The following is a 57,321-nucleotide window of genomic DNA, read 5'->3' as shown; positions in this document are numbered from 1 at the left end:
CCGGCGTCGGCTCGGGGCGCGGGCGCGCGCGGTGCCGCAGGAACGGCAGGTCGGTGCGCGTCGCGCCGGGCGTCGCCCAGGCGGGTGCGTGCGTGGGGGCGGGCGTCACAGCGGCAGCCCGTACTGCTGCGCGACCCCGACGAGGCCCGACGAGTAGCCCTGGCCGACGACCTTGAACTTCCAGTGCTCGCCGTGCCGGTAGATCTCGCCGAGCACGACCGCGGTCTCGGACTCGAACGCGGTCGCGAGATTCTCGGACGCGACGACCTGCGTGTTCGTGGACCCGTCGAGCACGCGCACCGTGCACTGGCGCAGCTGCCCGAGCGTGCGGCGCTTGGGGCTGCCCTCGTTGACGTAGAGCACGACGACGACGCGCGTGACCTGCGCGGGCACGGCGGCGAGCTCGATCTCGACCTGCTCGGCGTCGCTGCCGAGCGCGTCCTCGATCGCGGCGACGGAGAGGTCGGACGACACCGTCTGGTTGAAGAACACGAAGTCCTCGGCGCCTGTCGCCCGGCCCGAGGAGTCGCACAGGATCGCGGCGAGCGTGAGGTTGTCGGCGAGCCCCTGCTCGAGGCCCTGCTCCCACCCGACGCCGACCACGACCGTGCGCAGGTCCGGGATCTCGCGCGTGAGGGCGACGTTCGCGCCGCGTGCCATGCCAGCCATCAGAGGTCCAATCCGCCGAACTTCGTGCTGAGGAACATGCCCTGCGCCTCGAGGGCTCGCACGTCGTCGTCGCGCAGGGCGGCGACGGTCTCGCGCACCGAGTCGCGCAGCGCGACGAGCTGCTCCGTGAGCTGGCGCGCCGGTGCGTCACTCGTGTCGGCGCGGGTCGCGGCGACGAACGTGCGCAGGGTCGTGGGGAGGTAGTCGCGGATCACCGCGTTGAGCGAGACGCGCGCGTGGATGTTCATCGCGTGCACCTCGGACTGCCGCAGCACCTCGCCCGTGAGGTCGGTGATCTGCCTGGCGAGCACCACGCCCTCGGGGGGCAGACTGCCCGCGCTGCGGTTGATCTCGCCGACGAGCACCCGCAGGTGGCGCGACATCGCGGCAGGGCTGTCGGGCTCCTGCACGGTGTCGGCGACCGCCGCGGCAGGGCGCGACGACTCCGGGTCGAAGAGCCGGGAGAGCCAGCGGGGCACAGGGACGACCTCGTTCGTGGAGCGGACTGCGTGTTCGGGGGTGCGGGCGACGCGACGGCGGGCCGGTCGACCCGGCCCGCCGCGCGTCGTCAGCCGTCGAGCGAGCGCCGTGCGCGCTCGACGTACGGCTTGGCGCGCTCGACCTGCTGCTCGAGCTGGCCGATGGTGACCGCCATGGTGTCGGTCGCCTGGGCCTTGAACGAGTCGATCGCGTCCATGGTCGCGAACACGTTCTCGAACGCGGCCTGGAGCTTCTCGACCTCGATCGTGCTCGTCGCGGCCTGCTGCTGGATCTCGGCGCCCTGCTGGCGCAGCTGCTGCGAGGTCGACTCGATGAGGCTCGACGTGGTCGAGTTGAGCGCGTTGATCTGGTCGAGCACGAGCTTCTGCTGGCCCAGCGCCTGCGACACGATCACGGCCGTGCGCAGCGCCGCGACGGTCGTGGTCTGCGCGCGGTCGACGCCGCGGATCAGCTCGATGTTGTTCTTGCGGATCAGGTCCATCGCGAGGTAGCCCTGCACCGAGACCGCCATCTGCGTCATGAGGTCCTGGTGGCGCTGGCGCACCGCGAACAGCACGTCGGACTTCATGGCCTCGGCCTTCTCGAGGTCGCCCGTCGCCTCGAGGTACGCGATCTTCTCGGAGACCGCGGCGTCGAGCGCCTCGAGCTCGATCTTGAGGTCGCCGAGCCGGTTCATGGTCTCCCACATCCGGTTGCGCTCGATCTCGATCGCCGCGTTGTCCTTGCGCAGCTCGTCCTGGCCCGAGGCGAGCGAGCGGATGATCGCGTCGAGGTGCGACTGCGCCGACTGGTACTTGGCGAAGTAGCGGTCGATCTTGTTGCCGCCCGGGAGCCACTTGAGCACCTTCTTGATGCCCGTGAGGTCGGCGCGGTTCGGGTCGAGCTCGGTGACCGTCATGCGCAGGTCGACGAGCGTCGCCCCGACCTTGCTCTGCGGGCTACCCGACGACGACTGCATCGCGGGGCGCTCGAGCATGCGGTTCGAGACCTGCGCCGACGCGCGGACCTCCTTGTCGCCGAGCGCGCCGATCCCGTCGACCTTGCGCGAGAACTGCGGCGACTTGGCGTCGATCGCGGTGAGCTCCTCGACGAACGCCGCGGCCTTGCGCTCGGCCTCCGTCTGCGCGGCTGCGGCCGTGCCCTGGTTCTGGGCCGCGATCGTGGCGGCGGCCTGCTCGGGCGAGACCGCGGGAGGCGCGGCAGGCGCGTCGAGGACGAGGGGGGCGGCAGCGCCGGCAGGCATGGACATCAGGAGATCGACCTCTTCATCGCAGGGTGCGGGACCACGGGCAAATCTAACAGTGTCGGTTGCGTCGAGACAGGGTCAAGAACTCCTGTTCTCCCGCAGCACAACGCCCCGGTCAGGTGGCCGTCACTCGCACCCGACGCCGTCGCCGTCCCGGTCAAGCTTGGTCGAGTAGCCGGGGTCGCCCACCCGGATCGGGTCGGCGCCCGCCGCGCGCACGGCCGTGCAGTTCTCGTAGTAGACGTCCGCGGGCTCGGGTTCGGGCTTCGGTGCGGGCTTCGTCGTCGGCTTCGGCGCAGGCTTCGGCGTCGTCGCGGGCTTCGTGCCGGACGACGCGTCGTCCCCACCCCCGGACGACGAGCTCTCGCCCGACGACCCTCCGGACGACGCGCCCGCGACCACGACCGGCGTCGTCGCGGCCTCCTCGTCGGGCAGCGGCTCGCCAGGACACGTCGCCAGGACGTCCGCGATCGCGTCGTGCTCGGCCTGCGTGACCCACAACCCGTAGGCGTGCTTGACCGCGACCTGGCGTGCGACGTAGTCGCAGCGGAACGCCTTGTTCGGCGGGAGCCACGTCGCCGCGTCCCCGTCGCCCTTGCTCATGTTGAGCGGGCCGTCCGACGCGAGCAGGTTGAGCGGGTCGTTCGCGAACTCCTTGCGCGTCGCCGCGTCCCACCGCTGCGCGCCCTTCTGCCACGAGTCCGAGAGCGCCACGACGTGGTCGATCTGCACCGCGGTGGACGTGTCCTGCCCGCGCTGGAAGTGGATCGTCTCCCCGCCGTACGGGTCCACGAGCGTGCCCGTGAGCACCACGCAGTCGTGCGTCCCGGACTTGAAGGTCTCGTCGGTCAGGTCGCGCGCGAGGATGTCGTTGCGCGTGTCGCAGCCGTTGTGGTCCGTGTCGGCCCACGCGGGACCGTACGCGTCGCGGTCGTAGCCGGTCTTCGGGGCCCGGCCCTTGACGTCCAGCTCGGCGAGCGCGGCAGCCGCCGTGCCGGTCGCGGACCCACCCGTCGCGCCGCTGCTCGCGGTGGCCTCGGCCGACGGAGTCGGGGCGGCGCTCGGGGAGGCCGTGCCGGTGGCCGTCGGCCGTGCGGTGCCCGCCGACGACGCGGCCGGGGTCGACGACGCGGCCGCGGGGACGTCGTCGGTCACGCCGGCCCCCAGGGAACCGCCGACGACGAGCGCGACGAGCGCGAGCCCGCCCACGACCGTCGCGCCGCGGCGCGACGTGCGACCCCACCAGGGGCGCGTCGTGAGGATGCCCCACAGCGCGCACACCGCGACGAACAGGCCGCCGAACGCGAGCGCGCCGGCCGCCCCGTCCGCGCCGAGCCCGGCGATCACGAAGAGCACGAGGCCGCCGAGGCCGAGCCAGAAGGTCACGCGGCGGGTCAGGGGCTTGCTGGGGAGGGGCACCGAAGGATCATGACAGCGCGCGCTGACGGTCCAGCGCTGCGCCCAGCCAGCGAGACCCGGGCACCCCCAGGGCGGACGCCGCGGGCGACCTCGCCCGCGCGGTATACCTCACGTATACTCGGGCGGGTGACCGCGACGACCATCAAGATCGACAGCGCGCTGCGCGACCACCTCAACGCGGCGGCCCGCGAGCGCGGCGTGCCGGTCGGGTCGTTCGTCGAGGAGCTCTTCGAGGCATGGCTCCGCGAGCAGCGCTTCGCCCGCCTGCGCGACGAGATGGCCCGCACCCCGGACGCCGCGAGCGATCCCGAGAGCCGCGCGTGGGAGGCCGTCGCGGGCGACGGGCTGGACGACGCCGGGCTGGACGACGCCGGACTGGACCACGCCGGACTGGACACCGCCCGGTTGAACCCTGCCCCGTCGCCCCGCACGCGCTGACGGACGGCCCCGTGAGCGCTCACCCTGCGACACCGGACCCCGTGACACCGGACCCCGCGACAACGAACACTGCGACACCGAACCCTGTACCGACTCCCCCGCTGCACCGCGGGTCCGTCGTCTGGGTCGACCTCGACCCGACGGTCGGGCGCGAGCAGTCCGGCCGGCGGCCCGCCCTGGTCGTCGCGAGCGAGGAGTACCTGCGCACGGTCACGACGCTCGTGGTCGTGGTTCCCGTGACGGGCGTCGACCGCGGCTGGTCCAACCACGTCCCCCTGCGCGGACGCCACGGGCTCGCCCGCCCGAGCTGGGCGATGACCGAGCAGCCCCGCACCGTGTCCCGCACCCGCGTGCACGACGTCGCCGGGCTGGTCGACGCCCGCACGCTCACGGAGGTCGACGGCTGGCTCCGCGACATGCTCGGACTCTGACGCGCGGCGCCCGCGTTCGGCAACGACCCGTCGGGCGCACTACCGTGGACGCCGGGCCACCCGGCCCCGGAACAGCGTCGTCCCGCACACGTCGAGGGAAGGGGCCGTCGTGGGCTCGAACGTAGGTGGCTCGCAGGTGACGAGTGCAGCAGGTCCCGTCGCGGACGAGACGCTGCCGCACGTCGTCGTCGTCGGCGGGGGGTTCGGCGGGCTCGCGTGCGTCAAGGCGCTCGCCAAGGCGCCCGTGCGGATCACGCTGATCGACCGCCGCGTGTACAACACGTTCAACCCGCTGCTCTACCAGGTCGCGACGGGCGGCCTCAACGCCGGCAACGTCACGTACTTCCTGCGGAGCCTGCGCCAGCAGCAGCCCAACGTGCGCGTGCTGCACGAGCACCTCGTGGGCGTCGACACCGCGGCGCGCACCATCACGCTCCTCAACGACGAGCAGATCTCGTACGACCACCTCGTGCTCGCGAACGGCGTGACCACGAGCTGGTTCGGCACGCCGGGCGCCAAGGAGAACGCGTTCGCGATGTACTCGCGCTCGCAGGCGCTCAAGATCCGCGACACGTTGTTCGTCCGGCTCGAGAAGTCGGCGTCGACGCCGGGCACGGACGACGGGCTGCGTGTCGTCGTCGTGGGCGGCGGCTCGACCGGGGTCGAGGTCGCGGGCGCGCTCGCCGAGCTGCGCGACGCGGGCCTGCGCCCCGCGTACCCCGAGATCGACGGCGACGCGTTCTCCGTGACGATCGTGCAGCGCGGCACCGAGCTGCTCAAGAACTTCCGGCCCAAGCTCCGCACGTACGCGGCCGAGCAGCTCGCGCGCCGCGGCGTCGACCTGCACCTGGGCACGGGCGTCGCGGAGGTGCTGCCCGACGCGGTCGTGCTGACCGACGGCACCGTGATCCCGTCCGACCTGACCGTGTGGGCCACGGGCGTGCACCCGCACGAGGAGGTCGACGCGTGGGGCCTGCCCCGCGGGCCGGGCGGGCGCATCCAGGTCGACGCCGAGAACCGGGTCCTCGGGCACCCCGACGTGTTCGCGGTCGGGGACGTCGCGATCGGCCCCGACGAGCTGCCGCAGCTCGCGCAGCCCGCGATCCAGGGCGGCAAGCACGTGGGCGAGAACATCGCGGCAGCGCTCGCCGGGCTCCCGACGACGCCCCTGAAGTACTTCGACAAGGGCACCATGGCCGTGATCGGGCGCCGCGCGGCCGTCGCGCAGCTCTTCGACAAGGTGCAGGTCACGCGGGGGCTCGCGTGGCTCATGTGGCTGTTCGTGCACGTCATGAGCCTCATCGGGCCCCGCAACCGGCTCACGACCCTCGCGGGCCTCGTCTCGCGCTACGGCTTCCCGTTCCACCGCAACCCGGTCCCGATCGTCGGCGACGTGCCGACCGTGCGGCCGCCCAAGGGTCAGCGGCCCGGGACCCCGGCCGAGGCGTTCCCGACGAGCGACTGACGGGACGCGCACCGCGACCCTGTGGACCGAGCGAAAGACAGCCGGGAAAGTCCGCTATGTTGCCTGCGGCAGCCACGGGGGCTGCCGCAGCAAGGGAGCCGCCGATGTCGTCCAGCCGCCAGCCCACACCGTCCTGGAGGACGCTTCTCCCGCTCGGGAGACGAGGGACCGCGGCCGTCGCCGCAGTCGCCCTCGGCCTGGGCATCACGCTCACCGGGACCACGGCAGCGACCGCCGACCCGGCCGCCCGTGCGTCGGCCAGCACCGACGCCGGAGCTCTCCCCGCCGAGACGCCCGTGCTGCCGGGCGCGCTCGTCGGAGCACCCGAGGGCGCGACGCTCACCGGGACCATCGGCGTCACGGACACCTCGCTCGTCGCCGAGGCAGAGTTCGCGGACGGCGTCCGGCTCGTCTCGTACGACCGCACGAACCCGGCCGCCGGCTGGGTCCTCGGATGGGGCGACGTCCCCGCGACGCTGCCGGAGGGTGACCGGGTCGTCGCCGCCGAGGGGGAGGTGCTCGTCACGAGCACGTCCACGGGCGACGTCCGCGTCACCTGGGGCGGGGACGGGGCGACGCGAATGCTGCCGCCGCGCTCGCGCGTGAGCCAGGACGGGCTCGAAGCTCTCGTCCCCGGCGAGAGCGCGCGCGAGTGGGTCAAGCAGACCACCACCACGGGGGCGGTGCTGGGCAAGATCCCGGTGAGCGGCGACCTTGTCACCGACCTCGACGGCGGACTGCTGTGGACGACGATCTTCGGCAGCCTCGTCGCGTCCGACGGCACGACGAGGACCACGAGGCGAATGTGCACGTCCACACAGCTGGACGTGTTCGGTCGTTGGGCGGTCGGACGGTGCGCAGCGGGCTGGACGGTCGTGGATACGTCAGCGGTCTACGCCACCCAGTCCGCGATCCCCGAGCTCTCAGAGCTCGACGACGTGAGGGCTGGGGCCGGATTCGTGGCCGGGCTCCGCGATGCCGGAGGCTCCGGGGGCGTCGCCGTCGTCCGCGACTCGACCGGGTCGCACCCCACGACGACCTACGGTCCTGTCGGGGCCGCGCCAGCCCTTGACCTCGACGAGAGCGGGGCGAGCTTCGCCTTCGCCGGCCCCGACGGCGTCGCGCACCTGGTGGTCCACACCCCGCAGAGCGCCCCGGCCGCAGAGGTCGAGGACCACGTCGCACCGAGTGCCCCGACCGTCAATGGCGGGGGAGAAATTTCGTACACGAACGACATCACCTTCTACGGCTACTCGACCGACACTGCCGATCCTGGTTTCGTCCCGAGCACCGACCTCACCTACGAGGTGTTGGTGCGGGAGAGATCGTCCGGAGCCGCAAGCTTCGGCGACTGGCGGACCGTGCCCGCCGTCTCCACGAGGTCCTGGACGACGACAGCTCCCGCTGGTTCCACCACGTGCGTCAAGATGAGGGCGGACGACGGACGCGGGAACGTCGGCGGGTGGGGCGCAGAGCACTGCATCACCATCGACGCGACCGTTCCCACCTTCACCAGCATCAGGACCCACCCCGTCGTCAAGGGCGCTGCCGGTTCGACCAAGGTGTGGGTGTCCTGGGAGTCGATCGACGCCGGGGGCACGAGCGACGAGGTCTACGACGTCGCCTATCGCAAGGGCCGTACGGGCAAGGGCTACGGCGACTGGGTGCACCCCAGCGCGTGGGAAGGGATCAGCAAGAGCGGCGTGTACGTGTCCGCGCAGGACGGTGACCACATCTGCTTCGCCGTGCACGTGCGCGACCGCGTCGGCAACTCGGGCGCATGGAAGAAGCCCGCCTGCAGCTACGTCGACGGCACCGTGCCGAAGATGACGTCCGTGACCGTGGCCCAGCCGTTCCTGCCCGCGGGGACCTACGGGGCGACCCGGGTCCGCTTCACGGCCAGGGACGACACGCCCGTGACGTACGAGGTCTGGCACCGCGCCTACAGCCCTCACCGGTCGACCGACGACATGGGGAAGCCGATCCACGGGTGGGGCACGGCGTGGATCGAGACCGTCGGCACGTCCACCAGCACCCACGCGCAGCCCATGGGCGGCCAGACCGAGTGCGTTCGCGTCCGCGCGCGGGACGCCGTCGGGCATGTGAGCCCGTGGTCGTTGTCGCACTGCGCCTCGACCCCGAAGGTCGGCGCCGACTTCAACCGCGCAGGGCTCTCGCGCACCGCGAAGTGGCGCCCCGTGGCTCCGGGCACGAGCGTGCGGTCCACGGCCTCCCTGACCGGGCGCACCATCCGGTTCACCCTCAACGGGGGTACCCAGCAGGGTGGCTTCGACGTCTACGCCGGCTCGCGGAAGATCGGTCACGTCAGCGCCTATGCGTCGCGGTCGGGGTCGAAGGTCGTCACGCTCAAGGCCTCGAAGGATTTCAGCGGTCAGCTGACGCTCAAGCAGACCTCGAAGTACACGACCGAGATCAAGAACTGGGTCGTCCTGCCGTAGATCCGACCCACCGCACGTCCTGAGCAGGACGACGAACGCCGGGCCACCCTGTCGAGGGTGGCCCGGCGTTCGTTCGCCCGGTCGGACGGCGCGTGGTCACCACGCGCCGTCCGCCGCGGGTCACTCGCGGCGCAGACGCACCGCGCTCGTCGACGCCTCGACGGTGGCCCGGACTACGGCATCACAGCCCAGGAGCGGATCTCGACCGTCCCGCGCGACGACGTGGAGCGCAGCGTCAGATATCCGCGGAACGGCGCCGACGCCCGGACCGTCACGGTCTTGGTCCCCGCGGCGGACGAGTACGCGTTCACATGGCCGATCTTCGTCGACCCGCTGTAGACGTCGAACGACCCCGCGCTCGGGCCTGACGAGACGCGGAACCGCACCGAACGTCCCATGGCGCCGTGCGTCGAGCGCAGGCTCGTGCCGGGTGCGACCTCGGCCCAGTTGTTCTGCAGCGTGCGCAAGCTGAACCAGGCCGGGGCGTAGTACGCGAACCACTGCCCGTCCATGACGGTACTCGTGCAGTGCTGACCCGACCACGGGCCGACGTTGCCCGCCGCGTCCCGGGCGCGCACCTTGATGCACCCGGTCTGCCCCATGAGCTGCTCGACGCTCGTCCGCGCGCTCCTCACGGTGGTCACGATGGGGTCGTCCCACCCGAGCGCATACCTCGTCGGCGTCGCCCCGTACTGCGGAACGGCGGCGTACGTCCGCCGCCACACGTCGTAGGAGGTCACGGACCGGTCATCGCGCACGGTCCACGAGGCGGTCGTCGTCCCGATCGAGAATCCGTCGGGGGCGACCGCGTCGGGAAGGCTCAGCGAGGTGAGCACGGGCGCTGTGCCGTCGACGTAGGTGCACCGCGGTTTGACCCAGGCGCTGCGGTTCCCTGACGCGTCACGTGCACTGAGCGCGAAGCACACGTGGTCGCCCGTCCTCGCTGCGAGGTACTGCCCCTGCCCGCTCAGCCCCTTCCAGGCGTCGGGATGGACCCATTCCCCGAAGCCCTGGCCGGTGCGGCCCGTGCGGTAGGCGACGTCGACGACGACGTTCTCCGCTCCTGCGACCTCCCACGAGACCCAGACCTTGGTCGTCGCGCCCGAGGCCCGCACGTCCGAGTGCGTGGTGACGCGCGTCAGGACCGGAGCGGACGTGTCCGCAGCAGCCGCAGGGCCGAGCCCGGCGCCAAGAAGACCAAGGACGAGCGCGAGTGACGCGAGTGCACGCGCCCCGACAGTGCGATGTGCCAGCACGTGAAGCCTTTCGCCGAGGGCCGCTCCCCGGCCACCGCGGGAGAACATACCGCGTGCGCAGGCAAGCGGACCATGACGGCCCGACCTTCGAGCGGGGGCGGTACGGTCCCGGACCACGCCCCCCGGTCGGACGGCGCGTGGTCACCACGCGCCGTCCGCCGCGGATCACTCGCGGCGCAGACGCACCGAGACCATCGCCATGACGCCGGCCGCGACGATCAGCATCGCCGAGAGGGCGAGGAGCATCGCGTTCGAGCCGGTCGCGGCGAGCCCGTCGCCCGAGGCCTGCGCGGTCGTGGGCTCCTGCGGGACGCTCGTGCCGAGCACCTCGCGGGGCGCGTCGGTCGCGACCTGCGTGGGTGCGTCGGTCGTGCCGGCGTCGGTCGGCAGCTCGGGCGTCGGGGACGGCTCGGTCCCCGGCTCGGGCTCCGGCGCCGGGGCGAGGGCGCACTCGGGCGTCGCCTCGGGGTACTGCAGCGCGACCTCGAGGCTCGGGTTGACCTCGATCGTCGCGGTCACGTCGCCGCGCGTCCAGGCGTAGTTGCCGTCGGTCTCGGACCACGAGCCGTCCTCGGCCTGCTCCCACCCGGGCCAGCCGGTCGGCGTCACGCCGTCGTCGCCGACCGACGCGCCGGGCCACAGCGCGCGACCCGAGAGCGACCCGTCGACGAGGTCCCCGAGCACGACCGTCTCGGTGTGCGTGCCGTCCGTGATGACGACGGTCGCGGTGCTCCCGGTCGCCTGGTGGTCGGGGTCGGTGAGCGTGACGTCGTACGAGATCCACGGGGCGCCGGCCACGCACTCGCCGACGGCGACCGAGCCCGTGAGGCTCGGTGCCTGGCAGCCGAGGGAGTCGTCCCGCAGGTCGACCGTGAACCACGTGATGCCGGGGTTCTTCGCCGAGCCGTTGCTCAGGACGTAGCCGTCCTGCACGACGGCCTTGACGGTCCAGCGACCGTCGGGCGCGAGGTTCTTGGAGTACTCGACGCCCTCGACCTCGGGGAACGTAATGGTGTCGTCGGGGCCGCACACGTCGTCGACGACGGGCGGGAGCGCGGTGACCTCGACCGGCACCCAGCAGTCCTCGGCCGCGGCGATCGTCACGACCGTCGTGGCCTTGCTGTCCTGCGCGCCGGTGCTCGTGCGCCAGCCCTCGCCGAGCGCGCCCTGGAACGTGTAGCCGCTCGCGGGCGTCGCGATCACGAGGTACTGGCCCGGCGCGAGGTCGTGCAGGTCGGCGGGCTTGCCCTCCGTCACGGTCGCGCCGTTGAACACGTAGACGCTCGCGACGCCGAGCGCGTCGGTCACGTCGATCATGCCGCCCGTGACGGTCTGACCCTTGACGCCCTCGTCGGGCGTGCACTGCTGCTGCGTCACGTCGACCACGGGGGTCGCGGGCAGCGGCTCCCAGCAGTCGTCGACCGCGAGCGTGAACGTGTACGTCGCCTTGCCCGACGGGCTGAGCCGCCAGCCCTCCGCGAGCGCCCCGTCGAACGTGAAGCCGTCCTGCGGGGTCGCGATCACGAGGTAGGTGCCGGGCGCGAGGTCCGTGAGGTCGGCGGGCTTGCCGTGCGTGGTGTCGGTGCCGTTGAAGACGTAGACCGAGCGGACGCCGGGGTTGGTGGGGATGCGGACGGCGCCGCCGGCCACGGTCTGGCCCTTGAGCTCGCCCTCGACGGGCGTGCACACGGGCTGGCTGATCTCGACGGCGGGCGTCGCGGGAGTCGGCGCGGCGGGTGCCGCGGCGAAGGTGTAGGTCTCGCAACCGATCGTGAGGGCCGTGATCACGCCGTCGCCGGACTGGTCGGCGCCGAGCGTGCCGAGCGAGTAGCCGACGTACTGGACCTGGGCGTGCGGGTAGGCCGTGAGCCACTCGTCGAGCGTGCCGGCGGGGTGCCCGAAGATCGAGGTGGCGTGCGGTCCGGCGGTGCCGCGCGTGATCCACCACTCGTCGGCGTGGTCGGGGTAGGCGTGCTGCTCGTTGACGAGCACGCCGTCCCAGGCGCCGTCGGCGTCGAGGTCGACGCCCATCTGCAGGCCGGGGGCGGTGCCGGTGCCGGTCCAGGCGAGCGTCGGGGCGCCCGCGTCGGCGAGGTCGAACGCGTGGCCGTAGTAGGCGGCCGCCTTGCCGCCGCCCGGGGCGCTGACGTGCAGGCCGGTCGCGGTGACCTCGTTGGCGCCACCGCCCTTGGTGTCGGCGGTGCTCCAGGCGCTGAGGTCGGTGAACGCGACCGCCGACGTCTCGGTGCACTGCGGGACGGTCAGCGACGGGGGCGTGCTGGGCTCACCCGTGGGCTCATCCGTGGGCTCGTCGGTCGGCTCGTCCGTCGGCGTGTCGGTCGGCTCGCCGGTGGGCGTCGTGCCGCACTCGAGGCCGTCCTCCCAGTGGTAGTTCGTCCCGTTCACCTGGACCCACTCGACGGTGTAGGACGCGGGCAGCGTGGTCTTGTCGGCGTACCGGAAGTCCTGCGTGCTCCCCGTCGGGGCGCCGGTGTTCGGGTGGTAGTTGAGCGTCTGCGTGCCGTCCGCGGTGCGGATGCGCACGTTCGCGTCGATCGAGTCGATGCCGCTCGGGTAGGTCGCGGTCACCGCGTCGCACGAGACGGTGTACGTCACGTCGGTCGTGGCGCCGGGGATCGCGCAGCCGGCGGCGAGGACCTCGGCGCCCGTCGTCCCGTCGTAGTCCGTGTCGAGGTTCTGGCCGGGGAACCCGCCGAGCGCGGGCAGGATGTCGTCCTCGTGGTCGCCGTGGCCGTTGGGCCCGTCCTCGAACGGGTTGTCGACCGAGTTGAACGAGACCGTGTTCTGGGTGAACGGGTTCTTCGTCGAGCTCGTGGCGTGGCAGATGGTGACCTTGCCGGCGGTGGACGGGCTCGTGGCGGTGGCGTGGGGGTTGCCGCCGGTGCCGTTGCCCGCAAACGCGGGCACGCCCGTCGCCACCCCGGCGACGAGCAGCAGCGCTGCGAGGACGGCCGCCACGGGGGCGGTGAGGGACACGGAACGCATGCTGGGGGGCCTGCTCTCAGCGACGACGACGTCGCGGTGTGCGCCGCAGAGGCGCGGCGTGGTGGACGGACGGGCTGCCACCGAGGCGGCGACGCCTCATGCTAGGCGAACAGTTGAACGTGCAACGGTCACGTTTCGGTCACACGCCGTCGGTGCGAGGCGGGGCTTGCCGCACCCCGGGCGACGATCGGTGCAAACGCTCCCACGCGGCGTCCGACACTCGCCGTGGGCCGCACGAGATTCACCCGCCGCTCGCCCCCGGACCGCGCCCGCGGCCAGGCCGGGTCAGCGCTGCGACGTGCTCGTGACCCAGCCGTCCGTCGTCCGACGCGCGAGGCACGTCCACCGGTCGTCGCCGAGCGGCTCGCTGCCCTCGAACTCGAGCGTGCCGCCGTCGAGCTCGGACACGAAGCTCGTCACGACGGCCTGCGACTCCCCCGCGCTGCGCTGGATGTCCTGCGTGCACGCGACCTGCGCGTCGGCGCGGTCGGCGTCGCGCGTCCGCTCGGTCGACACCGCCCACCAGGCGAGGCCGAGCGCGATCACGACGACGAACGCCGCGTACCAGACGATCTTCGACGACCGGGTCATGCAGGTCATTGAAGCGTGAACCATCGCACCTGGCGCGGCGAGCGCCAGCGGTTGCGACCCGCCCGCGTCGCGCCCACGGTGGAGGACCCCCACGAAAGGCAGGCCCATGAAGATCGCACTCGTCGGAGCCCACGGCAAGGTCGGGCAGATCGCGATCGGTGACCTCACCGCCGCCGGCCACGAGGTCACCGGGATCATCCGCAGCCCCGAGCAGTCCGACCAGATCGCGGGGCTGGGCGCGCAGCCGCTCGTGCTCGACGTGGCCACGGCCTCCGCGGACGACGTCGCAGCTGGCCTTCGCGGCCACGACGCGGTCGTGTGGTCGGCCGGCGCGGGCGGGGGCGGCGACGCCGAGCGGACGTACTCCGTGGACCGCGACGCCGCGATCCGCACCATGGACGCCGCCGCGAGCGAGGGCGTTCGCCGCTACGTCATGGTCTCGTTCATCGGGGCCGTGCACGACCACGGGGTGCCCCGCGACGACCCGTTCTTCGCCTACGCCGACGCGAAGGTCGCCGCCGACGACCACCTGCGCGGCACCGACCTCGACTGGGCGATCCTCGGCCCCGGCACCCTGACCGACGACGCCACGCGCGGCGCGGTGCGCGTGCTCGCCGACGGCGACCCCGTGCCCGAGGACTCCTCGACCGCGCGCGCCACCGTCGCCGCGGTCATCACGGCCGTGCTCGGCAGCGGCACCGTCGCGGGCGTCGACGCGCGCTGCGCGTTCGTGCGGTTCACCGACGGGGACGTGCCGATCGCCTGAGCGCCCGGTACACGGGGCGTCGCGTGCCCCGGGGCGCCGTCACGAGAGCGGGACCGAGGGGACCGGGTCGCCCGTGAGCCCGTCGACGACGGCACGGTCGCCGAGCGGCTCGGCCAGCGGAACGTGCACGAGCAGCTCGTCGTGCATGGGCCGCCACGAGTCGGACTGATCGCACGCGAACGGCTCGCCCGTGACGATGCTGACGGGGTCCTGATCGTCGCCCGGCTCCGTCAGCACCACGAGCCGCACCTCGTCCGCGTCCTCGTCGACCTCGGCCGCGAAGGCCTCGCACATGCCCCGGTCGATCTTGAGCACGAGGTCGCCGTCGTGCGCGGCCGGAACCTCGACCTCGGGTGCGTGCGTCGTCGACCCGACGACCGCGAAACCGAGGATCTCGGCCGTGGCGAGAGGGTCGGACGGCGCCGTCCCCGTCCCCGGGCGGACGGACAGCGTGGGGACGTCGAGGAGCCTGTCGAGCTCCTCCGTGAAGCCGTACGTCAGGCCCCACGTCTCCTTGAGGGCGTCGCCGCGGTCCTTCTGACGGTCCTGGCCCGCCATCGCGAAGCCCACGAACACCCCGAACCCGATGAGGGCGACGCCCAGGGCCCGGACGACGAACGCGTACGCGTCGCTGACCTCGAGGTCGTCGCCGTCCTTCCAGTGCCAACGCTGCCGGCCGAGCGTCCTACGCGGCGCGAGCAGGCTCCACAGCCCGAGCCCCACGATCGCTGCGCCTACGACGAACCCCATGACCACCCACCGTAGCGGCGCGGGACGACTCTGCCTGACGTCGTCCACCGCCGGGGATCGGCGGGCGACGCTCACCAGCCGAGACCCGCCGTCCACCAGAGTGCGACGTCGCTAGGGTCCACGCGAGTGCTGCACGCGATGACAGGGGGCACGGGAATGCCGGACCAGACGGCCGAGCCGACGACGGGCGCGCCGATGACCAACGCGCCCGTGACGAACGCGCCGAAGGCGGTCGCCCCTCCCCTCGCCCCGGAGCGGCAGCGCGCGTTCCGCGCGACCGACGGATCCCACCGAGGACGCCGCGCGCGAGGTCCGCTCATACGGCGCGTGCCAGTGCAGCGGGCCGGAGCTCTTGCCGTCCTGGCCGGTCTGGCTCTCACCGCCTGCGCGACCGATCCTGAGCCCACCGCACCACGCCCCGTCGTGCGGTGTGCGCGTCTTACGACATCAGATGTCACCGGGGGCATCCACGACCGGACCCCCCGGCGCGTGAGTCTCGCTGGCAGTGACGCGGGCAGGGCCGCCGAGTAGCGTCGGCGCCGTGACTACGACGCCGATGCCTGAGCCCAAGCCACTTGCTGGACAAGATGGCGCGACCGTACAGGCGTTCATCGATGCGGTGGAGGACCTGCGGTCGCGGACGCGACTGACGGCTAGCGCCTACGACTGCATCCAAGCCTCCGGCCTCTTACGCCGATTGTTGATAGATGGGAACGCCTTGGGGCCAAGTGCGGCAAAGATACTCGGAGAGGCGCCGACATTCTCGTGGCAGCCGGTGTGGCGCAAGGGGCCAGATTGGTGGGTCCTTGATCCCCTTTTCGACCCCACCCTTACCAATCACATTACCAAGTACGTAAAGGGAATCATGGAGCCTGGAAAGTCTCTGGAGGGCCACCGGGACAAGAGTCACGAGGAACTTCTGGCTACAGATGCTTTCCTGTACGGCCAAGATGAAGCGCAGGAGAGGCGTTCGCTCCGCGAACTGGTAAAGCAGATCGCGGTCGATGAGGGCGGCGTTCACGTCGGGATGTACAGGGATCGTGACGCGAAGATTCAGGCCGCGCTTGGAGAGAATCGACTCCGTGTATTGCGATCCATGATTGGTATTGGCCGTGTCGTTGTACGTGGGTATGAGCCCATGATTCTGATGCATCTAACGACTGGGGAATGGGCACACCGCACGTCGCAAGAGTGACATGTGGCCATCGGTCCGCCCCAGGTCGCCCTTGGCTGGGCTCGGCTCCCATCCTTGAATCTTCGATTACTCGCACAGAGAAAAGGACTGGCACGGGGTCACCCGACCGGCCGCGCTCAAAAAACGTGGGGGCTGCGACGACGGCGGCGCGCGTCGTGACGAATCGCCGGGCTCCAACTCGCATCAGGACGCGCGAGACTTCGCCTTCTCCCGCCGACGCCGCGCCAGCCGCTCGCCCGCGAGCGTGAACGCAAGCCTGACGTAGAGCAGCACGACCCCGCCGAAGAGGACCGTGCCGATCAGCCCGAGGATCACCCGCAGCACGGCCGGGGAGTCGCGCGCGTCGTCCGACCCCGAGCCACCCTGGGCGATCCAGTCGACCATCCCTGTCCAGAGCAGCACGACGCTGCCGACGGCCCAGGAGATGACGATGTACGCCAGGCCGAGCCCCATCAGCACGAGGAACGCCACGCCGAGCCGCCCGAGAGCCTTGCTGTGCCGTTCGATCCACGACGGTCCCCGGGGCGCGCGCACGGTCGGCCGTGAACCGAAACGCTTCACGAACATCTGGCGCAGAGCGACCACCACTGCGGCCGCAACTGCAGCGAGCACCCCGAGGAGGTACAGCGTCTGGCTCCCTGCGGTTCTCGGACCCCGACGCCCATCGCCCGGCATGTCGTACCAGAAGCCGTGCGCCCGCCACGCGGGGATCGAGTCGCGCAGCACCATGACGCAGACGAAGACGAGGAACGCGATGAACCCGCCGACCCCCAGCACCCACAGGACGCCCGAGAGCACCTTCCAGAACGTGGACGGCGGACGCGGGCCACGGGGACGACCCGTCCGTGTGGGCGTCGCGTGGGGCTTGCGCGCGGCAGCCGACACGGAGCTGCGGCGAGGCTTCTTGCGCCGACGGCCGGTCGCGCGGTGGTGGGACACGCCCGCAGTGTGCCAGAGGCGCCGGGTGCGCCGCGGAGGTTCTCGCGGCGACCCGTGCTTTGCAGGGCGTCGGCGGGTGCTCCGGCTGCTCGGGCGTGCATGCACCGAGAGTCACGTTCGGGCCCCCTCCCGCGTATGGGAGGGGGCCCGAACGTGACTCTCGGCCGGGGGCGCGGGTGCGCCGTCCGACGTCCTTACTCAGCCGACCTTCTGGATGTCGGTCAGGCCCGAGAAGGAGACGACCGACCCTTCGGTGTCCTGGACGTCGAAGACGACCTTGCCCTCGTCCCCCGTCGTGATGTCGAGAACGTCGGTGCCGTTCGTCTGCGAGACGCTGCCGAGAACGATCGCCGCGTCCGGGTCGACCGTGCCCTGGTACTTGCCGGGCTCGATCTCGGCGCCGACGAGCCAATCGCCATTCGTGTAGGCGTCGGGCACGGTGCCCGGCTGGTCCGCCGTGGAGACGATGTTGTCGCACCCGTCGAACGACACCGTCGAGCCGTCGACGTCGGCGACGGTGAAGATCACGCTGCCCTCGTTCGCGGTGCGGATGTCGAGCACGTCGTCGCCGTTCTGCTGCGTGACCGAGCAGAGCGAGAAGAGGGATTCCGAGACGTCCGCCCGGTACTGGCCGGGGTCGATGTCGGTACCGACGATGTGGTCGCCGCCCGAGATCGTCGTCGCCTCGTCCGCCGCGTCGTCGGCGGCCGCGTCGTCAGCAGCGTCATCCGCCGAGGTGTCGTCGGCCGCGTCTGCGTCGTCCGTCGTGGCTTCGTCCGCGGTGGTTGCGGCGTCGTCCTGCGAGACGGAGGTTTCCGCAGTCGCGGTGGGCTCGTCGTCGCCGCCGCCCGAGGCGACCGAGATGATCCCGATGAGCACCACGAGCACACCGGCGCCAGTGAGGAACTTGTGCCGCGCGAACCAGTTGCGGTTCGCCTTCGCAACCGCCTTCGCCTCGCGCGCCTGGCGCTTCGCGTCAGCGGGCGAGGTCGGCTGCTGCGGGTCACGAGAGTTTTCGGGCGTGGGTCCAGGGTATTCGGGCGTGGTCATCTCACTGCTCCTCAGGAGGTCCGGCGCGTGCCGGTCGGGGCGGGTGAGTTTCACCCGCGCATCGTCATGAGCTCTCCGCTAGCCCTTGTGCGGGCCCGGCAAAGCGCTCTGCTCCTCAGTCTCTACCTGCGCCGACGACCTTCTGCGGGCGTTTGAGCGGCCTCCACATAGCCTCCCAGTAAATTGCCCCAAGCAATTACTCAGTCCACACTCAGCATGCACCGAGAGAGCACTCAGCCACCGCCGAGGGCAGACGACGGCGGCTCGGTTCACGCGTCGCGGTGGCGCTACCCGGCCGGTGACAGCGGGACGAGCGGCACCGGGTCGCCCGTGACACCGTCGCCGAGCCGCCCGGTCACCGAGCGGCTCGGCGAGCGGGACGTGGACCAGCACGCGCCGTCCGGGGCCGACGTCCGTCCACTCGGACTCCCCGTCACACGTGGCACGGACCTTCAAGCCCATCCACTCGTAGTCGTACTGCTGGCTCGTCCACTCTCGCGTCGCCTCGCCCACGACGGTGACGCGCACGGTCTCCTCGAGCTGCTCGAGCGTTCCCGCGACCGGCGTGCAGCCGTGCACGCGCACCTCGACCACGAGATCGCCGTCCGCGGAGTCCTCGACCTTCGTTTCGGGCCCGTGCTCCTGCGATCCCACGACCGCGTACGCCGCCGCCTCCAGGCGCCCACCCGTGCTGGTCCGCACGACTCCGGCCCCCTCCACGGTCGGGAGGCCGACGACGACCTCCCTGCTGACCCCCGGCCCCTCCGACGGCGACGGCCACCACGCGGCCTCGAACCGCTCGTAGGCATCCTGCTGGGCATTCGCCACGATCACGACCACGATGACGCCCACGAGGATCACGAGGTAGAACAGGCCGAGCCACCACGTCTGCCGGACGTGCGAGTCGCTGACCTCGAGACGATCGCCCCCTTCCACTGCCAGCGCCTCGTCCCGAGCATCTCCCGCGGCGCGAAGAAGCACCACAGAGCAGCGCACACCAGCATCAGGCAGACGTGGAGGACCGCGATCGACGTGCTCGTGCGGCTTGTCCGGCAGGCGGTTCCGGTGAGCGTTCACCCTTGCTTCGGAGCGTCCTACCTGGTGAGCTCTGCCCATGGAATCCGTGGTGGAGGCCGCCCTCCGGCGTCGCATTATCGACTGGGTAGTTGAGCAGGCAGAGAGGAACGGGGGTTACCTCCACCGAGAGGAACTGCTGAACTTCCGTATCGACGGCATGAAGCTTCCGGTCATCGACTTCTCGCGCGGCATCCGCAACCCTGCGACCTTCTCGTCGACGTTGTCGATCACCTCGACCCCACATGGGCCCTACGACGATGCGGAGTCTGAGGACGGCCTCCTGCACTACGCGTACAGGGACGGCGATCCGTGGTCCGGTGACAACCGCAAACTCCGCAACGCCATGTCGACGGGCATGCCGCTCATCTTATTCCGCAAGGAAGTACCCAACATCTACACGCCCGTCGCGCCCGTGTACGTCGTCGATGACTATCCCGAAGAACGCCAATTCCTCGTTGCACTCGACGAGTCCTTCACATTCGTCCCTAAGCCAGGCAAATTGACCGTCCCCCAGAAGGAGTACGCGCTGCGCCTGGCGAAGCAGCGGCTGCATCAGCCTGTCTTTCGAACGCGCGTCCTCTTGGCCTATAACACGCGATGCGCGGTCTGCGATCTCAAGCACGGATCCCTTCTCGACGCCGCGCACATTCTCCCGGACGCTGACGACCGTGGAATCCCAGCCGTGACCAACGGATTGGCACTTTGCAAGATCCACCACGCCGCCTACGACCAGAACATGCTCGGCATCACCCCGGAATACCGCGTCGAGATTTCGCTCAAGCTGCTCGAAGAGATTGACGGGCCGATGCTGAAGTATGGACTTCAAGAAATGCACGGGCGCACGATCAACTTGCCCCGGCAAGCGGCAGAACATCCCGACCGAGACGCTCTGGCAGAGCGTCTGCGTGTTTTCGGCACCCACAACCAACGCCCCCCGCGGACGCCCACCGTCCAGCCCTGACAACGCGCGCGCCTGCTCCGAGGCCGCTCCGGACCGCCCTGTACCGCCCACGCGGCCCTCACGGACCGCTTCCGTTGGCGCCGCTATCGCGCCGCTGTCCCGCCATGCCGTGATTCCCCTCCCCCACCCCGGCCGGTGACCGTCCGTCAGTCGTCGTGGTCGCGGCGCCCCGTCCGGGGCAGCTCGGTCGAGCAGGTCGGGTACAGCCCCGCCGGGCGGTCGGCCGCAGCCGCCGCTCGCGACGTACTGCCCGGGACCGTCTCCTGGTCGTAGTCGCCGCCCTCGCGGTGCACCTTGACGCGACTCGCACCAAAAACGCCGCCGGAGGCCCCGCACACCCATGACGACCTAATGCTTGCTGTATCGCGCCGGCAGCTCGGCGCTGTCGAGCCGCCTCGAAGGCGGCATCCATCGAGGGGTACCTCGATCGCAAGCGACCGGTGATCTCGGCTGTGCACTCCGTAACGGCCCGTATCGACGCGCGCTCGGCGCCGATCGCCTCGACGAGCACAACCTGGGCGAGGAGTGCGGACGACGTGGGACCGCGACCCCGAAGGGCCGCGGTCCCAAGCCGGCTACTTGCCGGACTGCGTGTAGGTCACGGTCGTCGAGATGTCGACTCCCGGGACGCACAGGGCGTAGATGTCGACACTCTCCGGGGACTTGTCCGAGATCGTCCCGGCGTTGCCGCCGAACTGGACGACCCAGCCGTCGAGGCGACCATCCTTGGGGGAGTTGGTGCTCCAGTCCATGCGGCCGGGGAAGGACGACGAGACCGGCGTGTTCAAGCTCGGGTCGACGACCCGCACGCCACCGGACACGGCGACGTCGGTCTCCGCCGAGCAGGCGACCGTGGCGATCGCGCCGGCGTTCGTGTTGCCGAGGTCGTACTTCGCGATCGCGTAATAGGCACCGTCGAAGCCGACACCAGCGGCGCCGGGGAGACCGTCGACACCGTCCTTGCCGTCGACGCCGTCCTTGCCGTCCACACCGTCGACGCCGTCCTTGCCGGCCGCACCCTTGAGCGCGGCGATCGTCGTGGGCGCGAGGTCGGCGGTCGTGAGCGAGCCGTTCTTGACGTCGGCCCCCGTGAGGCTCGAGTTCGCGATGTCGACGCCCGAGACGGACCCGGTCGCGATGTCCCACCCGGTCAGCGAGGAGTTCTTGATGTCGACACCGGTCAGCGAGGAGTTCGCGATGTCTGCACCGGTGAGGGACGAGTTCTTGACGTTCGCGCCGGTGATCGACGACGCGGCGCTCGCGGTCGAGGCGGCCCCGGCCACGACGAGCCCGGCGACGAGGACTGCGGCGGTGGCGCCGGGGAGGATGCGCTTGCTGTTCACGCTGGTGCTCCTTCTGGTGGTTTCGCACGCCGTGTGCGAAACAAATCCGATACGTCGCACAAAGTACCTCAGCGCTCGTGCAGGACATTCCTCTGACCAGGAGTTTCACCCGGTGCCGACGGAGAAGTCGCCGCACCTCGTGTTGACTGGGCCTGTGGACAACCCGACCCCGACCGACGCCCCGGGCCTCGCCCTCGCCGGCACGCTCGCCGCCTGGACTCCCGCCGACACCGGGCAGGCCGCGCTGCGCGACGAGTACGTCGCGTTCGTCGCCGCGCACGGCGAGGACGCCTGGCGCCGCGACGCCGGCCCGGAGCACCTCACGGGCTCGTGCTTCGTGCTCACGCCCGACCTCACCCGCGTGCTGCTGTGCTTCCACCGCAAGGGCCTGTTCTGGGTGCAGCTCGGCGGGCACGTCGAGCCGTCGGACGCGTCGGTCGCCGCGGGTGCGTTCCGTGAGGCGCGCGAGGAGGGCGGCGTCGTGGTCGATCCGTGGTCGTGGACGCCCGCCGACCTCGACCGGCACGCGCTCGCCTCGGCGTTCGGCCGGTGCCGCGTGCACTGGGACGTCGGGTTCGTGGCCTTCGCGGCCGCGGACGCCGTCCCCGTCGTCAGCGACGAGTCCGAGGACGTCGCGTGGTGGCCTGTGGACGACCTGCCGGAGAGCGTCCCGCCGGGCTTCCGCGAGCGCCTGGCCGGGGTGCTGCGCGAGGTGCGCAGCCGTGGCGTGAGCGGGACACCGACGGGCAGCCTGTAACCGGGCAGCCCGTGACGACGCTCAGCGCGTGAGGGCGCTCAGCGCGCGAGCACGATCGCGGCGACGACCGCGATCCCGCTGAGCAGGCCCAGACATCCGGCGACCAGGCCGACGATGCCGAGGGTCAAGGCCATCGACGTCTTCTCCGTCCAGCCGAGCCGCGCGAGCACCTCGCGGATCTGCGCGCGCTCGGTCTCGGAGCTGAACCGCGAGTCGACGATCACGCCCTGCCCCGGGACGGACACGTACGACCGGGAGAACGAGATCTGACGTCCCGAGAAGCTCGCCGCGGACCCTTCGAACGACACCACGGGCACCCACCCGGCCGTCCCGGCGCGCCACTCGATCGTCTGCGCGTGGTCCGTGATCGAGTAGCGCCGCGCGGCCGGGTCGAGCCGGACCTCGTACGCGAACGCCTTCTTCCACCGCTGCTCCGCGAGGTACGTCGTCCAGCGTGCGTCGACGTAGTCGAGGGCGATGTACGCGCCGTCGGGGCGGGCCTCGAGGCTCCAGGGGGTGGGTCCGACCTGCTCCGAGAGCGCGCCGACGGCGGTCGCGACGTCCGGGTGGATGAAGTTCATGCCGGACAGGGTACGGCCGGCGCCGACCTGCCGTGGATGCGTGACCACGCCGTACGCGTGTCCGCGTAGGGGTCTTGCCCACGAGGTCACGCCCGGGGACGCTCGGCCTGCGCCGTCCGGCGCGTCCCTACCCGTTCAGGAGGTCGATGATGCTCTCCCGTCCCACCCGAAGCTCTGCCCCACCGCTCCGCACGGCCGCCGTGGCGGCCGTCGTGTTCACCGCCGCGTCCGTCGTGCTGTGGTCGCAGCCCGCGACCGCGTACACCCCCGACTGCGGGAGCACGTGGAGCCCGACCGTCGCGTACCGGGGCGGTGACGTCGTCACGATCCCGAACACCCGGCTCGCGTGGCGCGCCCGCTCGTGGACCTACGGCGACACGCCCGGCCGCTACGCCGCCGAATGGTACGTCTGGGAGCCGCTCGGCACCTGCGGGCCGCAGTTCCCGCCCGACGGCCCGTCCTGGTACCCGAGCGACCCGGTCTGGTCGCCCCCGGCGACGCCGTCGGCCGCGCTTCCCGGCCACGCGCCGTCCGACAGCCCGATCCCGACGACGACCGGGGCCGACCGGTGACCGCCACGCGCGGGTGGGCGCCGGGGCGTCGGACGACGACGGCGGCCGTGGTCCTCGCGCTCGGCGGGGCGTCGGTGGCGTTGTGGTCGGCGATGCCGCCCGCGCAGGCGCTGAGCGTGCGCATCTGCCCGACGACGTGGGCCGCGGACGTCGCGTACCCGGGCGGGGCGGTCGTCGCGCAGGACCAGCGCGCGTACCGGGCCCGGTGGTGGACGCTCGGGGAGCCGCCCGCGCGGTACGCCGGCACGGGCTGGTCGGTGTGGGTCGACGACGGGCCGTGCTGGGGGCCGTCGGCGACGTCGCCGTGGACGATGCCGCCGGTCCCTGACCCGACGCCGACGCCGACACCCACCGCCATCCCGTAGCACCACGACCACCGCCGCCGGAAGCCCACCGCCGCAAAGTCCACCGCCGACCGCGTCATCTGTCACCGTTTTCGGCCGTTTCACGTGACAGAACGCGCGTTCGGCGGTGGGCTCGGTGGCGGTGAGGCGGTCAGCCGCGCAGCGCCCGCAGCACCTCGTCGAGCCGGCCGCGCACGTCGGCGCCGGCCCCCTCACGACCCGCAGCCCCGACACCCCCGCCCCCGACACCCGCGGCCTCGGTCGTGCGCACGTCGTCGAGGTCGGCGCGCAGCCGCGCGACCTCGTCGGCGAGCGCGGCCCGCACGGCCGGTCGGGTCGCGGCGCGCTCGAGCCGCTCGACGAGCCGGACCGCGCCGTCGAGCGCGACCGGCGCCTCCAGGGCGTAGGCGCGCACGGCGACCAGCACGTCCGCGACGAGCGACTCGGCCGTGGGCCACGGCACCACCACGCGGACGTCGCCCGCGCCGTCCGCCCGCCCGCGCGCGGCGGGAGCCCGCACGACGACGGGCACGAGGCCCGAGGCGAGCGCGTCGAACGCGCTCACGGGCGTGTATGGGTCGTTGGTGCCGGGCGACAGCGCGCGCACGGCCATCTCGGTGAGCTGCCGCACCGCGAACCGCACGTCCTGGTAGGGGGTGCGGGACGAGCCGAGCATGACGTCGCCGCGCAGGCCCGCGACGAGGTCGGGGTCGAGGCGGGTCACGAGCGCCGGCCCGTCGTCGCGGGCGCCGTCGGGCAGCGGTCCGCGGTCGGGCGCCCCGACGCGCGCGAGCGGCTCGCCGGGGATCACGTGGTCGCCGGGCGCGGCGAGGAGCTCGACCACGACGCCGGCCCCGCACGCACGGCGCACGAGCCCGTCGAGGTCGACGTACTGGACGTACCCGGCGGCGTCCGCGGTCACGACGGGCGCGTCCGCGCGGACGGCGGGCACGACGTCGCGCCGGTCGTCGGACGGTTCGGCCGGGAACACCTGGTCGACGACGGCCACGAGCTCGTCGCGCACCTTCTGCTGGAGGGTCGTGACCTGCACGGACTGCGCGATGTGGTGGATGAAGTACACGAGGAACGCGACGTCCACGACCGCGAGCAGCACCGCGACGTGCACCGCGACCGACGGGACGAACGCGTCCGACCCGTCGACCTCGGAGCGCACCGAGCGCAGCACCACGAGCGAGTACAGGAACGTCGAGGTGAACACCGCGAGCACGGTCTGGTTGGAGCGGTCTGCCATGAAGTTGCGCACGAGCCGCGGCCCGTACGCGGACGACGTCGTCGCCATGACCGAGATCGTGATGGAGAACGACGTCGCGGCGACCGTGAGCATCGACCCGCCGATCGCGGTCAGCACGGCCCGGCTGCCGCTCGCGCTGAGGGTGCCGAGCAGCGGCAGGTCGGTCACGCCGTCCTGCTGGAGCGTGCGGTCGAGCGCGACGAGGCCGAGCGCGAGCACGATCGCGGCCACGCCCAGGAGCGTCGGGGCGAGCCAGAACGACTCGCGGGCGCGCGTGACCCAGGCGGTGACCATGCCCCGACCCTACGGCGCACCGCGGTCCCCCACCGGGATCCCGCGGCTGCCCCCACCGCCGTCCCCCACCGCCGAACGCAACCCTGCGCACCAGATCCCCCGGTACGACGGTGCACAACGTTGCGTTCGGCCGCCGGTACGCGTGTCCACGTAGGGGTCTTGCTCACAGGTCGTGCGCACTTCATGGTCAGGCAGCGCCCAGATGGCGCCCAGAGTTCCCACCCATCACCGGAGGTCGACGATGTTCTCCCGCCACCCCTCTGCCGCCGAGGCGCCCGCCTCGCCGCCCGCCGAGCGTCCGCCCACGGGGGTCTGCGCCGGCCCCCGGGTCTGCTGACGACGACGATCGCGGTCGTGGTCGCCGTCGGCGCGGCGAGCACCGCGATGCTGACCGAGGCGCCGCCCGCCGACGCCCAGATCGAGAACTGGTGCATGCTCCAGTGGCGTCCGGACGTCGCGTACGTCGGCGGCGCCACGGTCGCGGTCGGGAGCACCGTCTACTGGGCCCGCTGGTGGACGCTCGGCGACTCGCCCACGCAGTACGCCGACACCGACTGGTCCGTCTGGGTCAGGTCGTACAGCTGCTGGCCCACGAACTCCCCACCCCCGACCGTCGTCACGTCGGTGCCGTCCCGGACCTGATCGAACGCCCACCCGACCACCCACCGCCGAACGCAACGTTGCGCACCAGATCCAGCCGTGTCGTGGTGCGCAACGTTGCGTTCGGCGGTGGGTCCCTGGTGGGAGGGCGGACGGCGGACGGCGCGTGGGCGGGTCGCGCTAGCCTCGCGCCATGAGCCACGTCCCGAGCCACGTCCCGAGCCATCTCGCGCGCACCTCGTCCGACGCTCCCGGCCCTGGCACCGTCCCCGGCACCGCGACCGGCACCGGCACCAGGAGCGGCACCGACACCGACACCGCAGCGGCCGGCCACGAATCGCCGTCGGCGCAGGACGCGGTGCTCGACCGCGCCGCGGGGGTGCTCGTCGCGCAGGCCGCGGGCGACTCCCTGGGCGTGCCGTACGAGTTCGCGATGCCGCCGCGCGACGACGAGCTCGCCGTCATGCGGGGCGGCGGGCTCGGCCCGTACGAGCCCGGCGAGTGGAGCGACGACACCCAGATGGCGGTGTGCGTCGCCCGGGTCACGGCAGGTACGACGTCCGTCGGCCTCCTCGCGGACGACGCCACGGTGCGTCCCGAGGCGCTCGACGAGATCGCGGCGGCGTTCGAGGCGTGGCGCACGGGCGGCGCGTCCGACGTGGGCACGCAGACCGCGACGGTGCTGCGCGACGCGGCCCGCGCGCAGGGGTCCCCGGCGACCCGGCTCACGGCCGCGAGCCTCGCGCTGCACCGGGCGACGGGCCGCACCGCGGGCAACGGCGCGCTCATGCGCACGGGCGTCGTGGGCCTCGTCGCGCTCGACGACCGCGCCGCGACGGCCCGGGCGGCCCGCGCGGTCGCGTCGCTCACGCACGCCGACCCGCTCGCCGGCGAGTCGTGCGTGCTGTGGTGCGAGGCCGTCCGGGTCGCGGTGACCGAGGGTCGCCTCGACGTGCGCGCGGGCCTCGACCTGCTGGTGCCCGAGGCCAAGGACCGCTGGGAGTCGTGGATCGCGGACGCCGAGCAGCCCGAGCCGCAGACCGACCTGCGCGAGAACGGGTTCACCGTCACGGCACTGCAGGCCGCGTGGCACGCGATCACGGTCACGCTCGAGCACGACGAGCACCTCGTCGACGCGCTGCACGCCGCGGTGCGGATCGGCGGCGACACCGACACGGTCGCGGCGATCGCGGGCCAGCTCCTGGGCGCGCGCTACGGGGAGTCGGCCGTGCCGGCGCAGTGGCGCGACGCGGTCCACGGGTGGCCGGGACTGCGGGCCGACGACCTGGCCGCGCTCGCCCGCGCGACGGTCGCGCGCGGCGTCCGGCACGGGGGCTGATCCCGGCCCGACCCGGGGTGGACCAACCGGGACGTCCCGGGCACGGACGGTTGGCGCCGTGACCTTTTCGTGACACACTCTGACGCGAGCCAGGGGGCCCGCGGCGCACCGTCGTCGCGGTGACGGCACACCACGACGACGAGGGATCGATGCCGACCGCCACCGCCGTGACCAGCGCAGTCACCTGGATCCGCACCGCGGACGACGCGACCGCGCTCGCCCGGGACCTGACCGTCCCGGGTCGGCGGACGCGCCCCGTCGTCGTCATCACGATCCCGTCGGGCGAGACCGCGCCGTTCGTCGACCCCGAGCACGTGCACGAGGCCCTGGGCGACCTCGCGGACGTCGTCGTGATGCCCACCTCGGACGTCTCCTGGGACTTCTCGCACCACATGCCGCCCGGCACGCAGGTGTACGGCGGGTCGGCGCGCGTGTACCCGGTCGACCACCGCTGGGTGAGCGACCTGCGCCGCACCCCGCTGCGCTTCGCGTACGGCCCGGACACCACGCACCGCATCGCCGACCGGCTCGTGCAGGACGCGCTCGCGGCCGCGCTCGACGCCGGCCTCGTGGGCACGACCCTCGACGTCGTCGACCGCCCCGCGCAGGGCACGGTGCGCGGGCTGCTCGACGGGCGCGCGTTCGTCGCGCTCGACGACGGCATGGCGACCGTCTGGCAGGAGCTCACCGTCCCGGGCATCACGCTCGACCGCCTGCTGCGCGAGGGCCAGCGCGTGCGCGGCACGCTCGACCCGGCCTCGCGCCGCCTCGACGTGCGCGCGTCCCTCGCCGCGCCGCCCGCCCCGGGCACGTCGCACCCCCTGCTCGCCGACTACACGAGCGGCGCCGTCGTGCTCGCGCGCGTCGCCGACGTCGGCGACCTGACCCTCACGCTCGAGGTGCTGCCCGGCGTGACCGCCGTCGTCAAGCACCACCTCGTCACGGGCAACGTCGGCGACCACCTGAGCGACCTCTTCACGGTCGGCGAGACCGTCGCCGCGCGCGTCGACGTGCACCACGCGGGCGAGCTGTCGATGCGCCTCGACGACGTGGACGACGACGAGCCCGTCCTCCCGGCCCCGTCGCTCCTGCCGGGCGGGCCGGCCTGGCTCGAGCTGCCGCCCCCGTCGGTGTCGGACGCCGCAGCGGGCGCAGGCCCGTCGGGCGCGGTCCGCCCGGGGCCGGGCGCGTCGGAGCCCGGCCGAGCCGGCAGCCCCGGCCGCGCGCCGGAGCCTGGCCCGAAACCCGGACCACCCGGGGCGACGCGCCGACCGTCGCCGGGGCCGGTCCCCACGGATCGCGGTATCCCTGCGGCGCGCCCCGGCCCTGCCGCGCGGCCCACGCCGGGCCGCCCGCGCGTCACCCCGCGCATGCTCGACCCGAACGCGCCCCGGCCCGCGCCCGCGCCCGCGCACGGGCCGACCTCCGCTGCGCCGTCCGCCACGACCCAGCCCACCGGCGCCCCGTCCGGCGCGACCGAACCCAGCGCGCCGTCGACGAGCTCGCGCGCCGCGACCCGCACCCTCTCCCTCGCGCTCGCGACCGAGCGCGCGCGGGCCGACGCAGCCGAGCGCGAGCTCGAGATCCTGCGCGCGGCCGAGCGTGCCCGCACCGCCGAGCTCGAGGCGCTTCGGGCCAACGCCGACGCGCTCGCGCGCGAGGTCGAGGACGCGCAGCGCAAGGTCGAGAACCAGCGTGCCCGGCACCGCCGCGTGGTGCAGCAGCGCGACGCGCTCGCGCGCGAGATCAAGTCCGGGCCGGGCGACGTCGACCGCGACGTGCCCACGCTGTTCCTCGACCCCGAGCAGCAGCTGCGCCACGAGGTGTACGTGACGTGGGCCGAGCGCGTGCCGGCGTCCGAGAAGCAGGAGCGGCCGCTGCCGGAGTACGCGGTCGGGCCCGACTTCGTCGTGTCGCTCGACGAGATCGAGGGCGTCTCGCGGGCCAAGGTCCTCGAGGTCGTCGTCGACGTCCTCACGGGCGACCGCAAGCGGCTCAGCGCGCTCGACGACCACCCGCTCCGCACGCACGACGGGTCGAGCGCTCCCCCGCGCCGCCGCGACGACGGCGCGGTCTGCTACCGCGTCTACCTCCAGCGCAACACCGCGCAGGCGCGGCGTCTGCACTACTGGCGGCTCGGCGGCGCGATCGAGCTCGCGCGCGTCGTGCTGCACGACGACACGCGCGCGTGAGCGCCTGACCAGCCGCTTCGTCCGGACCCCGGGGTGCGCGCGATGATGGACGGGTGAGCACTCCCGGCCCGACCCACCCTGCGACGTCCGACCACTGCCCCTGCCTGAGCGGCGACACCTACGGCGACTGCTGCGCCCGCTTCCACGCCGGCGCGCCCGCCCCGACCGCCGAGCAGCTCATGCGCTCGCGGTACAGCGCGTTCGCGGCGCGCGACTCGGCCTACGTCCTAACGACCTGGCACCCGAGCGCGCGCCCCGCGTCGCTCGACCTGGTGGACGACGTCGAGTGGCGGGGCCTGGAGGTCGTGCGCACCCGCGCGGGCGGCCCGCTCGACACGACCGGCGTCGTCGAGTTCGTCGCCCGCTACCGCGAGCGCACCGCACGCCCCGACGGGCCGCGCGCACCCGTGCACGAGCTGCACGAGGTCAGCCGGTTCGTGCGCGAGGACGGCCGTTGGTACTACGTCGCGGGCGACCATCCGGCCTGAGCGCGGCGCCGCAGCGCAGGCACCCGCCGCGCGAGCGCGAGCATCGGCCCGACCACGAGCGCACCCAGCACGGCTCCCGCGACGTTGAGCGCGACGTCCTGCACGGTCGGGACCCGGCCGGGGATCACGGTCTGCACGACCTCGATCCCGCCCGAGACGAGCACCGCGGCGACCGTGGTGAGCACAAACGCGTGCAGCAGCGGCCGCACCTCGAACAGCGGGCGGCGGGCGCGGGCGGGCATCTGCGGCGGGCGCGGGGCCATCCCGAGGATCAGCATGAGCAGGAACCCGAACGGCAGGAACATCACGACGTTCGCCGCCATCTCGAGATGCTCGACGCTCATGCCCAGACCCACGCGGTCGAGCAGCGCGAGCACGTCCTGCGTCCAGCGCGGCGCGTCGGTCGTCTGCGGCGACGGCCACAGGGTCACGACGAGCACGGCCGCCATGTAGACGCCGAACAAGACCCGCACCACGCGCACCATGCCCGGGAGCGTACCGCGCGGCACCCCGGCCGGGAACCGACCGTCCGGGTTAGCCTCGGCGCCATGACCCTGCGCTCGTTCGGCTCCGACAACCACGCCGGCATCCACCCCGAGGTGCTCGCCGCGATCGCGGCCGCCAACACCGACCACGCGCTCGCGTACGGCGACGACCCGTGGACGGCGCGGCTCGCCGAGCGCGTGCGCGAGACCTTCGGGCCCGAGGCGAGCGTGACACCCGTGTTCAACGGCACCGGGGCGAACGTCGTCGGCCTCACGTCGCTGCTGCCACGCTGGGGCGCGGTGATCTGCTCCGAGCTCGCGCACGTGCACACCGACGAGCAGGGGGCGCCCGAGCGCGTCGGCGGCCTCAAGCTGCTGCCCGTGCCGAGCCCCGACGGCCGGATCACGCCCGACGCCGTGCACGCGCACGCCCGCGCGCTCGGCGACGTCCACCACCCCCAGCCCCTCGCGGTGCTCGTGACCCAGTCGACCGAGCTCGGCACCGTCTACCGGCCCGACGAGCTGCGCGCGCTCGCCGACGCCGCGCATGGCCACGGCATGGCGCTGTTCGTCGACGGCGCACGCCTCGCCAACGCCGCCGCCGCGCTCGGGCTGCCGCTGCGCGCGATCACGACCGACGTGGGCGTCGACGCGGTGTCGTTCGGCGGCACCAAGAACGGGGCGCTCGCGGCCGAGGCGGTCGTCGTACTGCGCCCGGGCGTGGCCGACGGGATCGGGTTCGTGCGCAAGGCGCAGATGCAGCTCGCGTCCAAGATGCGGTTCGTCTCGGCGCAGCTGCTCGCGCAGCTCGGCGAGCCGGGCGACCCGCTCGGCGCGACCGCCGGCGCCGCGCCCCTGTGGCTGCGCACCGCGTCCCACGCCAACGCGATGACCGCGCTCCTGCGCTCGACCCTGGAGGACGACGTCACGGCCGGCCGGGTGCAGCACCTGGGCTTCGCGCAGCCGAGCGAGGCCAACGCGACGTTCGCGGTGCTGCCGCGCGCGGCGGCCGACGCGCTGCGCGAGCACGCGCCGTTCTACGAGGTCGCGACCGGCCCCGAGCCCGGCACCGTGGTGTCCCGGTGGATGACGGCCTGGGACACGACGCCGCACGAGGTCGGCGCGTTCTGCGCCGCGGTGCGCGAGGTGCTGGGTCGCTGAGCCGCGGGGTGCTGGGTCGCTGAGCCTCGGGGTGCTGGGTCGCTGCGCGCATCGCGAGCGCCACGTTCGGGCCCCCACCCGGGCCCTCGAACGGGCCAGGACGTGACTCTCGCGCGCATGAGGGCCAGAACGTGACCCTCGCGAGGCGTCGGACGCGGGGCGCCACTTTCGGGCCCCCACCCGAGCGCACCGGCCCACCCCTGCACCGCGAGCGCCACGTTCGGGCCCTGCGCCAGGCGCGACGCTCGACCCCTGCCCCGCCGCGCACCGCGACCGCCACGTTCGAGCCCCCACCCGGGCCCTCGAACGGGCCAGGACGTGACTCTCGCGCGCGTGAGGGCCAGAACGTGACCCTCGCGAGGCGTCGGACGCGCGCGTGAGGGCCGGGACGTGACCCTCGCGCGCGACGGGTCGGGTCAGTGACCGCCCGAGACGATGAACGCGATGCCCGCGACGATCGCCGCGACGCACACCGCGAAGCTCGCGACCGCGGCGACCCGGCGACCCGCGCCGACGTGCCCGACCCGGACCTCGGCCGAGGCGCCCGAGCTGCCGCCCGCGCTCTCGCCCAAGGCCGCGCCCGCGGCGTCCGCCCGGCCCGCGCCCGAGGGCACGAGCGCCCGGACCCCGAGTGCGAACATCGCGGGCAGGCCCGCCCCGACGATCACTGCTGCCACGACGACGCGCAGGAGGGCGTCGACGTCGATGTACTCGCTCATGCTCGGCCGTCCTGGTCGTCGGTGCGGTGGGTGGTCGCGGCGGTGCCGGACGGCGCGGGGCCCGCGCCGACGGTCGCGAGCGCGGCCGGGTCGTGGGTCGCGACGACCTCGGCGACCTGCGTCGAGGCGTCCTCCCACTCGTCGTTGACGTTGGTGTGGTCGACGGGCTTGCGGCGCGAGACGAGCCAGATCGCGGTCGAGACGGCGACGAGCAGGCCGAACACGACGTAGCTGCCGGCGTCGCCGCCGATGGCCTCGTCGAGCCACAGGCACGCGGCGCCGACGATCCCCGCGGCGGGGAGCGTCACGAGCCACGCGGTGAACATGCGGCCCGCGACGCCCCAGCGGACCTTGGCGCCCGGCATGCCGACGCCCGAGCCGAGGATGGAGCCGGTCGCGACGTGCGTGGTCGAGAGCGAGTAGCCGAAGTGGCTCGAGAGCAGGATCACGGCCGCGGACGACGTCTCGGCGGCCATGCCCTGGCGCGAGTCGATCTCGACGAGGCCCTTGCCGAGCGTGCGGATCACGCGCCAGCCGCCCAGGTAGGTGCCGAGGCCCATCGCGATGGCGCACGAGGCGACGACCCAGAACGGCACGCCCGAGCTCTCGTCGACGGCCCCGCCCGCGATGAGCGCGAGCAGGATGATGCCCATCGACTTCTGCGCGTCGTTGGTGCCGTGCGCGAGGGAGACGAGCGACGCCGAGCCGATCTGGCCCCAGCGGAACATGCGGGAGTTCGTGTCCTCGGGGATGTCCTTGGTGATGCGCGCGACCATCCACGTGCCGAGGGCGCCGACGCCGATCGCGAGGACCGGGGCGATGAGCGCGGGCAGCATGACCTTGGAGATCACGCCCGACCAGATGACGCCGTCGGTGCCGACCGCGGCGAGCACCGCGCCGACGACGCCGCCGATGAGCGCGTGCGACGAGCTCGACGGGATGCCGAACAGCCAGGTCAGGAGGTTCCAGACGATGCCGCCGACGAGTCCGGCGAGCACGACGGGCAGTGTCACGACGCCGGCGTCGACGATGCCCTTGGCGATCGTCGCGGCCACGGCGAGGGAGAGGAACGCGCCCACGAGGTTCAGGCTCGCCGAGAGCAGCACGGCTGCCTTCGGCTTGAGCGCCCTGGTCGCGATGGACGTGGCCATCGCGTTACCGGTGTCGTGGAACCCGTTGGTGAAGTCGAAGGCCAGTGCGGTCACGACGACGACGACGAGGAGGATCGGCTCGGTCACATACTCCATGGTGGGGGACGCCGGAGGGCTGCGACGACCAGATCCACGAACCTTCGGACGGTGTTCACCTGGAATTCATCTTGGCGTCGCGGCACGGGGTGGTCACCAGGAGTAGACCTGGAAGGTTGACCACCCCGCGCCGCCGCTGCCTGCGGACGACGCCGCAGGTCAGGAGCCTGCGCGCGTGCTCATCTCGTCCGCGCTCGGCGCCTCGACGACCTGGCCGCCGTCGTAGTCGGTCATGATGGTCACGAACTCCACGCCGGCGAAGGAGTACGACATCTTGCGGGGCAGGTCGTCGTCGACGCCGAGCCACAAGTGGTACTCGAGCTCGTCGGGGAGCTGCGCCGCCGCGGCATCCTCCTCCGTGAGCCCGCCCGACGCGGCGATCGCGGTGGAGTCCACGCCGAGCACGTACTCGCGCGCGGTCGTGCCGTCGAGCTCCTCGGTCGCGTCCACGGCCTTGAACGAGGTGAGCGCGTCCTTGATCGGGGCGATCGCCGCATGCGGGTCGAGCTGGTCGATGGTCTGGGCGAACGAGACACCCATCGGGTCGTCCGGGTCGTCCATGTCGACCTCGACGAACCCGTCGGTGTACCCGGCGACGTCGTAGAACGCGCGGCCGTCGACGAAGATCATGTGGACACCGTCGCCGCCCTCGCCGCTCATGGTCATGTCCATGTCGGTCGTGCCGTCGTGCATCACGATGTCGGCCTGCATGACCGTGCCGGCCATGTCCATGGTCTGCGTGTACGACCCGGCGTTGACCGTCGCATCGACGTACGTCTCGAAAAACTCGTCCTGCGTGAGCACGTCGCCCGATTCCTCGGCGGCCTCCTCGGTGACCTCCTCGGCGGCGGGCGACGCGTCGTCGTCCCCCTGGGAGGTGGCGGACGGCGCGTCCGCGGGTGCGTCGTCCGACGCGCACCCGGCGAGCGTGAGGGCGCCGGCGAGGGCCAGCGGGACGGACAGGACGGCAAACCTGCGGGCAGAGCGCATGAGGACCCCTTGGTGGACGGGGGCGGTCGCACCGACCGCCCGGCGCCGGGCCGTCGGCGTCGACGGCCTCGGCCTGCGGGCGATCCTACGACCGGGGACTCACGCGAGTCCCAGGACGTCCACGATCCAGGCGTCCTCGAACGCGACGTCCTTCCAGCGGGCGTAGCGCCCCGAGACGCCGCCGTGGCCCGCCGACATCTCGGTCTTGAGGAGCGCGGGCGCCCCGACGTCACGCAGGCGGGCGACCCACTTCGCCGGCTCGACGTACAGCACACGCGTGTCGTTGAGGCTCGTGATCGCGAGGATCCGCGGGTACTCGACGTCGTCGCGCACGTTCTCGTACGGCGTGTACGACTTCATGTACCGGTAGACCTCGGGGTCGGCGAGCGGGTTGCCCCACTCGTCCCACTCGACGACGGTCAGCGGCAGGTCCGGGTCGAGGATCGACGTGAGCGCGTCCACGAACGGCACGACGGCCACGACGCCCGCGAACAGCTCGGGCGCGAGGTTCGCGACCGCGCCCATGAGCAGCCCGCCCGCCGAGCCGCCGCGCGCGACCATCTTCTCGGGCGTCGTCCACCCGGCGCCGACGAGGTGCTGCGCGCACGCCACGAAGTCCGTGAACGTGTTCTTCTTATGCAGCGTCTTGCCGTCCTCGTACCAGTGCCGGCCCATCTCGCCGCCGCCGCGCACGTGCGCGACCGCGAACACGATGCCGCGGTCGAGCAGCGACAGGCGCGAGATCGCGAACGACGGGTCGGTCGACACCTCGTACGAGCCGTACCCGTACAGCTCGAGCGGCACCGGGTCGGCCTGCATGCCCGAGGAGTCGAGCCCGACCGCATCCTTGCGCCACACGAGCGAGATCGGCACGAGCGTGCCGTCCTCGGCCGTCGCCCACTCGCGCGACTGCGCGTAGTCGTCCGGGTCGTACCCGCCGAGCACGGGCTGCCGCTTGCGCAGCAGGAGCTCGCGCGCCACGACGTCGTAGTCGTAGACCGTCCCCGGCGTCACGAAGCTCGTGTACCCGATGCGCACGTGCGGCTGCTCCCACGCGGGGTTCCCCGCGAGACCCGCGGTGAACAACGGCTCGTCGAACGCGACGTCCGCCACCTCCCACGGCCCCTCGGGGGCGACCTCGTCGAGCCGGACCACGCCCACCCGCTGGAGCGCGTCGCGCCGGAACGACACCACGACGTGCCCCGCGAACGCGTCCACGCCCTCGACGCGCGTCGCGTCGTCGTGCGGGACGACGACGGTCGCCGCCGCCGGGTCGAGTGGACCGGCCCCCGGGGCCGGGACGTCCGTGAGCACGACCTCGAAGTTCTCCGCACCCGCGTTGTGCGTCACGACGAGGACGTCGCGCGACCCGCCGTCCGACGACGGCAGCACCGCGTGCTCGACCGTGTACTCGACGCCCTCGCGCCGCTCCCACACGACCCGGAACTCGCCCGTCGGGTCGTCCGCGTCGAGCAGCAGCGACTCGCTCGTGATCTTCGAGCCGAGCTCGATCTGCACGAACCGCCTCGACCGGCTCACCCCGACCCCGACCCAGTAGCGGTCGTCGGGCTCGGCGAAGACCACCACGTCGTCGGACGCCGCGCTGCCGACCTCGTGCCGCCACACGCGGTCGGGCCGCCACGCGTCGTCGACCGTCGTGTAGAAGACGTACCGCCCGCCCGGCGCGAACGTCGCACCGCCCGCGGTGCCGTTCACCTCGTCCGCGAGGTCGTCACCCGTGGTCAGGTCGCGCACGCGCAGCGTGTAGCGCTCGTCGCCCACGGTGTCGACCGCGTAGACGAGGCGGCCGCCGTCGTCCGAGACGTCGAACGAGCCCAACGAGAAGAAGTCGTGCCCGTCGGCCTCGACGTTCTCGTCGAGCAGCACCTGCTCGCCCGGCACCGGGACGCCCGGCTCGAGCACGGACGGCGTCCAGTCGCCCGCGTCGGCGATCGGCGCGCGCGCCCGGATCGCGTACTGCTGCCCCTCGACCGTGCGCGAGTAGTACCACCACGCGCCGTCACGCACCGGGACCGACAGGTCCGTCTCGAGCGTGCGGTCCTTGATCTCGGTGAAGATCTGCTCGCGCAGCCCGTCGAGGTGCGCCGTCTGCGCCGCGGTCCACGCGTTCTCGGCCTCGAGGTACGCGAGCGTGTCCGGGGACTCCTTGTCGCGCAGCCACTCGTAAGGGTCATCGACCACGTCCCCGTGGTGCGTGCGCGTCGTCGGACGGCGCTCGGCGCGCGGCGGGGCGGTGGGGGCCGTGGGATCCGTGGGCTCGGTCGGCGGGAGGGCAGGCGTCGGCAGTTCGGGCGTCACGGTCTCGGGCGTCGCGTCAGACATGCCGCCAGCCTACGGGTCGCGGCGCCGCGTCGGGGCGCGCACGCACAGCCCCCGGGCTAGGGTCCGAGCAGGGGCGTGGGCGCCCCTCCGCGACGCCAGGAGGCAGCATGGGACGACAGCACGCCGGACTCGACGCGACCTGCGACACCACCCGCGACGCGGCCCTGGATCTCGGTGCGGAGCGCCGCGCGGAGCCCGTGCGGCGGACCGCCGCCGGCCGTGCCGCCACAGGCCGGGCCCCCGGCCGCGTGATCGGCGCCGGGGTCGGTGCCCTCGTGCTGGCCGGTCTCGGGACCGCGCTCGCCCCGGCCGCTCTCGCCGCGCCCTGCACCCCCGACGACGAGACCGCGTGCGTCGGCGTCCTCGTGCTCGACCCGTACAACGACCTGCTCGGCGACGTCGACGTGACCATCACCGGCCCCGAGGACTTCTCGGCCGAGCTCACGACCGAGGCCGGGGCGCTCGCGTCCGTGCCCGTGACCGCCGCCGGGACCTACACGATCGCGGTCGATCCGGCGACGTTCCCCGACGACACCGCGCTGCCCGACGGCGTCCCCGAGTCGCAGGAGGTCGACGCGGCGCTCGGCGCCACGAGCCGCGCGGTGTTCCGGGGCGGCTCCGTCACGGCGATCCCGCGCGAGTCGTCGCCCGCACCCGGAGCCGCGGAGTCCGGGAGCGACGGGTCGGCCGCCGTCCTGTGGGCCGTGATCGTCGCGGTCGTGCTCGTCGCCGCTGCCGTGACGCTCGTGCTGCTGCGGCGCCGGGCCGCGCCACCGGCGTCCGGCACCGGTCCGGGCCGCGACGGGACTGATGGTGACGGGACTGACGGCGACGGGACTGACGGTGCCGGGCCGGGCGGCGATGGCCCGGGCGACACGAGCTCTGACGGCGACGGCCGGCCCGACGCGGCGTCCGGCGACAGGACACCGGACGGCGGGACCCCGGACGACGGGACCGCCCCGGACCACGGGACATCGAGCGACAAGACCCCGGACGACAAGACCCCGGAGGACGAGACCGCCGCTCCCGACGAGGAGGACCGGCCCGCGTTCCCCGACCCTCAGGCGACGCCGAGGTAGGCGTCCTTGACGGCCGGGTCGGCGAGCAGCTCGCGACCCGGCCCGCTGCGCACGACGTTGCCGGTCTCGAGCACGTACGCGCGGTGCGAGCGCGAGAGCGCCTGCTGCGCGTTCTGCTCGACGAGCAGCACCGTGGTGCCCTGCGCGTTGATCTCGGACACGATCCGGAAGATCTGGGCGATGATCATGGGCGCGAGGCCCATCGACGGCTCGTCGAGCAGCAGCAGCCGCGGGCGGGCCATGAGCGCCCTGCCGATCGCGAGCATCTGCTGCTCGCCGCCCGACATCGTGCCGCCCACCTGGTCGCGCCGCTCCGCGAGCCGCGGGAACAGCTCGAACACGTGGTCGAGGGTCTCGTCGTGCTGGGCCTTGGACTCGAAGGTGCGCGCGTAGCAGCCCATCTCGAGGTTCTCGGTCACGGTCATCCCGGGGAACACCCCGCGGCCCTCGGGCGCCTGGATGATGCCCTCGAGCACGCGCAGGTGGGGTTTCATGCGCGTGATGTCCTTGCCGTCGAACACGATCGAGCCGCGGCTCGGCGCGCGCAGGCCCGAGACCGCGCGCATCGTGGTCGTCTTGCCCGCACCGTTCGCGCCGATGAGCGTCACGAGCTCGCCCTGCTCGACCGTGAGGGACACCCCGTGCAGCGCCTCGATGCGGCCGTAGGCGACGGACATGTCGGTGATCTCGAGGAGTGCCATCAGCGCGTGCCTCCGGTCGTGGGGGCGGCGCCCGTGGTCGGGCCGCCGATCTCGGGCAGGTCGGGCACCGCGGCGTCGTCGGGCACGCCGAGGTACGCCGCGACCACGGCCGGGTCGGACGTGACCTCCTCGGGCGTGCCGTCGGCGATCTTGCGCCCGAACTCGAGCACCACGATGCGGTCGGTCACCCCGCGCACGAGGCGCATGTCGTGCTCGATGAGCAGCACGGTGTAGCCGTCGTCGCGGATGTGCCGGATGAGACCCATGAGGGACTCCTTCTCGGCCGGGTTGAACCCGGCCGCCGGCTCGTCGAGGCACAGCAGCTTGGGCTCGGTCGCGAGCGCCCGCGCGATCTCGAGCCGGCGCTGGTCGCCGTACGGGAGGTTGCGCGCCCTCTCGGTCGCGCGCGCCCCGATCCCGACGAACTCGAGCAGCGCCATGCCGCGGTCGATCGCGTCGCGCTCCTCGGCACGGTGCCGACGCGTGCGGAACACCGCCCCGGGCACCGACGTGCGGTGCCGCGCGTCGGTGCCGACCACGACGTTCTCGAGCGCCGTCATCTCGCCGAACAGCCGGATGTTCTGGAAGGTGCGCGCGATCCCTCGGCGCGTGATCTCGTTGCGCGCGGCCTTGCCGATCACCTCGCCGTCGAACAGCACCGTGCCGGACGTCGGCCGGTAGACCCCCGTCATGGCGTTGAACGCGGTCGTCTTGCCCGCGCCGTTGGGGCCGATGAGCCCGAGGATCTCGCCGCGGCGGATGTCGAACGTGACGTGGTCGAGCGCGGTGAGGCCGCCGAACTGCATGGTCACGTCGCGCATGCTCAGCAGCGGCTCGCCCTCGGCCACGTGGACGTCGCGCGAGGGCGCGACGATCGCGTCGACCGTGGTGGGGTCGGCGAGCTCGGGCCGCACCTCGGCCACGTCGACCGCGACGGCCTCCTCGACGTCTCCGCCCGGGTCGTACGGGAGCGTCTCGGGGGTCGCGGTGTCGGCCGCGAGGTGCGCGTCCTCGTGCGCGCTGCCCGCGACGACGTCCTCCGGGTCGTTGGCCCTCATCGGGCGTCTCCTTCCGTCGCGACGTCGACCGCGGGGACGGCGTCCGCCCGCCCCGACCCGTCGCCGGCACCCGACACCTTGCGCGCCGCGGCGCGCGCCGCGACGTACAGCTCACGGCCGTATGTGAGGAGCTTCTGGCGTGCCGGGAACAACCCCTGCGGCCGGAAGATCATGAGCAGCACGAGCGCGAGGCCGAAGAACAGGTACTTGTAGTTGGCGATCTCGTTGCCGTCGATCGGGATCCCGAAGATCTCGGTGCGGCCGAGGAAGAAGTTCGGCAGGTAGACCACGACGAACGCGCCGACGATCACGCCGAGCTTGTTCCCCTGGCCGCCGAGCACGACCGCGCACAGGAACAGCATCGAGTTGATGACGTTGAAGTTGGTCGGCACCACGAACTGCACCTGGCCCGCATACAGCGCTCCGGAGATGCCGCCGATCGCGGCGCCGATGACGAACGCCCAGAGCTTGAACCGGAACGTGGGCACGCCCATGATCTCCGCGGCGTCCTCGTCCTCCCGGATCGCGACCCAGGCACGCCCGACGCGCGAGCGCTCGAGGTTGCCGACCACGAGCAGCGCGATCACGATCAGCACGATCGAGACCCAGAACCACCAGACGCCCGCGTTGAGCGTGCCGCTCGCGTTGCCGGCCGAGAACACCCCGTTCGGGTGCTCCTCGGAGACCCCGACGCGCGGGTACGCGACCTGCGAGAGCCCGCGCCCGCCGCCCGTGACGCTGTCGAGGTTGTCCGCGAGCAGGCGCACGATCTCGCCGAACCCGAGGGTCACGATCGCGAGGTAGTCGCCGCGCAGGCGCAGCGTGGGCGACCCGAGGATCAGCCCCGAGATCGCGGTGACCGCGATCGCGACGGGCAGGCACGCGAGCCACGCCCAGTCGTTCGAGAGCCAGTCGTCGGTGAGGTTCCACGGGCTGTCGGGGCTCGTGAGCAGCGCGACCGTGTAGGCGCCGATCGCGTAGAAGCCCACGTAGCCGAGGTCGAGCAGGCCCGCCTGGCCGACCACGACGTTGAGACCGATCGCGATGAGCGCGACCATGCCGAACTGCGCCATGACGCTGCCGAAGTCGGTGCCGACCGTCGTCAGCAGCGGCGGCCGGATCACGGGCAGCGCCGCGATCAGCAGGATGAACGGCACGCCGATCGCCCACTGCGTGGGCCGCGCGAGCGCGTCCCACCACAGGCGCAGCCGGTCGCCGAGCCCGGCGTGCGGGCGCTGCGCGACGGGGGTGCGGCCCGCGGGCGGGAGGCTCGTGGGCCTCGAGGTCGTGGCCTTCGCCGACGTGCTCTTCGCCGACGTGGCCTTCGCCGACGTCGCGTCGGGGGTGTCCGAGGTGCTCATGCGCGGGCCCTCCCGAGCGACTCGCCGAGGATCCCCGTGGGCCGGAACATCAGCACGAGGATGAGGAGGACGAACGCGACGACGTCGCGCCACTCCGTCCCGAAGACCGCCTGGCCGTACAGCTCCATGACGCCGAGCAGCAGACCGCCCAGCAGCGCGCCGCGCAGGTTGCCGATGCCGCCGAGCACGGCGGCCGAGAACGCCTTGATCCCGAGGATGAACCCGCCCGAGAAGATGATGCCGCTGGGTACGCGCAGCGTGTAGAGCATCGCGGCGGCCCCGGCGAGCACGCCGCCGATGAGGAACGTGAGCATGATGATGCGCTCGCGCGAGACGCCCATGAGGGTCGCGGTCACCGGGTCCTGCGCGACGGCGCGGATCCCGCGGCCGAACTTGGTCGCGTTGATGAACCGGTCCGTGACGAACGCGAGCGCGAGCGCCGCGACGATGATGACGAGGTCGACGTTGGTCACGTCGGCCCCGAAGATCGTGAACTGCGTGGTCGGCACGACGAGCCGGATCGGCTGCTGCGCGTTGACGCCGCCGAGCTCGCCGCCCGTGAGCTTGGGGAGCACGAAGTGCACGAACTCCTGCAGGATGAACGAGGCGCCGATCGCGGTGATGAGGAAGACCAGCGACGGCGCACCGCGCTTGCGCAGCGGCGCGTACGCGAGCCGTTCGAGGCCGACGGCCGCGCCGCCCGAGACGACCATGCCGCCGATCATCGCGAGGCACAGGTACACGACGGTGAGCAGCACGCCCTTGTCGAACGCGTTGCCGCTCGGGTAGAAGCCCAGCAGCATGAGCATCGCGTACTGGCCGAACATGCCGAGCATGAAGATCTCGGAGTGCGCGAAGTTGATGAGCCGCAGCACGCCGTACACGAGCGTGTAGCCGACCGCGACGAGCGCGTAGATCGCGCCGTAGGTCAGGCCGTCGACGGTGAGGGCCCAGAAGTTGTCGGCGAGTCTGCCGAGGTCGAAGTCGATGACTCCGTCGGCGTACAGCTGTCCGCCGTGCAGGAGGAGGCTCATGCGGGCTCCTTGGAGGGCGCCGCGGCGACCTCGTGGGTCGTGCGGGCGCGTGAGGGAGGCGTGCGGGACGGGTGCGCCCGGGGTCGGGGCGCTGCGGGTCGCGTCGGACGACGCGGGGCCGGGCGCCGTGGCGCCCGGCCCCTGGTCGTCACTTCACCTGGTAGATCCAGGTGGTGGTGTCGGCGAGCTCACCCGTGGCGTCCCACTCGTAGTGCTTGGCGAGACCGTCGCCCGAGTAGTCCTTGACGAAGGCGACCATGCCGTCGCGGTCGGTCACGCCCGAGTCGATCGCGGCGAGCATGATCGTCGCGAGGTCGTAGCCCTCGACCGAGTAGACGCCGGGCGCCTGGCCCGACGAGTCCTCGTACTCGGTCGCGAAGTCCGTGGGCGCGGGGCCGCACGGGCAGGTCAGGTAGGCGTCCTTCGACGCGTCGCCGGCCTGCTTGACGAACTCGGGGTCGTTCGCGCCGTCGTCCGAGACGAACGTCGCGTCGACTCCACCTGCACGGAGCTGCGACAGGAACGGCGCGCCCTCGGCGTAGTAGCCCGCGTAGTAGATCGCGTCGGGCTCGGCGCTCTTGACGATCTCGACGGTCGCCGAGAAGTCCTTGTCACCGGTCTTGACCTTGGCCGAGCACGACGAGTCCGCGGCGTCGCCGAGGGTCTCGGTCACGACCTCCGCGAGGCCGACGCCGTAGTCGGTGTCGTCCTGGATGACGCAGACCTTGGCCGCGCCGAGCGTGCCCGTGAGGTAGTTCGCGACGGCCCCGCCCTGCGAGTCGTCGTTGCCGAGGCCGCGGAAGAAGTTCGTCCAGCCGTTCTCCGTGAGGCCCGGATTCGTGGCCGAGGCGGTCAGCGAGAGCAGGCCCGCCTGGGAGAACACCGCGCCGGTCGCCTTCGTCTCGCCCGAGAACGCCGGACCGAGCAGGCCGATCACCGCGTCGTCGGCGACGATCGAGGGCGCGACCTGGGTCGCCTTCTGCGGGTCGCCCTCGGTGTCGAACTGCTTGAGCTCGACCTGGCAGTCCGCGTTGGCCGCGTTGTGCTTGTCGACCGCGACCTTGGCACCGTTGAGGATGTTGGTGCCGAGCGCCGCGTTCGGGCCCGTGAGCGCACCCGCCATGGCGATCGCGACGCCGTCGCAGGTCGCCGAGCCGTCGCCGGCCGGGTCGGCCGCGCTCGACGTCTCGGCGGCGGGCGCCTCGGCGCCCTCCGCGTCGATCTGGATGAGCGGCTGGATCGCGAGCTCCGCGGACGAGGACTCGCTCGAGCCACCCGAGGCCTCGTCCCCTCCCTGCGACTGCTCGCTGCAACCCGTGATCGCGAGGATGGCGGTCAGCGCGAGCGCCACCCCACCCGTCGTGCGTCGTGCTGTGCGCATGTACCGAACCTCCGAGGTCCAGACCCTGCGGGTGGTGCCCGCAGCGGTCACCGATCGCTGTTCACCGCTGAACTCATGCACTGTGACACAGGTCACCTCACGGCGATAGTCACGATTCGAGCGTTGTGGACAACGAATCGGTAACTGTCCCGATCGTCGGCCTTCGCGCCCGGTGCTGTGGTGAACCTAGGTGCGGCCCGTTTCGTGGACCTGCGCCCCCTGTTACGCAGCGGTAACGCGCGGGTCTCGGTTCGGCGAGCACGCGCCGGGCGTCCACTCCTACCGTGGGGCCATGACCGTCCCGCGGACGACGCGCCCCACGCCCCTGACCGACCGCGTCCTGCGCACGCGCTGGATCGTGCGCGCCCCGATCGGCCTCTACCGTGCCGGCCTCGGGTTCCTGCTCGGCACACGCATGCTGCTGGTCGAGCACAAGGGCCGCACGAGCGGCGTCTGGCGTCAGGTCGTGCTCGAGAAGGTCGCGGACGGCGTGGACGACGACGCGCGGCCCGTGATCCACGTCGCGGCCGGCCTGGGCCCACGCTCGCAGTGGTACCGCAACCTGCTCGCCGACCCCCGCGCCCTGGTGAGCACCGGGTTCGAGCGACGACGTCGCGCCCTGGCGGCCGCGCTCTCCCCCGCGGACGGCGCAGCCGTGCTCGCGTCCTACGAGCGTGACCACCCGCGCGCCTGGGCCCGTCTCGCGGACGTGCTGCGCGCGCACGCCGAGCCACTCGCCGACGAGGGTCAGGACTGGCGCGAGCGCGTGCCCGTCGTCCGACTCACGCTCCTCCCGCCGACCACCTGAGCAGAAAGGACCGTCACTCCGAGCGGACGGCGAGCGCCGGGCTGATCGTCGCCGCGCGCCGCGCCGGATAGGCCGAGGCGACGAGGCCGACCGCGACGCCGATCAGGGGCCCGACCGCGATCCAGCCGGGCGAGAGCACGGCGCTCCAGCCGTTGAGCGCCGCGGCGGCGACCACGGAGGTCGCTGCGATCGCCGCGCCGACGAGGCCGCCGAGGAACCCGATGAGCATGCCTTCGGCCAGGAACACCGCGCCGACCTGTGCGCGCGAGCACCCGAGCGCACGACGGAGCCCGATCTCGGTGGTGCGGCTCGTGACCGCGACGATCATCGAGTTGGCGATGAGCAGGATCGTCAGGACCATGAGCACCGTGCCGGTCCAGGCGGCGAGCTTGTCCATCTGCGTCGAGACGCCGCGCCGCAGGGTGCTCATCGAGACCACGGACGACGCGGACAGCCGTTCGGGAGCGTCGGGCCGCACGGCCTGGGCGACGACCGACGCGACCTGCGCACCCGCGCCGGGGAGCGCCCGCACGAGCACGCTCGCGTCGTCGTCCCTGCCCACCGTGGCGAGCCCTCGTGCGTACGGCATGACGACCGCGTTCTCGAGCGCGGCCGGGCCGGCGCCGCCCACGAACCCGACGACGTCGTACGGCTGGCCGTCGATCCACACCTGGAGCCCTGTCGGGTCGTCGACCACCGGGACGTCGAGCGCCTCCGCTGCTCCGGGACCGAGCAGGACGACGGGCGTGTCGCCGTCGAGCAGGAACGTCGACGCCGTCGGGGCTTCGGTGCGCGCTGCCCGCAGGTAGCCGGAGGTCACCGCGACCACGTCGAGCTGCTGCTCACCCTCCCCGCGACCCACCTCGTCGCCTCCGGGGAGCCTGGTCACGACGGGGCTCGCCGCCCCGCTCACGTCGAGCCTGCGGCCGCCCGAGTCGACCAGGTCGATCCCGGCGAGGCGCTCCTCGGTGTCGGCGGGCAGGATCGTCGCGACCTCCGAGGCCGACGCGGCGTCGGCGCCGCCCGGCCCGTCGCCCGTGGGGACGACCGACACCGATGTCAGGTCCAGCGTCGACGCGGCGATGTCGGCACCGATCTGCTGCGCCGCCTGCGTCGAGATCCCCACCGACGCCTGCAGGGCCCCGGTCGACAGGCCGACCGCGACGACCATGAGCAGCGCGCGGGCCCGGCGGGAGGCGAGCTCGACGAGGACGTCGTCGACGACGTCCTGCACCCGGGCGACGCCCGCACGCCATCGCCCGGCCCGGGGGGCGGCGGGCTCCACGGCGAGCGGGAACGACCCGAGCTCGACCGTCACGGCGCACCGACCCGGTCGAGCCACGACACGTCGTGGGGCACCGACGCGAGCCGGCCGTCGACGAGCGTGACGACGCGGTCCGCCCACTGCGCGGTCCGTGCGTCGTGCGTGATGACCACGACAGCGACACCCTGCGCGGCCTGCTCGTCGAACAGGTCGAGCACGCTCGTGGCGTTGGCGTCGTCGAGGTTCCCGGTCGGCTCGTCGGCGAGCAGCACGCGCGGGCGGGCCACGACGGCCCGGGCGACCGCGAGCCGCTGCTTCTCGCCGCCCGAGAGCAGGCGTCCGAGAGAGTCGGCACGATGGGTCAGACCGACGCGCTCGAGCACCTCGGCGATGCGGACGTCCCGCTCGCGGCGCGCGACGCCCGACGCCATGAGACCGAGCCAGACGTTCTGGGCGGCGGTGCGGTGCCCGAGCACGTGCGACTCCTGGAAGACGAAGCCGAACGTCTCGGCGCGCAGGCGGTCACGCTCTGCCGAGCCGCTCGCCGAGACGTCCTGGCCGGCGAGCAGATAGGTGCCCGACGTCGGCTCGTCGAGCAGGCCCACGATGTTGAGCAGCGTGGACTTGCCCGCGCCGGAGCGACCGAGCACCGCGACGCGCTCACCGGGCTCGACCGTGAGATCGACGCCGCGCAGCGCCTCGACGGGCGGGTCCACGAGATACGTCTTGGTCACGCCCGACAGGTCGAGCGCGCTCACCGGTCGTCCGCTCCCCCGCCGGGAGCGGGCCCCGAGATCACGACCGCGTCGTCCTCGGCGAGCCCGCCGGCGTCGACGACCGCGTAGCCGTCACCCGTCGCGACGACGGTGACGGCGACCCGCCCGCGCCCGGCGACGCTCACGAACGTGCCGGCCTCGTCCTCGCGCAGCGCCACGAGCGGCACCGCGAGCCCCTCCGCCTTCGTGTCGCCCGCCTCCTGCGAGGCGACGACGAGCGTGTCGCCGTCCGAGAAGGGCGCCTTCGCGTCGAGCACGATCGTCACGTCGTACCCCGGCAGACCGCTCGCGGTCTCGGCGTCCGGCTGGCGGTACTCGCTGACCGTCTCGATCTGCGCCGTCACGACGGCGTCCTGGTCCCTGACCGCCCGGATCTCGACCGTCGCACCCGCCTGGAAGGCGGACTTCGACGCCACGCCGACCCGGACCGTCACGCTCGGGGTCCCGACGCGAAGCCGCACGAGGTCACCGCCGCCCGCGTCCGCGCCCGCACCCGGGTCGGCCGCGACGTCCTGCTGCTCCGCCTGCCCGGCCGCCGACGTCGCGCCTCCGAGCTCGGTGCCGAGCGCCGCGGCCGAGAGGACCGTGACGCCCTTCGCGGGAACACGCGCGATCTCGCTGACCCGCAGGGGCGGCAGGGCCGCGTACCGGGCGTCGGCCAGCTCCCTCGTCGCGTCGGCGACCGCGGTCGAGCCCGTCGACGCGCCGACCGACGACGTGCCGGTCGACGACGGTGCCTCGTCGACGTCGTCCGCCCCCGCGGTCCCGAGGACGTCGTCCGGCGGCCCCTCGGCAAGGTCCGCCGCGCTCGCGTCCCGCTGCGCGTCGGCGAGCGCACGCGTCGCGTCGTCGACCGCGTCGGCCAGCTCCGGGTCGATCGGCACGGAGTACCCGAGCCGCGTGTACAGCGCCGCGACCGCCGCCGCGGTGCCCGGCCCGTACTCGCCGTCGCTCGTCCCCGCGTAGTCCCCGAGCACCCGCAACGCGTCCTGGAGCGCCTCGACGTCCGGCCCCTCGGCACCGGGGACCAGGTCGCGGTAGAGCGGGAACGGCGTGACGAGCGCGATCACGGGGCGGCCCGAGACCTCCGCCAGCACCGTCCCCGAGCTCACGGCGTCACCCGGGTCGAGGACCTTCGCGGTCACGACCCCGGGCACGTCGAGCGCGGGCGGGGGCACCACGACCTCACGCCCCGCCGAGAACTTGCCCTGCACGTCGGCGACGTCGGCCGCGAGGGTCTTGCGCTCGACCGGCACGGTCACGACGGGCTCGCGCTCCGAGTTCGCGATCGCGGACTGCCACGGCGAGTCCACGAACGTCGCGGCCCCGAACGCCAACCCCACGGCCGCCAGGGAGCACACGACCGTCGTCGTGACCCATCGGGAGGTCTTCATCGTCTGCTCCTCGCCATCACCACGTGCGGACTACTTCCCGGCGCCCGACACGAACACCTCGGGGTGCGCCGCGACGGTCGCGCGTCCGTCGGCGAGCGCCTCGTCGTTGGCGGCGCCCTGCGCGATCACGTCGGTCTCGTACTTCTCGAGCACCGCGGCCTGGAGCCGCGCCCACTCGGTCGCGACACGCCGCGTGAAGTCGGTCTCGTCCTTGCACCCGACGACCTGCACGGCGAGCTCGACCTGTTCCTCGTCGATGGTCACCACGTCCGCACCGACGACGTAGCCCGGCTGCGCCGCGTCTGGTTCGAGCCCTCCGGCCACGAGGCACGCGTCAAGGTCGTCGAACGCGGCCGCGACCACGTCGTTCTCGGGCAGCGCGGTCTCGACGGCCGAGATCTCGGCCTGCCACGGGGTGTCTCGGGCCGACCGCATCGCGGTGTAGACGTGCTGGACCTTCTCGTTGCAGGCCTCGACCTCGGCGTCGTGCCCGTCGAGCAGAGCCGTGTCGTGGTCGATCACGGCAAGGGCGACCGGGTCGCTCGGCCTGCCGTAGTCGGCCGGGACGTAGCCGTTCGCGCGCAGGTCCGCGTCCCGCATCGGACGCGCGAACCCGAACTTCTGGGCCTGGTCCATGGTCCACGGGCCGAAGAACGACTCCTGCGCGTAGACGTCGACGTCCTCGAACGGCGGCGGCACGATCATGTCCAGACCGGCCTCCCGGAGGCACAGCGCGTTCTCGACCGCGACGGCCTGCCCGAGCTCCGTCTGCTCGACCTTGTCAGGCACGAACCGGTCGTAGGGAAGCACGACCGCCCCGCGTGCCGTGTCGAGCTCAGCGGTCGGGACGATCCCCGACGCCGCAGACCCTGACGTCGCGCCGCCGGACGACGCGGCGACGGACGGCGCACCGACCGACGACGAGACCGGGGTCTGCGCGTCGACGGCGGAGGGTGCCCCGGACGAGGTGCAGGCCGTGAGCGGGACGACGGCGAGCGCCGCGACGACCACGGCGCGTCCTGCACCGTCCGTACCGAAGATCCGCATGGCCCGCCCCCTGTGACGGTCGCTGCGCACGACGACGGCGCGGCGACGGCGCACGGCAGCCGCCGTGCACCGTCGCGGATGCTATCGGACTATGCGCTCGACCCGGACACTGTGCCCATCGCGCACAACCCCACGAAACCGCCGAGCTCCTCGAGCTCGTGCGGCGTGCCCGGCAGGTGCTCGGTCAGGCGCGTCGAGCGCACCACGACCGCGCACCACTGCCCGCGCGAGACCGCGACGTTGACACGGTTGCGCGAGAGCAGGAACCCCGCGCCGCGGGGCGCGTCCGCGGCGCTGGACGCGGCGGTCGTGAGGATCGCGACGGGCGCCTCCTGCCCCTGGAACGTGTCGACCGTGCCGACGCGCACGCCGTCGTCCCCGCCGAGCCCGGCACGCTCGAGCGCGTGCCGCACCGCCCAGACCTGCGCGTTGTAGGCGGCGACCACGATGACGTCGGCCGGGGCGAGCGGGCGCGTCGTCGGCCCGTCGCCGCCCGACGTCGTCCACGCCCGGCCCACGACGCCCTGCGCGAGGCGCACGACCTCCTCGGCCTCCTCGCGCGAGGCGACCTGGTTGCCCGCGTGCTCGACCTGCACGCACGAGACCCCGGGCGGCACGCCGTCGAGGTGGCGGTCGTCGGTGAACGGCTCGGACGTCAGGCGGTCCTCGTACGACAGCCGCGAGACGTGCCGGGCGAGCGCGGAGTGCATGCGCCACGTGGTGTCGAGGAAGTACCCGTGCTCGGCGGGCAGCACCCCGTGCTCGCCGATGAGGTGCGCGAGCGCCGACGCGTCGACCGGCTCGGGATGCTGCCCCTGGCTGACCTGCGGCAGCTGCTGCGGGTCGCCCAGCAGCAGCAGGCGTCGCGCCGAGCGGCCGACCGCGACCGTGTTGGCGAGGGAGAACTGACCGGCCTCGTCGACCACGAGCAGGTCGAGGCACGCGTCGGGGAAGTTCGCGGCGTTGGCGAAGTCCCAGGCCGTGCCGCCGACGACGCACGGCCCGGCGGCGGCGAACGCCGCGAGCGCCTTGCCGTCCACGAGCGGGACGCCGGCCGGCCCGGGCTGCCCCGGTCCCGTCGTCCGCTCCCCCGACCGCGACTTCTTCGCGACCCGGTCGAGCGGCACGCCCGCGCGCCCGACGACGCCGCGCAGCAGGTTCTCGACCACGGCGTGCGACTGCGCGACCACGCCGATGCGCCACCCGTCGGCGACGAGCCGCGCGATCACGTGCGACGCGACGTAGGTCTTGCCCGTGCCGGGCGGACCCTGCACCCCGACATACCCGCCGTCCGCCTGCCGCACGGCCGCGGTGATCGCGTCGACGTACCGGTCGCCGCCCGAGCCGACGGGCGGGAGCGCGGGGCGTCCCGGCTCGCCGACGCCGTGCCCGCTGCGCCGCAGGACCTCGACCGCGGGCGTGCGCGGCAGCGTGCCGTCGGCCTCGTGCTGCGCGAGCGCGGCCTGCGCGACGTCGAGCACCGACTTCTCCTGCGGCGTCGTCTGCGGACCGGCCGACGGCGCGAGCCCCATCGGCAGCTGGCCCCACGGCTCGGTGCCGCGCGGGCAGCCCTCGCGCACCACGAGCACGTCGAGGTCGCCCGCACGCTCGACCGCGAGCACGGTCGCACTGCCCGTCCACCCGCGCGTCGCGTGCTCCGCGGTCTTGGCGTGCGGCGGCAGGGGCGCGTCGTACAGGACCGTGGGCGACGACCCGGCGCGCAGCTCGCTGCCGTCCTCGAGCCGGCCGCGCAGCTCGATCCGCCGCGACGGCGTGCGCTTGCCCGGCTCGACCTCCCAGTCCGTGAGCACCCGCGCCCGCTCGACCACGAGCGAGTGCCGCCGCCCGAGCCACTCGTCGGGCGAGTCCGTCAGGCGCGAGAAGTGCTCGTGCCAGAACGGCTTGGCCTCGCGCTCGTAGTACCCGACCGCTGCGCCGAGCATCGCGAGCGCCTGCTCGGCGGGGTCGCGATGCGGGGGCTCGCCCGTGACCCGGCGGATCCGGTCGGCGAGCGCGTGCGCGACGTCGCGCGGCCCAGGCGCCGCGCCCTGTCCCGCGTCGTCCGTCCCTGCGTCACCCGTCCCCGCGTCACCCGTCCCTGTCTCGCCCGCCGGTCCCGTCCCGTCAGGGCCCGCGCCCCCCGTGTCGGACGACGCCCCCGGCCCCGCGTCGTCCGCGGCCGTCCCTGCCGGGCCGGCGTCACCCGGCGCGAGGCCGACCGCGGCGCGCAACCACTCGAGCAGCGCGTGCGTCGAGACGCAGTCGTACTCGTTGTAGTCCGCGATCCCGGCGAGCAACCGGTCGGCGGCCTCGGCGTCGCCGCGGTCGCGCAGGTCGCAGTACTCGGCGTACGCGACGACCGACGCCGCGGCGTCCTTGACGTCGCCGCCGCGCAGGCGGTCGCCCATGTAGAGGGGTTCGAGCTTCTTGATCGAGTAGGAGTCGGACGACACGCGCAGCGCCGCGCGGACGACCGCGTAGAGGTCGACGAGCACGCCGTCCCGCAGCAGGTCGTCGACCTCCTGCTCGTACACGCCGTGCCGCGCCGCGATCGACAGCAGGTGCGTGCGCTCGTAGCTCGCGTAGTGGTAGACGTGCAGGTCGGGGTGCTCGCGCCGGCGCGCGGCGAGGTCGTCCATGAATGCGACGAGCGCGGCGCGCTCCTCGTCGGCGGTGTGCGCCCAGTAGGCCGTGAACGCCGGATCGGCTCCCCCGACGGGTCGCTCGACGTACCCGAACAGGTAGTCGAGGCCCCAGCGCGCGCCGTCCGTCCACAGCGGGTCGCCCTCGAAGTCGAAGAACACGTCGCCCGGGCTGGGCGGCGGGAGGCGGCGCACCGCGGCGTCGTCCACGACCTGCCACGTCAGGCGTCGGCGCACGCGCTCGTCGCCCTCGGTCACGGTGTACTCGACGGCGCCCTCGTGCGCGACGTGCTGCTGCACCGGGCCACCCACCTGCAGGGCGGCCTGCCGGCGGATCTTCTCGAACGTCGCCGCCCGCATGCGCGGCGGCGGCTCGGTCGCGACGGCGAGCGCGTCGATCGTCGTGATGCCGTGCTCGGCGAGCAGCGCGCGCTGCGCGACCCGCACGCCCGCGACCATGAGCACGTCCCGGTGCTCGCGGACCGCGACGGCGCACCGGTCGCACCGCCCGCACGCCGTCCAGCGCGGGTCGCCCCACACGACCGGGCCGTCCTGCGCCCGGTGCGCCTCGACGAGCGCGCGCAGCCGGCCGCGGCGCTCGGCGAGCACGGGCAGGAGGTCGACCAGCCGGTGCTCGGTCCACTCGTCGGTGCCGAGCACGAGCCGTGCCGCGTCGACCACGGGCACGCCCGCGGCGACGAGCTGGTCGGCGTAGGCCGCGAGCTGCACGAGCGCCTCGACCTTGGCGCGGCGCGCGAGCTTCGCGTCGACCACCGCGTAGGGCGGCACCCCGCCGGCCGTGTCGGGCCGGCGCGTGATGGGGTCGAGGAGGCGGGCGCCGTCCGCGGCCACGAGCGGGACGGCGCCCGCGCGGACCAGGAAGTCGGCGCGGCCGTGCATCTCGCCGTCGAAGAACGACGCCTGGTGCACGACCGCGGCGCCGGCCTCGAGCGCCGCGAGCGTCGTCGCGTGGGCCTCGACCAGGGCCTCGCGCGTGATCCGTGGCGGGTCGACGCGCACGACCTCCTCGCCCGCGCGAGCGACCTCCGCGGCGAGCGCGTCGAGCACCCTCCGCTCGTGCGCGTCGCCCAGGTGCGCGGCCCGCTCGAGCATCGGGTCAATATCCGCGACAGCCCGCGGCGAGCGACCGAGCACCTCGTCGAGCCGGCTCAGCAGGGCGTGCTCGCAGCGCGCGGCGACCACGAGGTCGCTCGGCGACCAGACGACGTCGACGTCCGGGGTGGACCTGTCGAGCGTGGACCGGCCGAGACCGGACCTCTCACGACCGGGCCTGTCGAGACCGGGCCTGTCGAGACTGAACACGGGCACCTCCGCGGGCCGGGACGAGGGCGCTCCCCGCCGTCCGCCACCCGTTCTACCAGCGCCCACCGACGACGGCCGGGCCGCCCGGGACGGTCCCCGGCGGCGCCGTCGGGCGCCCACCGGGCGGCGGAGGTGCTGCCGAACGCCGGGGACGGACCTCGCGAACCGGCCGGGAACGGGCGTCCACAGGCCTCGCGCGACCGGTCAGGTCACAGGTTGCGCACGAAACATGGTGCGCCTGGGGGTGCGCATGTACCCTGGACACTGCAGATAGCAGTGCCTCGCTTGTCCTCGCGCTTTTGGCCTCACCGCCGGGCGGACCTTGTTACCCCAAGAGTTGACGACGAACACCGTGATGCACGACCTCGGAACGCGAGGTCGTTGACACCTCTTGAAGGAGCAGCAAGATGACGTTCGGTACCGTGAAGTGGTTCAACGCTGAGAAGGGCTTTGGCTTCATCGCCCCCGAGGACGGCTCGGCCGACGTGTTCGCGCACTACTCGGCGATCCAGACGCAGGGCTACCGCACCCTCGAGGAGGACCAGCGCGTCGAGTTCGACGTGACGCAGGGCCCCAAGGGCCCGCAGGCGGAGAACATCCGCCCGGTCTGATCCGAGCTCGTCGTCCGTGACGCCCTGAGCGGCGCGGACTGACGGACGGTTCTCTCGAGAGCCCCCCGACCTCACGGTCGGGGGGCTCTCGTGCGTCCGGAACCTGTCAGACCCTCCCGCGCGCCGCCGCCGAGAGGGTAACCTCACCGACGGTGCGACGAGGCAGGCCCTCGCCGCCGAGAGGCCCCACAGGGACCGCGCCCCCGGTCCCCGCGAAGGAGAGTCATGCGATTCAACCCACCCCCGGGGTGGCGCACGCCGCCCGGGTTCGAACCCGACGCCCACTGGGCACCGGACCCGACCTGGCCGCCCGCGCCGCCGGGATGGGAGTTCTGGGTGGACGACGAGGCGACCGCGGTCATGTCGGGCGCCATCGCCGGCCCCGCGACCGCGACGCTCGCGGGCGCGACCGTCGCGAGCGCGGCCACCCGAGGTGGGGGCACCCCGGACGGCCACGCCACGATGATGATCCCCACCTACGCCGACGAGCCCGAGGCGCCCGCCCGCCCGACGGCGCGCGGCGGCGTCGTCGCTCTCGGGCCCGCACCGACGACGTACGACGACGCACCCGCCGCGCCGGCGCGGAGCTCCCGCGCCGACGCGTCCCGTACCGACTCGACGCGCTCCGACGCCTCACGCCCGGGCGGCGCCCGCGCGGGCCAGGGCCGCAGCGGCGGCGTACCTCAGGGCAAGGGCGCCCTCGGCGCCCTCGTCGCGGCCGGGATCGGCGGCCTGTGCGCGGGTCTCGTGATCGGACTGATCCTCGCGTTCGCCGCCAAGGGTGACGCGGTCGACGCGAAGGCCGAGGCAGCCACCGAGAAGGCGACGGCGAGCCAGGAGCGCTCGGCACTCAAGGCGCAGCAGGAGCAGCTCGCGACCGACCAGGACGCGCTCGCGTCGGCGCAGGAGCAGCTCGCCAAGGACCAGGAGGCGCTCGCGACCAAGGAGAAGGACCTCACCGACCGCGAGAACGCGCTGGTCGACCAGCAGGCCCAGCAGGACCAGGGCGGTCAAGATCAGGGCGGGCAGGATCAGGGCGGCCAGGACCAGGGCGGGCAGGACCAGGGCGGCGGCGGCACCGCGACCCAGGACAAGTACTGGGACTGCTGGAACGCCGAGAACGACGGGGTCGCCCCCATCCACAAGGGCGAGCGCGGCTACAACAAGATGCTCGACCTCGACGGCGACGGCGTCATCTGCGACTGACGTCCTGCGCGCCGCACCCCGGTGCGGCGCGCAGGACGACCGGCGTCGTGGATGACGCGCGTCACGTCGACATCGATTCACCCCGTCCCACCGCGCGGGCAGACCGTTCGGCTCGCACAATCGAGTCGTGACCCAGCAGACCAGCACCCCCGACGAGTCGGGCACCGCGAGCCTCGCGCTCGCGGGCCTGCCCACCGACGCGCCCATGGCGGCCGTCACGGCGGGCGGCGGGGTGGACGACGCGTCGACCGTCACGCTTCCCCTGGCCCGACGCCTGCTCACCCACCCCGCGGCACTGACGGCCGCCGCGATCGCGCTCGGCCTCGCCGCCGGGATGGGCACGGGCGTCCTGCTCGGCTGACGCCTCCGCGCCGACGCGCTGCCGGCGGCCCCGCTCAGGCTCTCGCGTCCCCCTGGCTGCCTCCGACGAGCGCTGCCCGCAGGGACTCGCGCCGCTCCCCCGGCGACGCCGAGCGCGGCACGCGCCGAAGGGCCGCGAGGACGTCCACCGGCCGGTCGAGCGCCGCACGCGTGGCGGGGTGCACGAGCAGGACGTCGAGCAGCGCCGCGGTCGACGCGTGCGCGTGCGCCGCGTAGGCACCCAGGAACCCGTGGCACGGCAGCTCGACCGGGTCGGCGTCACCCGTCCGACGCACCAGGACCTCCAGGTCGCTCGTCCCCGGAGGTTCGAGGATCCCTCCCGCGAACGCGGCAACCGCACCCCAGGCCACCACGGCCGGAGCCCCGAGACGCACCGCGCGGGCGTCCGCCCTGACCTCGAACGCCGAGACGTCGGCGAGCCCCGCCGCGAACGCGCCCTCGGTGCGACCCGAACGATCGACGTCCGCCCCGTCGGGATCCGTCCCGGGACCGGTCGGCACCACGTGCTCGACCCGCTCGGCCGTGAGCCGGACGTGCGCGCGGGCCGGATCCCCCAGCACGAGCGCACCGCCCGCCGTCGTCACGTACCCGAACCGCCTCACCGCGTCCGGTCCTCTCGTCGTCCCCCGACCCGCGCGCCGCACGGCCCTCTCACGTCCGCGCCCCCGTGCTCTCGACGAGCCGGCGCAGCGCGCGCGACGCGAGCCGGTCACCCCAGCCGGGCAGACCGCCGGCCACGTGCGCGACCCCGACGGACCGGGTGTCGGTGTCGACGAGCACGATCGACCCCGACCGCATCAGCGCGCCCTGGACCCCGGCGCGCGCCCCGTCGACGGACCACGCGTGCGGCGTCCGCCCGGGGTGCAGCGGCCCGCCCTGGTCGAGCACGCGGTCCAGCACGTCGGCCATGGCGGGGACGGTGCTCGCGAGCCCGCCCGCCCCGGCGAACGGTCCGGTCGTCACGTCCCAGTCGTCGAGCGTCCGACGTCGCAGCCGACCCCGCGCCTGGAGCGTGCGGACCGCGGGCGGCAGCACGGTCGAGGACGGGGCGCCCACCGCGAACGCTCCCGGGTCGACCCCCACGGGCGCCAGGACGTGCTCGCGCACGAGGTCGATCCAGGGCCTGCGGAACGCCCGCTCGAGCGACCGGGTGAGCACCGCGTACCCGACGTTCGAGTACTCGGGCACCGACCGCGGGGTGACCGCGGTCGCGACGTCCGCGAGCCGTCCCATGACCTGCTCGTCGAACCGCTGCGCGGTCCAGGCGCCGTAGTTGTCCTCGGTCAGGTGCGAGTATCCGGGCGGGAGCACGGGGGCGCCGGCCCGGTGCTCCACGAGGTTCTGCACGGTCATGATCGGCGGCGCATCGACCCCCACGAGCTCGGTGACCGTCGAGCGCGACGTCAGCGACCCCGCGTCGACCAGGGCGTGGCACAGCGCGGCGGTGAAGATCTTGGTGACCGAGGCCCAGCAGACGACGGCGTCGGGCCCGTGAGCGCCGGTCCAGCTCGCGCGCCCGCTGCCGTCGGCCCCACGCACCAGGGCCGCGACGCTCGCTGCCATGCCTCGCACCCCTCGTCGTCGTCCGCGGGTGGTGGGGCCGCGGACGACGACCGTAACATCGGCATGTCCGGTCTGGTCAGATCTCAGTTCACGTCCACGAGGAACGGCAGGTGGCCGATGGTGGGGTCGAGCGACGTCCAGGCTGCCCTTCGTGACCTGGTCGCCGAAGGGCCAGGCGCGTACGCCGACGCCCTGCGGATCACGGACACCCTGCCGCTCCGGGGCGTGCTGGACGCGCTCCACCACGAGTTCCAGGACGAGCACGGCGAGGCCGTGTCCCGGTTCCTGCGCACGTGGCTCGCGCACCTCGGCCCGTTCGAGCAGGCGGAGGTGGCGGCGATCGTCGCCGACCAGCACCTGCTCGGCCTCGTGCACGTCGAGCACTCCTACGGCATCGGTGCCCAGGTCGTGCTGGAGAGCCTCGAACGGGTGACCGCGGCGACCGCAGGCATGCTCGAGGCGCTCCGGGCGTTCACCGACGGCCCCGACGCGGAGATCGACGAGGGCCTCGCGGACGAGCTCGAGTCGCTCGCTCCTCAGATCATGGACGTGCGCCGATCGATCGAGGCCGTCCACGCCGCGGCACTGCGGCAGATCTCGGCGGGTTAGCACCACGGAGACCGTCCTCCGCGCGTGTCAGAGCACGTGCGCGAGGAAGTCCTTCGTGCGCTGCTCGCGGGGCGCGTCCAGGACCTGCGCGGGCGGGCCCTCCTCGACCACGACCCCCTCGTCCATGAACACCACGTGATCGGCGACCTCCCGGGCG

Annotated in this window: 53 protein-coding genes and 1 pseudogene (1 of these 54 only partly in view); 21 read left to right on the top strand and 33 right to left on the bottom strand. The window is 73.1% G+C overall.

The annotated features are described in order from the left end of the window. The 5 genes from CLV28_RS14940 to CLV28_RS14920 form a co-directional block, all read right to left on the bottom strand. A protein-coding gene (locus CLV28_RS14940; protein ID WP_100424144.1) for a hypothetical protein crosses the window boundary here: on the bottom strand, window positions 1–109 show its 5' portion. The gene continues 1,025 nt to the left of window position 1, outside the view; 109 of the gene's 1,134 nt are visible here — the first part of the coding sequence; the start codon lies at window positions 107–109; its stop codon lies beyond the left edge, outside the window. Next, complete coding sequence (locus CLV28_RS14935; protein ID WP_100424143.1) at window positions 106–669, bottom strand: TerD family protein; 564 nt, start codon at window positions 667–669, stop codon at window positions 106–108. Before CLV28_RS14935 ends, CLV28_RS14940 begins: the two co-directional genes overlap by 4 nt. Then, window positions 669–1,148 carry a hypothetical protein gene (locus tag CLV28_RS14930; protein ID WP_100424142.1) on the bottom strand — a complete coding sequence of 160 codons (480 nt, stop codon included), beginning with the start codon at window positions 1,146–1,148 and terminating at the stop codon, window positions 669–671. Before CLV28_RS14930 ends, CLV28_RS14935 begins: the two co-directional genes overlap by 1 nt. An 89-nt stretch (window positions 1,149–1,237) precedes the next feature. Next, window positions 1,238–2,419 (bottom strand): toxic anion resistance protein, encoded by a 1,182-nt coding sequence (locus tag CLV28_RS14925; protein WP_100424141.1) that lies wholly within the window; start codon window positions 2,417–2,419, stop codon window positions 1,238–1,240. 123 nt (window positions 2,420–2,542) lie between these two features. After that, entirely contained in the window at window positions 2,543–3,835 is a 1,293-nt protein-coding gene (locus CLV28_RS14920; RefSeq protein WP_239073308.1) for a GmrSD restriction endonuclease domain-containing protein, read from the bottom strand. A gap of 126 nt (window positions 3,836–3,961) precedes the next feature. Between CLV28_RS14920 and CLV28_RS16160 the strand changes: the two genes are divergently transcribed. The 4 genes from CLV28_RS16160 (at window position 3,962) to CLV28_RS14900 (ending at window position 8,628) form a co-directional block, all read left to right on the top strand. Beyond that, the gene (locus CLV28_RS16160; RefSeq protein WP_100424140.1) at window positions 3,962–4,273 is read left to right on the top strand and encodes a hypothetical protein; all 312 of its coding nucleotides are present in this window, start codon (window positions 3,962–3,964) and stop codon (window positions 4,271–4,273) included. Window positions 4,274–4,314: 41 nt separating this feature from the next. Continuing rightward, window positions 4,315–4,704: a type II toxin-antitoxin system PemK/MazF family toxin gene (locus CLV28_RS16155; protein WP_239073307.1), complete on the top strand. Its 390-nt coding sequence runs from the start codon at window positions 4,315–4,317 to the stop codon at window positions 4,702–4,704. A gap of 136 nt (window positions 4,705–4,840) precedes the next feature. After that, window positions 4,841–6,169: an NAD(P)/FAD-dependent oxidoreductase gene (locus CLV28_RS14905; protein WP_203968227.1), complete on the top strand. Its 1,329-nt coding sequence runs from the start codon at window positions 4,841–4,843 to the stop codon at window positions 6,167–6,169. A 104-nt stretch (window positions 6,170–6,273) separates the two neighbouring features. After that, a complete protein-coding gene (locus CLV28_RS14900; protein WP_100424139.1) occupies window positions 6,274–8,628 on the top strand; it encodes an RHS repeat domain-containing protein in 2,355 nt (784 codons plus the stop codon). Window positions 8,629–8,801: 173 nt separating this feature from the next. Here CLV28_RS14900 and CLV28_RS14895 read toward each other — a convergent pair whose 3' ends face one another. The 3 genes from CLV28_RS14895 to CLV28_RS14885 form a co-directional block, all read right to left on the bottom strand. Further along, entirely contained in the window at window positions 8,802–9,743 is a 942-nt protein-coding gene (locus CLV28_RS14895) for a hypothetical protein (protein ID WP_100424138.1), read from the bottom strand. Between the two features lie 306 nt (window positions 9,744–10,049). Beyond that, entirely contained in the window at window positions 10,050–12,881 is a 2,832-nt protein-coding gene (locus CLV28_RS14890; RefSeq protein WP_157802674.1) for a PT domain-containing protein, read from the bottom strand. Between the two features lie 294 nt (window positions 12,882–13,175). Next, the gene (locus CLV28_RS14885; protein WP_100424136.1) at window positions 13,176–13,481 is read right to left on the bottom strand and encodes a hypothetical protein; all 306 of its coding nucleotides are present in this window, start codon (window positions 13,479–13,481) and stop codon (window positions 13,176–13,178) included. 106 nt (window positions 13,482–13,587) lie between these two features. Between CLV28_RS14885 and CLV28_RS14880 the strand changes: the two genes are divergently transcribed. Beyond that, a complete protein-coding gene (locus CLV28_RS14880; RefSeq protein ID WP_100424135.1) occupies window positions 13,588–14,247 on the top strand; it encodes an SDR family oxidoreductase in 660 nt (219 codons plus the stop codon). 39 nt (window positions 14,248–14,286) lie between these two features. On the opposite strand, the gene CLV28_RS14875 is transcribed toward CLV28_RS14880, so the two are convergent. Beyond that, window positions 14,287–14,997 carry a DUF6199 family natural product biosynthesis protein gene (locus CLV28_RS14875; protein ID WP_157802673.1) on the bottom strand — a complete coding sequence of 237 codons (711 nt, stop codon included), beginning with the start codon at window positions 14,995–14,997 and terminating at the stop codon, window positions 14,287–14,289. Between the two features lie 541 nt (window positions 14,998–15,538). Between CLV28_RS14875 and CLV28_RS15625 the strand changes: the two genes are divergently transcribed. Next, window positions 15,539–16,192, top strand: a complete 654-nt coding sequence (locus CLV28_RS15625) for a hypothetical protein (protein WP_157802672.1) — start codon at window positions 15,539–15,541, stop codon at window positions 16,190–16,192. 183 nt (window positions 16,193–16,375) lie between these two features. Here CLV28_RS15625 and CLV28_RS14870 read toward each other — a convergent pair whose 3' ends face one another. From CLV28_RS14870 to CLV28_RS14860, 3 genes are all read right to left on the bottom strand, one after another. Continuing rightward, entirely contained in the window at window positions 16,376–17,131 is a 756-nt protein-coding gene (locus CLV28_RS14870) for a 6TM ABC transporter family protein (RefSeq protein WP_157802671.1), read from the bottom strand. 198 nt (window positions 17,132–17,329) lie between these two features. Next, window positions 17,330–18,181 carry a hypothetical protein gene (locus tag CLV28_RS14865; RefSeq protein WP_100424132.1) on the bottom strand — a complete coding sequence of 284 codons (852 nt, stop codon included), beginning with the start codon at window positions 18,179–18,181 and terminating at the stop codon, window positions 17,330–17,332. A gap of 78 nt (window positions 18,182–18,259) precedes the next feature. After that, on the bottom strand, window positions 18,260–19,165 hold the full coding sequence (locus CLV28_RS14860; RefSeq protein ID WP_157802670.1) for a hypothetical protein: 906 nt from the start codon (window positions 19,163–19,165) through the stop codon (window positions 18,260–18,262). Window positions 19,166–19,295: 130 nt separating this feature from the next. On the opposite strand from CLV28_RS14860, the gene CLV28_RS14855 reads away from it, so the two are divergent. After that, entirely contained in the window at window positions 19,296–20,219 is a 924-nt protein-coding gene (locus CLV28_RS14855) for an HNH endonuclease (RefSeq protein ID WP_100424130.1), read from the top strand. 575 nt (window positions 20,220–20,794) lie between these two features. Here CLV28_RS14855 and CLV28_RS15715 read toward each other — a convergent pair. Next, the gene (locus CLV28_RS15715; protein ID WP_170062689.1) at window positions 20,795–21,562 is read right to left on the bottom strand and encodes a pentapeptide repeat-containing protein; all 768 of its coding nucleotides are present in this window, start codon (window positions 21,560–21,562) and stop codon (window positions 20,795–20,797) included. Between the two features lie 154 nt (window positions 21,563–21,716). Between CLV28_RS15715 and CLV28_RS14845 the strand changes: the two genes are divergently transcribed. Continuing rightward, on the top strand, window positions 21,717–22,319 hold the full coding sequence (locus tag CLV28_RS14845) for an NUDIX hydrolase (protein ID WP_239073306.1): 603 nt from the start codon (window positions 21,717–21,719) through the stop codon (window positions 22,317–22,319). 38 nt (window positions 22,320–22,357) lie between these two features. Here the strand turns inward: CLV28_RS14845 and CLV28_RS14840 are convergent, their stop codons facing one another. Beyond that, on the bottom strand, window positions 22,358–22,900 hold the full coding sequence (locus tag CLV28_RS14840) for a hypothetical protein (RefSeq protein ID WP_100424127.1): 543 nt from the start codon (window positions 22,898–22,900) through the stop codon (window positions 22,358–22,360). A gap of 212 nt (window positions 22,901–23,112) precedes the next feature. Here CLV28_RS14840 and CLV28_RS14835 point away from each other — a divergent pair, with 212 nt between their 5' ends. Then, window positions 23,113–23,472, top strand: a complete 360-nt coding sequence (locus CLV28_RS14835) for a hypothetical protein (protein ID WP_157802669.1) — start codon at window positions 23,113–23,115, stop codon at window positions 23,470–23,472. Then, entirely contained in the window at window positions 23,469–23,837 is a 369-nt protein-coding gene (locus tag CLV28_RS14830) for a hypothetical protein (protein ID WP_100424125.1), read from the top strand. Before CLV28_RS14835 ends, CLV28_RS14830 begins: the two co-directional genes overlap by 4 nt. 130 nt (window positions 23,838–23,967) lie before the next feature. Here CLV28_RS14830 and CLV28_RS14825 read toward each other — a convergent pair whose 3' ends face one another. After that, window positions 23,968–25,362, bottom strand: coding sequence for a DUF2254 domain-containing protein (locus CLV28_RS14825; RefSeq protein ID WP_100424124.1), 1,395 nt, complete (start codon window positions 25,360–25,362; stop codon window positions 23,968–23,970). Window positions 25,363–25,716: 354 nt separating this feature from the next. Between CLV28_RS14825 and CLV28_RS14820 the strand changes: the two genes are divergently transcribed. The 4 genes from CLV28_RS14820 to CLV28_RS14805 all read left to right on the top strand — a co-directional run bounded on the left by CLV28_RS14820 (window position 25,717) and on the right by CLV28_RS14805 (window position 29,981). Then, a complete protein-coding gene (locus tag CLV28_RS14820) occupies window positions 25,717–26,004 on the top strand; it encodes a hypothetical protein (protein WP_100424123.1) in 288 nt (95 codons plus the stop codon). Window positions 26,005–26,155: 151 nt separating this feature from the next. Next, window positions 26,156–27,301: an ADP-ribosylglycohydrolase family protein gene (locus CLV28_RS14815; protein WP_203968225.1), complete on the top strand. Its 1,146-nt coding sequence runs from the start codon at window positions 26,156–26,158 to the stop codon at window positions 27,299–27,301. Window positions 27,302–27,450: 149 nt separating this feature from the next. After that, window positions 27,451–29,493 (top strand): hypothetical protein, encoded by a 2,043-nt coding sequence (locus CLV28_RS14810; protein ID WP_157802668.1) that lies wholly within the window; start codon window positions 27,451–27,453, stop codon window positions 29,491–29,493. 53 nt (window positions 29,494–29,546) lie between these two features. Beyond that, window positions 29,547–29,981, top strand: coding sequence for a YchJ family protein (locus CLV28_RS14805; RefSeq protein WP_100424121.1), 435 nt, complete (start codon window positions 29,547–29,549; stop codon window positions 29,979–29,981). Here the strand turns inward: CLV28_RS14805 and CLV28_RS14800 are convergent. Then, window positions 29,954–30,466, bottom strand: a complete 513-nt coding sequence (locus CLV28_RS14800) for a VanZ family protein (protein ID WP_100424120.1) — start codon at window positions 30,464–30,466, stop codon at window positions 29,954–29,956. The genes CLV28_RS14805 and CLV28_RS14800 overlap by 28 nt on opposite strands. 63 nt (window positions 30,467–30,529) lie before the next feature. On the opposite strand from CLV28_RS14800, the gene CLV28_RS14795 reads away from it, so the two are divergent. Beyond that, a complete protein-coding gene (locus CLV28_RS14795; protein ID WP_100424119.1) occupies window positions 30,530–31,627 on the top strand; it encodes a threonine aldolase family protein in 1,098 nt (365 codons plus the stop codon). A 416-nt stretch (window positions 31,628–32,043) separates the two neighbouring features. On the opposite strand, the gene CLV28_RS14790 is transcribed toward CLV28_RS14795, so the two are convergent. The 4 genes from CLV28_RS14790 to CLV28_RS14775 form a co-directional block, all read right to left on the bottom strand. Next, a complete protein-coding gene (locus CLV28_RS14790; protein WP_100424118.1) occupies window positions 32,044–32,346 on the bottom strand; it encodes a hypothetical protein in 303 nt (100 codons plus the stop codon). Further along, window positions 32,343–33,593, bottom strand: coding sequence for an inorganic phosphate transporter (locus tag CLV28_RS14785; RefSeq protein WP_100424117.1), 1,251 nt, complete (start codon window positions 33,591–33,593; stop codon window positions 32,343–32,345). Before CLV28_RS14785 ends, CLV28_RS14790 begins: the two co-directional genes overlap by 4 nt. A gap of 159 nt (window positions 33,594–33,752) precedes the next feature. Further along, a complete protein-coding gene (locus CLV28_RS14780; protein WP_100424116.1) occupies window positions 33,753–34,583 on the bottom strand; it encodes a hypothetical protein in 831 nt (276 codons plus the stop codon). Window positions 34,584–34,682: 99 nt separating this feature from the next. Further along, a complete protein-coding gene (locus CLV28_RS14775) occupies window positions 34,683–36,926 on the bottom strand; it encodes a S9 family peptidase (protein ID WP_100424115.1) in 2,244 nt (747 codons plus the stop codon). A 107-nt stretch (window positions 36,927–37,033) separates the two neighbouring features. Between CLV28_RS14775 and CLV28_RS14770 the strand changes: the two genes are divergently transcribed. Continuing rightward, complete coding sequence (locus CLV28_RS14770; protein ID WP_100424114.1) at window positions 37,034–38,005, top strand: hypothetical protein; 972 nt, start codon at window positions 37,034–37,036, stop codon at window positions 38,003–38,005. Here CLV28_RS14770 and CLV28_RS14765 read toward each other — a convergent pair. From CLV28_RS14765 to CLV28_RS14745, 5 genes are all read right to left on the bottom strand, one after another. After that, window positions 37,987–38,706: an ABC transporter ATP-binding protein gene (locus CLV28_RS14765; RefSeq protein WP_100424113.1), complete on the bottom strand. Its 720-nt coding sequence runs from the start codon at window positions 38,704–38,706 to the stop codon at window positions 37,987–37,989. The two genes, CLV28_RS14770 and CLV28_RS14765, sit on opposite strands and share 19 nt — an antisense overlap. Continuing rightward, window positions 38,706–39,764, bottom strand: a complete 1,059-nt coding sequence (locus tag CLV28_RS14760) for an ABC transporter ATP-binding protein (protein ID WP_100424112.1) — start codon at window positions 39,762–39,764, stop codon at window positions 38,706–38,708. The genes CLV28_RS14765 and CLV28_RS14760 overlap by 1 nt, the downstream gene beginning before the upstream one ends. After that, window positions 39,761–41,125: a branched-chain amino acid ABC transporter permease gene (locus CLV28_RS14755; RefSeq protein ID WP_100424111.1), complete on the bottom strand. Its 1,365-nt coding sequence runs from the start codon at window positions 41,123–41,125 to the stop codon at window positions 39,761–39,763. The genes CLV28_RS14760 and CLV28_RS14755 overlap by 4 nt, the downstream gene beginning before the upstream one ends. Continuing rightward, window positions 41,122–42,159, bottom strand: a complete 1,038-nt coding sequence (locus CLV28_RS14750) for a branched-chain amino acid ABC transporter permease (protein WP_100424110.1) — start codon at window positions 42,157–42,159, stop codon at window positions 41,122–41,124. Before CLV28_RS14750 ends, CLV28_RS14755 begins: the two co-directional genes overlap by 4 nt. A 148-nt stretch (window positions 42,160–42,307) precedes the next feature. Then, window positions 42,308–43,540: a branched-chain amino acid ABC transporter substrate-binding protein gene (locus CLV28_RS14745; RefSeq protein ID WP_100424109.1), complete on the bottom strand. Its 1,233-nt coding sequence runs from the start codon at window positions 43,538–43,540 to the stop codon at window positions 42,308–42,310. A gap of 292 nt (window positions 43,541–43,832) precedes the next feature. Here CLV28_RS14745 and CLV28_RS14740 point away from each other — a divergent pair, with 292 nt between their 5' ends. Continuing rightward, entirely contained in the window at window positions 43,833–44,348 is a 516-nt protein-coding gene (locus CLV28_RS14740) for a nitroreductase family deazaflavin-dependent oxidoreductase (RefSeq protein WP_100424108.1), read from the top strand. 13 nt (window positions 44,349–44,361) lie between these two features. On the opposite strand, the gene CLV28_RS14735 is transcribed toward CLV28_RS14740, so the two are convergent. From CLV28_RS14735 to CLV28_RS14715, 5 genes are all read right to left on the bottom strand, one after another. Beyond that, complete coding sequence (locus CLV28_RS14735) at window positions 44,362–45,666, bottom strand: ABC transporter permease (RefSeq protein ID WP_100424107.1); 1,305 nt, start codon at window positions 45,664–45,666, stop codon at window positions 44,362–44,364. After that, entirely contained in the window at window positions 45,663–46,370 is a 708-nt protein-coding gene (locus tag CLV28_RS14730; protein ID WP_100424106.1) for an ABC transporter ATP-binding protein, read from the bottom strand. Before CLV28_RS14730 ends, CLV28_RS14735 begins: the two co-directional genes overlap by 4 nt. Next, window positions 46,367–47,782, bottom strand: a complete 1,416-nt coding sequence (locus CLV28_RS14725) for a peptidoglycan-binding domain-containing protein (RefSeq protein WP_100424105.1) — start codon at window positions 47,780–47,782, stop codon at window positions 46,367–46,369. The genes CLV28_RS14730 and CLV28_RS14725 overlap by 4 nt, the downstream gene beginning before the upstream one ends. Before the next feature lie 30 nt (window positions 47,783–47,812). Beyond that, window positions 47,813–48,829: a hypothetical protein gene (locus CLV28_RS14720; protein ID WP_100424104.1), complete on the bottom strand. Its 1,017-nt coding sequence runs from the start codon at window positions 48,827–48,829 to the stop codon at window positions 47,813–47,815. Between the two features lie 89 nt (window positions 48,830–48,918). Further along, window positions 48,919–52,794 (bottom strand): TM0106 family RecB-like putative nuclease, encoded by a 3,876-nt coding sequence (locus CLV28_RS14715; protein ID WP_203968224.1) that lies wholly within the window; start codon window positions 52,792–52,794, stop codon window positions 48,919–48,921. Window positions 52,795–53,201: 407 nt separating this feature from the next. Here CLV28_RS14715 and CLV28_RS14710 point away from each other — a divergent pair, with 407 nt between their 5' ends. From CLV28_RS14710 to CLV28_RS14700, 3 genes are all read left to right on the top strand, one after another. Beyond that, complete coding sequence (locus CLV28_RS14710) at window positions 53,202–53,405, top strand: cold-shock protein (protein ID WP_100424103.1); 204 nt, start codon at window positions 53,202–53,204, stop codon at window positions 53,403–53,405. Window positions 53,406–53,630: 225 nt separating this feature from the next. Next, on the top strand, window positions 53,631–54,611 hold the full coding sequence (locus CLV28_RS14705) for an excalibur calcium-binding domain-containing protein (RefSeq protein ID WP_100424102.1): 981 nt from the start codon (window positions 53,631–53,633) through the stop codon (window positions 54,609–54,611). Window positions 54,612–54,738: 127 nt separating this feature from the next. After that, complete coding sequence (locus tag CLV28_RS14700) at window positions 54,739–54,972, top strand: hypothetical protein (protein ID WP_100424101.1); 234 nt, start codon at window positions 54,739–54,741, stop codon at window positions 54,970–54,972. A gap of 34 nt (window positions 54,973–55,006) precedes the next feature. Here CLV28_RS14700 and CLV28_RS14695 read toward each other — a convergent pair whose 3' ends face one another. Both CLV28_RS14695 and CLV28_RS14690 read right to left on the bottom strand, forming a co-directional pair. Continuing rightward, window positions 55,007–55,594 carry a hypothetical protein gene (locus tag CLV28_RS14695; protein ID WP_100424100.1) on the bottom strand — a complete coding sequence of 196 codons (588 nt, stop codon included), beginning with the start codon at window positions 55,592–55,594 and terminating at the stop codon, window positions 55,007–55,009. A gap of 49 nt (window positions 55,595–55,643) precedes the next feature. Beyond that, window positions 55,644–56,555 carry a serine hydrolase domain-containing protein gene (locus CLV28_RS14690; protein WP_100424099.1) on the bottom strand — a complete coding sequence of 304 codons (912 nt, stop codon included), beginning with the start codon at window positions 56,553–56,555 and terminating at the stop codon, window positions 55,644–55,646. A 117-nt stretch (window positions 56,556–56,672) separates the two neighbouring features. Between CLV28_RS14690 and CLV28_RS14685 the strand changes: the two genes are divergently transcribed. Beyond that, window positions 56,673–57,164, top strand: coding sequence for a hypothetical protein (locus CLV28_RS14685; RefSeq protein WP_100424098.1), 492 nt, complete (start codon window positions 56,673–56,675; stop codon window positions 57,162–57,164). Window positions 57,165–57,191: 27 nt separating this feature from the next. Here CLV28_RS14685 and CLV28_RS16150 read toward each other — a convergent pair. Continuing rightward, window positions 57,192–57,321: pseudogene (locus CLV28_RS16150) on the bottom strand (ectoine/hydroxyectoine ABC transporter ATP-binding protein EhuA); the annotation flags it as partial.

This window comes from Sediminihabitans luteus, assembly GCF_002797595.1.
Classification (GTDB): Bacteria; Actinomycetota; Actinomycetes; order Actinomycetales; family Cellulomonadaceae; genus Paraoerskovia; species Paraoerskovia lutea.
Note: the sequence above shows the minus strand (reverse complement) of the source record. Positions and strands in the feature narration are given on the sequence as shown.

Coding starts and splice junctions, on each gene's coding strand:
- CLV28_RS14935 (WP_100424143.1), bottom strand. CDS start 669: ATGGCTGGCATGGCACGCGGCGCGAACGTCGCCCTCACGCGCGAGATC.
- CLV28_RS14925 (WP_100424141.1), bottom strand. CDS start 2,419: ATGTCCATGCCTGCCGGCGCTGCCGCCCCCCTCGTCCTCGACGCGCCT.
- CLV28_RS14900 (WP_100424139.1), top strand. CDS start 6,274: ATGTCGTCCAGCCGCCAGCCCACACCGTCCTGGAGGACGCTTCTCCCG.
- CLV28_RS14885 (WP_100424136.1), bottom strand. CDS start 13,481: ATGACCCGGTCGTCGAAGATCGTCTGGTACGCGGCGTTCGTCGTCGTG.
- CLV28_RS14880 (WP_100424135.1), top strand. CDS start 13,588: ATGAAGATCGCACTCGTCGGAGCCCACGGCAAGGTCGGGCAGATCGCG.
- CLV28_RS14875 (WP_157802673.1), bottom strand. CDS start 14,997: ATGGGGTTCGTCGTAGGCGCAGCGATCGTGGGGCTCGGGCTGTGGAGC.
- CLV28_RS14865 (WP_100424132.1), bottom strand. CDS start 18,181: ATGACCACGCCCGAATACCCTGGACCCACGCCCGAAAACTCTCGTGAC.
- CLV28_RS14855 (WP_100424130.1), top strand. CDS start 19,296: ATGGAATCCGTGGTGGAGGCCGCCCTCCGGCGTCGCATTATCGACTGG.
- CLV28_RS14840 (WP_100424127.1), bottom strand. CDS start 22,900: ATGAACTTCATCCACCCGGACGTCGCGACCGCCGTCGGCGCGCTCTCG.
- CLV28_RS14825 (WP_100424124.1), bottom strand. CDS start 25,362: ATGGTCACCGCCTGGGTCACGCGCGCCCGCGAGTCGTTCTGGCTCGCC.
- CLV28_RS14815 (WP_203968225.1), top strand. CDS start 26,156: ATGAGCCACGTCCCGAGCCACGTCCCGAGCCATCTCGCGCGCACCTCG.
- CLV28_RS14810 (WP_157802668.1), top strand. CDS start 27,451: ATGCCGACCGCCACCGCCGTGACCAGCGCAGTCACCTGGATCCGCACC.
- CLV28_RS14800 (WP_100424120.1), bottom strand. CDS start 30,466: ATGGTGCGCGTGGTGCGGGTCTTGTTCGGCGTCTACATGGCGGCCGTG.
- CLV28_RS14795 (WP_100424119.1), top strand. CDS start 30,530: ATGACCCTGCGCTCGTTCGGCTCCGACAACCACGCCGGCATCCACCCC.
- CLV28_RS14790 (WP_100424118.1), bottom strand. CDS start 32,346: ATGAGCGAGTACATCGACGTCGACGCCCTCCTGCGCGTCGTCGTGGCA.
- CLV28_RS14785 (WP_100424117.1), bottom strand. CDS start 33,593: ATGGAGTATGTGACCGAGCCGATCCTCCTCGTCGTCGTCGTCGTGACC.
- CLV28_RS14780 (WP_100424116.1), bottom strand. CDS start 34,583: ATGCGCTCTGCCCGCAGGTTTGCCGTCCTGTCCGTCCCGCTGGCCCTC.
- CLV28_RS14775 (WP_100424115.1), bottom strand. CDS start 36,926: ATGTCTGACGCGACGCCCGAGACCGTGACGCCCGAACTGCCGACGCCT.
- CLV28_RS14770 (WP_100424114.1), top strand. CDS start 37,034: ATGGGACGACAGCACGCCGGACTCGACGCGACCTGCGACACCACCCGC.
- CLV28_RS14765 (WP_100424113.1), bottom strand. CDS start 38,706: ATGGCACTCCTCGAGATCACCGACATGTCCGTCGCCTACGGCCGCATC.
- CLV28_RS14760 (WP_100424112.1), bottom strand. CDS start 39,764: ATGAGGGCCAACGACCCGGAGGACGTCGTCGCGGGCAGCGCGCACGAG.
- CLV28_RS14755 (WP_100424111.1), bottom strand. CDS start 41,125: ATGAGCACCTCGGACACCCCCGACGCGACGTCGGCGAAGGCCACGTCG.
- CLV28_RS14750 (WP_100424110.1), bottom strand. CDS start 42,159: ATGAGCCTCCTCCTGCACGGCGGACAGCTGTACGCCGACGGAGTCATC.
- CLV28_RS14745 (WP_100424109.1), bottom strand. CDS start 43,540: ATGCGCACAGCACGACGCACGACGGGTGGGGTGGCGCTCGCGCTGACC.
- CLV28_RS14740 (WP_100424108.1), top strand. CDS start 43,833: ATGACCGTCCCGCGGACGACGCGCCCCACGCCCCTGACCGACCGCGTC.
- CLV28_RS14725 (WP_100424105.1), bottom strand. CDS start 47,782: ATGAAGACCTCCCGATGGGTCACGACGACGGTCGTGTGCTCCCTGGCG.
- CLV28_RS14720 (WP_100424104.1), bottom strand. CDS start 48,829: ATGCGGATCTTCGGTACGGACGGTGCAGGACGCGCCGTGGTCGTCGCG.
- CLV28_RS14710 (WP_100424103.1), top strand. CDS start 53,202: ATGACGTTCGGTACCGTGAAGTGGTTCAACGCTGAGAAGGGCTTTGGC.
- CLV28_RS14705 (WP_100424102.1), top strand. CDS start 53,631: ATGCGATTCAACCCACCCCCGGGGTGGCGCACGCCGCCCGGGTTCGAA.
- CLV28_RS14690 (WP_100424099.1), bottom strand. CDS start 56,555: ATGGCAGCGAGCGTCGCGGCCCTGGTGCGTGGGGCCGACGGCAGCGGG.
- CLV28_RS14685 (WP_100424098.1), top strand. CDS start 56,673: ATGGTGGGGTCGAGCGACGTCCAGGCTGCCCTTCGTGACCTGGTCGCC.